Annotated in this window: 52 protein-coding genes (2 of these 52 running past the window's edge); 26 read left to right on the forward strand and 26 right to left on the reverse strand. The window is 65.4% G+C overall.

All coding sequences use genetic code 11. The features are described from left to right. Positions 1-31 carry the 5' portion of a DUF883 family protein gene (locus I6F12_RS15410; protein ID WP_035998171.1) on the reverse strand. The gene continues 341 nt to the left of window position 1, outside the view, so 31 of the gene's 372 nt are visible here — the first part of the coding sequence; the start codon lies at positions 29-31; the stop codon falls past the left edge of the window. Between the two features lie 78 nt (positions 32-109). After that, entirely contained in the window at positions 110-1222 is a 1113-nt protein-coding gene (locus I6F12_RS15415; RefSeq protein ID WP_035998174.1) for an AI-2E family transporter, read from the reverse strand. A 208-nt stretch (positions 1223-1430) separates the two neighbouring features. Here I6F12_RS15415 and I6F12_RS15420 point away from each other — a divergent pair, with 208 nt between their 5' ends. The 3 genes from I6F12_RS15420 to I6F12_RS15430 all read left to right on the forward strand — a co-directional run bounded on the left by I6F12_RS15420 (position 1431) and on the right by I6F12_RS15430 (position 3205). Further along, a complete protein-coding gene (locus I6F12_RS15420; protein ID WP_225156762.1) occupies positions 1431-2231 on the forward strand; it encodes a L,D-transpeptidase in 801 nt (266 codons plus the stop codon). 13 nt (positions 2232-2244) lie between these two features. After that, entirely contained in the window at positions 2245-2895 is a 651-nt protein-coding gene (locus I6F12_RS15425; protein ID WP_225134632.1) for a DUF2865 domain-containing protein, read from the forward strand. A 154-nt stretch (positions 2896-3049) separates the two neighbouring features. Then, positions 3050-3205 carry a Thivi_2564 family membrane protein gene (locus I6F12_RS15430; RefSeq protein WP_008546817.1) on the forward strand — a complete coding sequence of 52 codons (156 nt, stop codon included), beginning with the start codon at positions 3050-3052 and terminating at the stop codon, positions 3203-3205. A gap of 128 nt (positions 3206-3333) precedes the next feature. On the opposite strand, the gene I6F12_RS15435 is transcribed toward I6F12_RS15430, so the two are convergent. From I6F12_RS15435 to cysD, 4 genes are all read right to left on the reverse strand, one after another. Continuing rightward, positions 3334-3534, reverse strand: coding sequence for a CsbD family protein (locus I6F12_RS15435; RefSeq protein ID WP_008546815.1), 201 nt, complete (start codon positions 3532-3534; stop codon positions 3334-3336). A gap of 194 nt (positions 3535-3728) precedes the next feature. Beyond that, the gene (locus I6F12_RS15440) at positions 3729-5894 is read right to left on the reverse strand and encodes a malate synthase G (RefSeq protein ID WP_225111683.1); all 2166 of its coding nucleotides are present in this window, start codon (positions 5892-5894) and stop codon (positions 3729-3731) included. A gap of 354 nt (positions 5895-6248) precedes the next feature. Then, complete coding sequence (gene cysC / locus I6F12_RS15445) at positions 6249-8165, reverse strand: adenylyl-sulfate kinase (RefSeq protein WP_225126399.1); 1917 nt, start codon at positions 8163-8165, stop codon at positions 6249-6251. A 14-nt stretch (positions 8166-8179) separates the two neighbouring features. Beyond that, the gene (cysD, locus tag I6F12_RS15450; RefSeq protein WP_035998209.1) at positions 8180-8974 is read right to left on the reverse strand and encodes a sulfate adenylyltransferase subunit CysD; all 795 of its coding nucleotides are present in this window, start codon (positions 8972-8974) and stop codon (positions 8180-8182) included. 244 nt (positions 8975-9218) lie between these two features. Between cysD and cysG the strand changes: the two genes are divergently transcribed. The 12 genes from cysG (at position 9219) to I6F12_RS15510 (ending at position 20445) form a co-directional block, all read left to right on the forward strand. Beyond that, entirely contained in the window at positions 9219-10643 is a 1425-nt protein-coding gene (gene cysG, locus I6F12_RS15455) for a siroheme synthase CysG (protein WP_225156763.1), read from the forward strand. Then, on the forward strand, positions 10640-10957 hold the full coding sequence (locus I6F12_RS15460) for a DUF2849 domain-containing protein (protein ID WP_035998194.1): 318 nt from the start codon (positions 10640-10642) through the stop codon (positions 10955-10957). The genes cysG and I6F12_RS15460 overlap by 4 nt, the downstream gene beginning before the upstream one ends. Positions 10958-10968: 11 nt before the next feature. Beyond that, positions 10969-12624, forward strand: a complete 1656-nt coding sequence (locus I6F12_RS15465; RefSeq protein ID WP_109142442.1) for a nitrite/sulfite reductase — start codon at positions 10969-10971, stop codon at positions 12622-12624. Then, a complete protein-coding gene (locus I6F12_RS15470; RefSeq protein WP_035998199.1) occupies positions 12611-13126 on the forward strand; it encodes a DUF934 domain-containing protein in 516 nt (171 codons plus the stop codon). The genes I6F12_RS15465 and I6F12_RS15470 overlap by 14 nt, the downstream gene beginning before the upstream one ends. Continuing rightward, positions 13123-13848: a phosphoadenylyl-sulfate reductase gene (locus tag I6F12_RS15475; RefSeq protein ID WP_109142443.1), complete on the forward strand. Its 726-nt coding sequence runs from the start codon at positions 13123-13125 to the stop codon at positions 13846-13848. Before I6F12_RS15470 ends, I6F12_RS15475 begins: the two co-directional genes overlap by 4 nt. A 120-nt stretch (positions 13849-13968) precedes the next feature. Further along, positions 13969-14970, forward strand: coding sequence for a sulfate ABC transporter substrate-binding protein (locus I6F12_RS15480; RefSeq protein ID WP_225156764.1), 1002 nt, complete (start codon positions 13969-13971; stop codon positions 14968-14970). A gap of 37 nt (positions 14971-15007) precedes the next feature. After that, positions 15008-15844 (forward strand): sulfate ABC transporter permease subunit CysT, encoded by an 837-nt coding sequence (gene cysT / locus I6F12_RS15485; protein ID WP_074447692.1) that lies wholly within the window; start codon positions 15008-15010, stop codon positions 15842-15844. A 9-nt stretch (positions 15845-15853) separates the two neighbouring features. Next, positions 15854-16765: a sulfate ABC transporter permease subunit CysW gene (gene cysW, locus I6F12_RS15490; RefSeq protein ID WP_225156765.1), complete on the forward strand. Its 912-nt coding sequence runs from the start codon at positions 15854-15856 to the stop codon at positions 16763-16765. Continuing rightward, a complete protein-coding gene (locus tag I6F12_RS15495) occupies positions 16755-17789 on the forward strand; it encodes a sulfate ABC transporter ATP-binding protein (protein ID WP_035998225.1) in 1035 nt (344 codons plus the stop codon). The genes cysW and I6F12_RS15495 overlap by 11 nt, the downstream gene beginning before the upstream one ends. A 107-nt stretch (positions 17790-17896) precedes the next feature. After that, on the forward strand, positions 17897-18400 hold the full coding sequence (locus I6F12_RS15500; RefSeq protein ID WP_035998228.1) for a CAP domain-containing protein: 504 nt from the start codon (positions 17897-17899) through the stop codon (positions 18398-18400). 79 nt (positions 18401-18479) lie between these two features. Continuing rightward, entirely contained in the window at positions 18480-19655 is a 1176-nt protein-coding gene (locus tag I6F12_RS15505; RefSeq protein WP_036036932.1) for a patatin-like phospholipase family protein, read from the forward strand. A gap of 1 nt (position 19656) precedes the next feature. After that, positions 19657-20445: a 3-hydroxybutyrate dehydrogenase gene (locus I6F12_RS15510; RefSeq protein WP_225156766.1), complete on the forward strand. Its 789-nt coding sequence runs from the start codon at positions 19657-19659 to the stop codon at positions 20443-20445. A gap of 156 nt (positions 20446-20601) precedes the next feature. On the opposite strand, the gene I6F12_RS15515 is transcribed toward I6F12_RS15510, so the two are convergent. Both I6F12_RS15515 and I6F12_RS15520 read right to left on the reverse strand, forming a co-directional pair. Further along, a complete protein-coding gene (locus I6F12_RS15515; protein WP_225156767.1) occupies positions 20602-21960 on the reverse strand; it encodes a flippase in 1359 nt (452 codons plus the stop codon). An 85-nt stretch (positions 21961-22045) separates the two neighbouring features. After that, positions 22046-22885: a protein-disulfide reductase DsbD domain-containing protein gene (locus I6F12_RS15520; RefSeq protein WP_035998237.1), complete on the reverse strand. Its 840-nt coding sequence runs from the start codon at positions 22883-22885 to the stop codon at positions 22046-22048. A gap of 142 nt (positions 22886-23027) precedes the next feature. On the opposite strand from I6F12_RS15520, the gene I6F12_RS15525 reads away from it, so the two are divergent. Further along, positions 23028-23672, forward strand: a complete 645-nt coding sequence (locus I6F12_RS15525) for a YqgE/AlgH family protein (RefSeq protein ID WP_036021679.1) — start codon at positions 23028-23030, stop codon at positions 23670-23672. Between the two features lie 150 nt (positions 23673-23822). Here I6F12_RS15525 and I6F12_RS15530 read toward each other — a convergent pair whose 3' ends face one another. Both I6F12_RS15530 and I6F12_RS15535 read right to left on the reverse strand, forming a co-directional pair. Beyond that, the gene (locus I6F12_RS15530) at positions 23823-24710 is read right to left on the reverse strand and encodes a TauD/TfdA family dioxygenase (RefSeq protein ID WP_035998242.1); all 888 of its coding nucleotides are present in this window, start codon (positions 24708-24710) and stop codon (positions 23823-23825) included. 96 nt (positions 24711-24806) lie between these two features. After that, entirely contained in the window at positions 24807-25586 is a 780-nt protein-coding gene (locus tag I6F12_RS15535; protein ID WP_225139302.1) for an SDR family NAD(P)-dependent oxidoreductase, read from the reverse strand. Between the two features lie 100 nt (positions 25587-25686). Between I6F12_RS15535 and I6F12_RS15540 the strand changes: the two genes are divergently transcribed. Together I6F12_RS15540 and I6F12_RS15545 are read left to right on the forward strand one after the other, a co-directional pair. After that, a complete protein-coding gene (locus I6F12_RS15540; protein WP_225126391.1) occupies positions 25687-26424 on the forward strand; it encodes an SDR family oxidoreductase in 738 nt (245 codons plus the stop codon). Between the two features lie 64 nt (positions 26425-26488). Then, positions 26489-26863 (forward strand): CsbD family protein, encoded by a 375-nt coding sequence (locus tag I6F12_RS15545; RefSeq protein WP_035998251.1) that lies wholly within the window; start codon positions 26489-26491, stop codon positions 26861-26863. A 163-nt stretch (positions 26864-27026) separates the two neighbouring features. Here the strand turns inward: I6F12_RS15545 and I6F12_RS15550 are convergent, their stop codons facing one another. Together I6F12_RS15550 and I6F12_RS15555 are read right to left on the reverse strand one after the other, a co-directional pair. Then, positions 27027-28736, reverse strand: coding sequence for a DUF459 domain-containing protein (locus tag I6F12_RS15550; protein WP_225146405.1), 1710 nt, complete (start codon positions 28734-28736; stop codon positions 27027-27029). Positions 28737-28906: 170 nt separating this feature from the next. Further along, complete coding sequence (locus tag I6F12_RS15555) at positions 28907-30292, reverse strand: lytic murein transglycosylase (protein WP_225156768.1); 1386 nt, start codon at positions 30290-30292, stop codon at positions 28907-28909. Positions 30293-30497: 205 nt separating this feature from the next. Between I6F12_RS15555 and I6F12_RS15560 the strand changes: the two genes are divergently transcribed. Beyond that, the gene (locus tag I6F12_RS15560; RefSeq protein ID WP_225156769.1) at positions 30498-31373 is read left to right on the forward strand and encodes a UTP--glucose-1-phosphate uridylyltransferase; all 876 of its coding nucleotides are present in this window, start codon (positions 30498-30500) and stop codon (positions 31371-31373) included. A 105-nt stretch (positions 31374-31478) separates the two neighbouring features. Here the strand turns inward: I6F12_RS15560 and I6F12_RS15565 are convergent, their stop codons facing one another. Beyond that, on the reverse strand, positions 31479-32975 hold the full coding sequence (locus I6F12_RS15565; protein WP_225146406.1) for a diguanylate cyclase: 1497 nt from the start codon (positions 32973-32975) through the stop codon (positions 31479-31481). Between the two features lie 143 nt (positions 32976-33118). On the opposite strand from I6F12_RS15565, the gene I6F12_RS15570 reads away from it, so the two are divergent. Then, positions 33119-33382, forward strand: a complete 264-nt coding sequence (locus I6F12_RS15570) for a hypothetical protein (protein WP_035998268.1) — start codon at positions 33119-33121, stop codon at positions 33380-33382. Positions 33383-33541: 159 nt separating this feature from the next. Here I6F12_RS15570 and I6F12_RS15575 read toward each other — a convergent pair whose 3' ends face one another. Then, a complete protein-coding gene (locus I6F12_RS15575) occupies positions 33542-36418 on the reverse strand; it encodes an EAL domain-containing protein (protein WP_225156770.1) in 2877 nt (958 codons plus the stop codon). 153 nt (positions 36419-36571) lie between these two features. Further along, positions 36572-37570: an NAD(P)H-quinone oxidoreductase gene (locus I6F12_RS15580; RefSeq protein ID WP_225156771.1), complete on the reverse strand. Its 999-nt coding sequence runs from the start codon at positions 37568-37570 to the stop codon at positions 36572-36574. A 119-nt stretch (positions 37571-37689) separates the two neighbouring features. Here I6F12_RS15580 and I6F12_RS15585 point away from each other — a divergent pair, with 119 nt between their 5' ends. Beyond that, a complete protein-coding gene (locus I6F12_RS15585; protein ID WP_036021698.1) occupies positions 37690-37881 on the forward strand; it encodes a DUF1192 domain-containing protein in 192 nt (63 codons plus the stop codon). A gap of 595 nt (positions 37882-38476) precedes the next feature. Then, entirely contained in the window at positions 38477-38986 is a 510-nt protein-coding gene (locus tag I6F12_RS15590; RefSeq protein WP_035998279.1) for a DUF1465 family protein, read from the forward strand. Between the two features lie 201 nt (positions 38987-39187). On the opposite strand, the gene rpmE is transcribed toward I6F12_RS15590, so the two are convergent. Continuing rightward, positions 39188-39415, reverse strand: a complete 228-nt coding sequence (rpmE, locus tag I6F12_RS15595; RefSeq protein WP_027573780.1) for a 50S ribosomal protein L31 — start codon at positions 39413-39415, stop codon at positions 39188-39190. 197 nt (positions 39416-39612) lie between these two features. On the opposite strand from rpmE, the gene I6F12_RS15600 reads away from it, so the two are divergent. Beyond that, entirely contained in the window at positions 39613-41463 is a 1851-nt protein-coding gene (locus tag I6F12_RS15600; protein WP_225156772.1) for an ABC transporter ATP-binding protein/permease, read from the forward strand. Positions 41464-41494: 31 nt separating this feature from the next. On the opposite strand, the gene I6F12_RS15605 is transcribed toward I6F12_RS15600, so the two are convergent. From I6F12_RS15605 to I6F12_RS15615, 3 genes are all read right to left on the reverse strand, one after another. Further along, a complete protein-coding gene (locus I6F12_RS15605) occupies positions 41495-41941 on the reverse strand; it encodes a GNAT family N-acetyltransferase (RefSeq protein WP_225126377.1) in 447 nt (148 codons plus the stop codon). A 123-nt stretch (positions 41942-42064) separates the two neighbouring features. Beyond that, positions 42065-43093 (reverse strand): peptidoglycan -binding protein, encoded by a 1029-nt coding sequence (locus I6F12_RS15610; protein WP_036021776.1) that lies wholly within the window; start codon positions 43091-43093, stop codon positions 42065-42067. Between the two features lie 147 nt (positions 43094-43240). Then, positions 43241-44254: a flagellar motor protein MotA gene (locus I6F12_RS15615; protein ID WP_225126376.1), complete on the reverse strand. Its 1014-nt coding sequence runs from the start codon at positions 44252-44254 to the stop codon at positions 43241-43243. A gap of 168 nt (positions 44255-44422) precedes the next feature. Between I6F12_RS15615 and I6F12_RS15620 the strand changes: the two genes are divergently transcribed. From I6F12_RS15620 to I6F12_RS15630, 3 genes are all read left to right on the forward strand, one after another. Further along, entirely contained in the window at positions 44423-45442 is a 1020-nt protein-coding gene (locus I6F12_RS15620) for a cyclopropane-fatty-acyl-phospholipid synthase family protein (protein WP_225156773.1), read from the forward strand. A gap of 265 nt (positions 45443-45707) precedes the next feature. After that, positions 45708-46865, forward strand: a complete 1158-nt coding sequence (locus I6F12_RS15625; protein ID WP_035998298.1) for an efflux RND transporter periplasmic adaptor subunit — start codon at positions 45708-45710, stop codon at positions 46863-46865. 184 nt (positions 46866-47049) lie between these two features. After that, positions 47050-50211 carry a multidrug efflux RND transporter permease subunit gene (locus I6F12_RS15630; protein ID WP_109142455.1) on the forward strand — a complete coding sequence of 1054 codons (3162 nt, stop codon included), beginning with the start codon at positions 47050-47052 and terminating at the stop codon, positions 50209-50211. Positions 50212-50352: 141 nt separating this feature from the next. Here the strand turns inward: I6F12_RS15630 and I6F12_RS15635 are convergent, their stop codons facing one another. The 7 genes from I6F12_RS15635 to gap all read right to left on the reverse strand — a co-directional run. Next, positions 50353-51144: an inositol monophosphatase family protein gene (locus tag I6F12_RS15635; protein WP_109142456.1), complete on the reverse strand. Its 792-nt coding sequence runs from the start codon at positions 51142-51144 to the stop codon at positions 50353-50355. 85 nt (positions 51145-51229) lie between these two features. Beyond that, positions 51230-52303 (reverse strand): Sel1 repeat protein, encoded by a 1074-nt coding sequence (locus tag I6F12_RS15640; protein ID WP_035998306.1) that lies wholly within the window; start codon positions 52301-52303, stop codon positions 51230-51232. An 8-nt stretch (positions 52304-52311) separates the two neighbouring features. Next, the gene (locus tag I6F12_RS15645; RefSeq protein WP_225156774.1) at positions 52312-53016 is read right to left on the reverse strand and encodes a thiamine phosphate synthase; all 705 of its coding nucleotides are present in this window, start codon (positions 53014-53016) and stop codon (positions 52312-52314) included. 3 nt (positions 53017-53019) lie between these two features. Beyond that, on the reverse strand, positions 53020-54045 hold the full coding sequence (locus I6F12_RS15650) for a class I fructose-bisphosphate aldolase (protein WP_225156775.1): 1026 nt from the start codon (positions 54043-54045) through the stop codon (positions 53020-53022). Between the two features lie 218 nt (positions 54046-54263). After that, the gene (gene fba, locus I6F12_RS15655) at positions 54264-55331 is read right to left on the reverse strand and encodes a class II fructose-bisphosphate aldolase (protein WP_035998315.1); all 1068 of its coding nucleotides are present in this window, start codon (positions 55329-55331) and stop codon (positions 54264-54266) included. 39 nt (positions 55332-55370) lie between these two features. Continuing rightward, positions 55371-56567: a phosphoglycerate kinase gene (locus I6F12_RS15660; RefSeq protein WP_225156776.1), complete on the reverse strand. Its 1197-nt coding sequence runs from the start codon at positions 56565-56567 to the stop codon at positions 55371-55373. Positions 56568-56749: 182 nt separating this feature from the next. After that, positions 56750-56993, reverse strand: the end of a protein-coding gene (gene gap, locus I6F12_RS15665) for a type I glyceraldehyde-3-phosphate dehydrogenase (RefSeq protein ID WP_036021724.1). The gene runs 764 nt beyond the window's last position; 244 of the gene's 1008 nt are visible here — the last part of the coding sequence; its start codon lies beyond the right edge, outside the window; its stop codon occupies positions 56750-56752.

The following is a 56993-nucleotide window of genomic DNA, read 5'->3' on the forward strand; positions in this document are numbered from 1 at the left end:
TCATCCCGGCTTCGGCATTGGGCGTGGACATCGGGAGCTCCGAACTGTTGACGGCTGAGATGGGCGGAGAACGTTTCGTCGCCGGGTAAGTTCCGTTCGCTGAAACCGGTCAGGCTTGCGGCAGCTGCGGCGAATTCTCCGGCAGCAGGTGGTCCTTCAGGATCAGCGCGACGATCAGGAGCGGCGACGACAGGAACGCGCCCATCGGCCCCCACAGCCAGGTCCAGAACGCGAGCGCGAGCAGCACGGCGAGCGCGTTCAGGGCGAGCCGCCGCCCGATGATCGTCGGCGTGATGAAGTGACCCTCAAGAAAGGTGAGGCCACCGAAGGCGAGCGCGGCCATCAGGCCGCCGCCGAGGGTCGGGAAGGCGATCAGCCCGACCACGACCAGCACCACGAACATCGCCACGGGCCCGATGATCGGGATGAAGTTGAGCGTGGCCGCCAGTGCGCCGAGCCCGGCCGGATTGGGCATTCCGGTCAGCGCACAGATCAGGCCGGTGGCGACGCCGACGCCGACATTGATGAGGGTGACGGTCAGCAGATAATTGCCGAGATGGACCTCGATCTCGTTGAGGATCCGGAGCGTGCGCAGCCGCGCGTCGTGATTGCTGAAGGTCATGATCATGGCCCGCCGCAGGTCGCGCCAGCTTGCGATGAACAGGATCAGGGTGACGAAGAACAGCAGGAATTCGGTAAAGGTCGGTGACAGGAATTCCAGCGTCGGCTGCACCCACTCGATCTTGGGCATGTGCAGGCTCGGCAATCCCTCCGAGCCGCCGAGCATGGCTTGCAGCTCCCGCCAGAGCGCAAGCGGCCGGTCGAACACGTGCAGCTTGTCCTTCAATTGCGCGCCGAGCTCTGGCAGGCGCGTGCTCCACGCCATGACCGGCGAAGCGATCAACGCGACGGCGAAAGCGACCACCGCGCTCACTGCGACCACGATCAGCACGGCGCCGACGCTGCGTGGGACCTTGCTTCGCTCCAGGAAGGTGGCCGCCGGAGACAGCATGGTCCCGATGACGAACGCCATCACGACCGGCAGGAAGAACGCCCGGCCGACATAGAGCACGGCGACGATGGCGATCAGCAACAGCCCGGCCAGCGCGAACGCGACGAATTCAGTGCGGCGGATCACCGGCGGCAGCTCGACATGGCTCTCGGGAAGCGGATCGCCTTCGCTGTTGCCGGAAATCAAACGTTCACTGGGTAGGACGCGCACAATATCTCTCCCGCACGGAATCCGTGATCCGCGCGCCCATTGATGACGTGACTAATGCTTGGGCGGCGTGCTGGTTCCATCGCGGCTTCGTGAACGGATGCTCGCTTGACTGTGACGTCGCTGCCGCACGCTGCGCCGGAACTTCGATCGAGGCGGCGGAGTTTGTTGAGGCAGCGCATCACCTGATGCACATCCAACGGGGCAGCTCATGACAAAGTTGTTTGCAGTCCGTCGCAGCTTCTCGCCGCGCGCCGTCGGCGCGTTCGCCTTCGCAACCGCTCTTCTCGCAGTGCCGGTGGGCACCGCGAGCGCCCAAACCTTCGGCTATGCGCCGATGCAGCGGGTGTATCCGCAGGACCTTTACTCGCAGGGCCAATACTCGCAGGACCAAGGCTATTCGCAGGATGACATCAACGGGGCGCCGCAGGTCGCCGATGAGGATGCCCAACTGCCCGACCGGCTGCGCAGGCAGATCGTCGGCTTCGACCGGAGCGAGCCGGCCGGTACCATCGTCATCGATACCAACAGCACCTATCTCTATTACGTGCTCGGAGGCGGCCGCGCGATCCGCTACGGCGTCGGCGTCGGCCGCGAGGGCTTTACCTGGTCGGGCGTGCAAAGCGTCAGCCGCAAGGCCGAGTGGCCGGACTGGCATCCGCCGGCCGAGATGATCGCGCGCCAGCCCTATCTGCCGCGCTTCGTCGCCGGCGGGCCCGGCAACCCGCTCGGTGCGCGCGCGATGTATCTCGGCTCGAGCCAATACCGCATCCACGGCACCAATGATCCCTCCACCATCGGCAAGTTCGTCTCGTCCGGCTGCATCCGCATGACCAACGAGGACGTCGTCGACCTGTATAGCCGCGTCAATGTCGGCGCCAAGGTCGTGGTGCTGCCGAAGAACGCGCCGCTAATGGCGAAGGGAGGTGATCCCGTGCGCAAGCGTCCGGCCGTGACGACGCTGCCTTCGGGTCGGCAGGCGCTGAACATGACCACGTCGGCCGTGAATTAGTCTGCGAGGTCCTATGGCGAGACGGCTGATTGACAAACTGGCGGGCGGAGCGGCGATTGTCGTCGTCGTCTCCAGCGGGCTGGCGATGGCGCCGTCGGCGCATGCGCAGGATTTCTTCTCGGGCCTGTTCGGCGGCTTTCGGATGCGGCCGCCGCCGGAAATCCGGATGCCTTTCCCCACCGACGATATGCCGCGCTATGAGGCGCCACGCCAGCGCGCGTCATACGGCGGCGGCACCGCCTATTGCGTGCGCAGCTGCGACGGTCGCTACTTCCCGGCACAAGGCAATGATGCCGAGAGCAAGGCGCAATCTTGCAAGAGCTTCTGCCCGGCCTCGGAGACCTCGCTGGTCTATGGCGGCAACATCGACGATGCCGCGACTGAGAAGGGAAAATCCTATTCGGACTTGCCAAATGCATACCGCTACCGCAACGAGATCGTCGCGGGCTGTACCTGCAACGGCAAGGACCCGGTTGGGCTCGCATCAGTCAAGGTCGAGGACGACCCGACCCTGCGCAAGGGCGACATCGTCGCGGGCGCCGGCGGCCTCGTGGTCGCCAGCCGCAACGCCAATGACCGCCGTGGCGTCGCGATGAATTTCTCGCCGCTGCCGGAATCGGTGCGTGCCAGATTCCGTCAAGTCCCGGTGGTGGCGAAGGAGTAGGGAGCGCCCTATCGGACGGCGTCCGAACCTTGTCGGACGGCCAAATGCTGGACTAGGCCCGCCGCGGGACGTTGCGCGCAGGGTTTCCGAGATGGAACCGGCTTGGGTGCAGCGCGTTAGAACAGCGTAGCAATTGCCTGAAGGGGGCCTCGCGATGCTGGTCGGCGTACTCGTCACCTTTCTCGTCGTCATTCTCGTGCTCTATCTCATCAACATGCTGCCGATGGATGGCCGCGCCAAGCAGATCGCGCGCGTGATTGTCATCATCATCGGCATCGTTTCGCTGCTGAAATACCTGGCGGTGTTCTAGCAATCGCAGCCCGGACAAGCGAAGCGGTATCCGGGCCGCAACGAAGGCCCCGATCGCACCTCACGCCATCCGGGGCTACACCTCAAATCAAAAGCCCCGGCGTGAGCCGGGGCTTCGTTCGTGCCGCTTCAGTGCAGCGACTTCAGCCAGTCGTCGACGTCCTGACGAACCTGGTCCTTGGCCTTGCCGTAACGCTCCTGCAACCGGCCCTCGAGCTGCTCGCGGCGGCCCTCGATCAGTTGGAGGTCGTCGTCAGTGAGCTTGCCCCATTTCTCCTTGGCCGATCCCTTGAACTGCTTCCAGTTTCCTTCGATCCGATTCCAGTCCATGACCATCTCCCGTTGGTTGATGGCCCGACAACGCGAGGCGCACGCAGCCTGTTCCGTGACACAGCGCGACGTTTCCCCAACAAAAAAGCCCCGGGTTCGGCCGGGGCTTTCGATGTTCCGTGACTCTGCTCAGCCGAGCGCCTCTTTATCCAAGAGCCTCTTTTATCGAAGAGCCTCTTTATGCAAGAGCCTTTTTATGCAAGAGCCTTGGCCTCGCGGCGGCGCGCGGTGAGGATGTATTCGGTGTAGCCGTTCGGCTGCTCCCGCCCCTTGAAGATGAGGTCGCAGGCGGCCTTGAAGGCGACGCCGTCGAAGGCGGGCGCCATCGGCTTGTAGATGGGATCATCCGCGTTCTGCTTGTCGACGACGACGGCCATGCGCTTAAGCGATTCCATGACCTGCGCCTCGGTGATGACGCCCTGATGCAGCCAGTTGGCAAGGTGCTGGCTGGAAATGCGCAAGGTGGCGCGGTCTTCCATCAGGCCGACGTCGTGGATGTCGGGCACCTTCGAGCAGCCGACGCCCTGGTCGATCCAGCGCACGACATAGCCCAGGATGCCCTGGCAATTATTGTCGATCTCCTGCCTGACGTCATCGGGCGCCCAGTTCGACTTCGACACCGGAATGGTGAGGATGTCGGACAGCTTTGCGCGCGGTCCGCCCTTGGCGAGTTCCTCCTGGCGCGCGATGACGTTGACCTGGTGGTAGTGCAGCGCGTGCAGCGTCGCCGCGGTCGGCGAGGGCACCCAGGCGGTGGTGGCGCCGGCCTGCGGATGGCCGAGCTTCTGGGCCAGCATGTCCGCCATCTTGTCGGGCGCGGCCCACATGCCCTTGCCGATCTGGGCGTGGCCGGGCAGGCCATCGATCAGGCCCATGTCGACGTTCCAGTCCTCATAGGCCTTGATCCAGGCCTGCGCCTTCATCTCGTTCTTGCGGATCATCGGACCCGCTTCCATCGAGGTGTGGATCTCGTCGCCGGTGCGGTCGAGGAAGCCGGTGTTGATGAACATGATGCGCTTGGAGGCGCGCTGGATGCAGGCCTTGAGGTTGACGGTGGTGCGTCGCTCCTCGTCCATGATGCCGACCTTGAGCGTGTTCTCGGGCAGGCCGAGCATCTTCTCGACGCGGTCGAAAATCTCGCAGGTCAGCGAGACCTCGTCCGGGCCGTGCATCTTCGGCTTCACGATGTAGGCAGAACCGGTGCGGCTGTTCTTGACCTTGGAATTGCCCTTGAGGTCGTGGATCGCGAGCAGGCCAGAGACCGCGGCATCGAGCAGACCTTCTGGAATCTCTTCGCCTTTCTCGTCGAGCACGGCGTCGGTGAACATGTGGTGACCGCAATTGCGCATCAGGAGGAGGCTGCGGCCGTGCAGCTTGAGCTCGCCCTTGCCGTCGGGAGTCTTGTAGCTGCGGTCGGCGTTGAGTGAGCGGGTCAGCGTCTTGCCGCCCTTCTCGAAATCGGCCGACAACGTGCCGTTCATCAGGCCGAGCGTGTTGCGGTAGACCAGCACCTTGTCCTCGGCATCGACAGCGGCGACCGAGTCCTCCATGTCCAGAATGGTGGAGACCGCAGCCTCCATGATCATGTCGGCGACGCCGGCCGGATCGTCCTTGCCGATCGCGCTGCTGCGGTCGATCTTGACCTCGATATGCAGGCCGTTGTTGACGAGCAGCACGGCGCTCGGCGCGGCTGGATCGCCCTGGAAGCCCGCGAACTGCGCGGCATTCTTCAGCGCGGTGGCGTTGCCGCTCTTCAGCTTCACCGCGAGCTGGCTCGCGACGACGCTATAGCCGGTCACGTCGGTGTGGCTGCCGGTCGCGAGCGGCACGGCGTTATCGAGGAACGCCTTGGCCTTGGCGATCACCTTGTCGCCGCGTGCCTTGTTGTAGCCCTTGCCGCTCTCGGACGGATCATGCGGAATCGCATCGGTACCGTAGAAGGCGTCATAGAGCGAACCCCAGCGTGCGTTCGCCGCGTTCAGCGCGTAGCGCGCATTGGTGAGCGGCACGACAAGTTGCGGGCCGCAGATCTTGCCGATCTCCTCGTCGACATTGGCGGTCTCGACCTTCTGCGTCGCCGGCTCCGGGACGAGATAGCCGATCTCCTTTAGGAAGGCGGTGTAGGCATTGAGGTCGAACGCCTTGCCTTTATTGGCGCGGTGCCAGTCGTCGATCTTGGCCTGCAGATTGTCGCGAAATGCGAGCAGCTCGCGGTTCTTCGGTCCCAACTCCTTGATGATGCCGGCAAGCCCGGCCCAGAACGCATCCGGCGCGATCCCGGTTTTCGGGGCCGCTTCCTTGGCGATGAAGTCAAACAGGACGGGTGCGATCTTCAATCCGTGGGCGTCGACGCGTTTCATGATGGGCTTTCTTGTTGGAAATGGCTGTTTTTGGCTGCTTTTGACCCGACAGCAGCAAAATGCGCCCGCGCGGGGCAGCTTTCGGGGGCCTATTAGCCCCAAAAAAGAGGCCGTGAGAAGACCCCCGGGAGCTTGTCAAAATGTCAAGGAGAGGTGGGAGACGGTCCCACGCACCGGTGTCATTCCCCGCGACTCGGCTACGCTAAGGCTTCGCCGAGGTTGAGGTCTAGGGGCGCCGAAGCTTTAGCGAAGGCGGCAAGCGGGGAATCCAGTACGCCGCGGCTTCTTCGTATTCCAACGCTGTCTCTGGAATACTGGGTCGCCCGGCCGAGCCGGGCGACGACTAGGGCGGCCTCAAATGTTCGCGGCGAGGTCCACGAGCTCGTCGAACAGCACGCCTGATGCCTTCAGCATCTGCTCGATCTCGTCGGCCGCTTCCGCAACCGTCCGCTTCGACGTATCGATCACGAGCTCGGCGGCCTCAGGCTTCTCGTAGTCGTTGCCAATGCCAGTGAACGAGGCGAGCGCGCCGGCGCGGGCTTTCTTGTAATGGCCCTTGGGATCGCGCTCCTCGCACACCTCGGCGGGCGTCGCGACATGGATTTCGCGAAACGCGGTGTCGGCGATGCGACGCGCGGCGGCGCGATCTTCGCGCGCGGGCGAGACCGCCGCGACGATGGCGATGTGGCCGTTGCGGGCGAGATGCGTCGCGACCTCGGCGAGGCGGCGGATGTTCTCGCTGCGATCAGTGGCGGAGAAGCCGAGATCGCTGTTGAGCCCGGCGCGCAGCGTGTCGCCATCGAGCAGGATCGGCGAGCCGCCATTGGTGAAGAGACGCCGCTCCAGCGCCCGCGCCAGCGTCGACTTGCCGGAAGCCGGCAGGCCGGTAAGCCAGACCACGGCGCCATTGTGGCGGTAGCGGGCTGAACGCTCGTCGCTGCGCAGCGCCGATTCCACCGGCACGATGTCGACAGGCACGGCACGCTGGCCGGCATCGACCGACAGCACCAGGCCACCGCCGGCGATGCGCCCGGACACCTCGATCACGAGGCGGCCGGTGCGCGGATTTTCGGTGTAGGGATCGGTCGCGATCGGATTGGACAGGGAGATGTCGATCTCGCCGACATGGTTGCGGCCGATCGCCTTGTTCTCGCTGCTCGAGAGCTCGCCGGGATCGACCGCCTTCTCGATGGCGACCACGGTGGCGCGGCTTTCCTTGGGGCCGCAGCGCACCAAAAGCTGGTCGCCCTTGGCAAGCGGCTTGTCGTGCAGCCAGAAGATGCGCGCGCGCAGCCGCCGCGTCTCGCGCGGGGCGCTGCCCGCATGCGCGATGATGTCGCCGCGCTCGATGAACAATTCGCGGTCGAGCGTGATGCCGACCGAGCGGCCGGCGCCCTGACGGCCCGCTACCGGCGTCGCCGGCCAGCTCTCGACCGTCTTGATCTTGGCGATCTTACCGGCCGGCATGATCACGATCTCGTCGCCGGCAATCAGGCTGCCGGATTCGATGCGGCCGGCGACGATGCGGCGGTCGTCGAACTTGTAGATCGCCTGCACCGGCAGCCGCAGCGCCAGCGCTTCCAGCGGACGCGCCGGCTCGAGGTGATCAAGCGCCTCGACCACGGTCGGTCCCTTGTACCAAGAGATGCGGTCGGTGCGCATCGCAACGCCGTCGCCGTCACGCGCGGAAATCGGGATCACGGCCGTGGGGGTCACGCCGAGGCCGTTCAGATGCGCGGAGATCTCGTCGCTGATGTCCTTGAAGCGTGCGGCGGAGAAATCGACGCGGTCCATCTTGTTGACGACGGCGGCGACCTGCTTCACCCCGAGCAGATGCAGGAGATAGCCGTGCCGCCTGGTCTGGTCGCGCACGCCCTCCAGCGCGTCGATGATCAGCACCGCACCGTCGGCCTGCGAGGCGCCGGTGATCATGTTGCGGAGGAATTCGGCGTGGCCGGGCGCATCGATCAGCACGATGTCGCGCGAATTGGTGCGGAAGCGGATCTGGGTGGTGTCGATGGTGATGCCCTGGTCGCGCTCGGTCTGCAGCGCGTCGAGCAGGAACGACCATTCGAACGGCATGCCGCGCCGCGCGCTGACAGCCTTGAGCATTTCGAGCTTGCCCTCGGGCAGGCTGCCGGTTTCATGCAGGAGGCGGCCGACCAGGGTCGACTTGCCGTGGTCAACATGGCCGACGATGACGATGCGGACCTGGGGACGCGTGGTGCCGTTCGGCGTGCCGGGCGAGGCTGACGTGACGATCATGTTCATGGCCGCGTCCTTGATCAGAGATAGCCGGCGACGCGAAGGCGCTCGAAGGCGTCCTCGGTCTCGTGGTCGAGCGCGCGCCCCGAGCGCTCCGGCACCTTGGTCTGTTCGAGCTCGATCAGGATCTCGTCGATGTTCGAGGCATTCGAGGCAACTGGATTGGTGATGTCCTGGTCACCTAGCGAGCGATAACGCTTGCCGTTCTTGGCGAGGTACAGCGGAATAATCGGGATGTTCTCGCGCTTGGTGTAGGCCCAGATGTCGGCCTCGGTCCAATGCAGGATCGGATGGATGCGCAGATGCGCGCCTTGCGGCGGCGAGGCGTTGAAATGATCCCAGAATTCCGGCGGCTGGTCGCGCACGTCCCAATTGCCCTCCAAGCCGCGCGGCGAGAACACCCGCTCCTTGGCGCGCGTTGCTTCCTCGTCGCGGCGGATGCCGGCGATCAGGCCGTCAAAGCCATACTTTGCGAGCGCCATCTTGAGGCCCTCGGTCTTGCGCGCGGCGGAACGGGCGGCCGGCGGCAGCGTTGGGTCGACGGCATCGATCGGCGGGCAGGGCTCGACGCGCAGATCGAGATCCCATTCCTTGCCGTAATGATCGCGGAAGCGATACATCTCCGGAAACTTCTTGCCGGTATCGACGTGAAGGGCCGGGAACGGCATCTTGCCGAAGAAGGCTTTCCGCGCCAGCCAGATCATGACGTTGGAGTCCTTGCCGAGTGACCACAACAGGGCAATCTTCTTCAGCCGGGCAAAGGCCTCACGGAAGATGTAGATGCTCTGCGCTTCGAGCTGGTCGAGATGGTCCATGCTCGAGGCAAGTTCGGCAGCAAATTCTTGCGCGCGCACGCGCTCAGCCAGCGCCGGATTGCTCAGTCGATCAGCAGCGGAATCGTCCTTGAGAAGATGCATCTCTGCCACTTTGCGTTTGGAGGCGAAAATTCTATAGTTGCGGTGCGGAAGAGAAGAAAAAAATTTCTCTTTGCGCGCTCGAAACGAGACATATATAGAAAATAATTCCAGTCAACCCCGTTTGTGGGGAAGCGAGTGTCACATGCGGTTCTTGCCGGTGTTTCTCGATCTCAAGGCCGGCCCGGTGGTCCTCATCGGGGCGGGCGAGCTTTTGCGCGCCAAGCTGCGCGTGCTCGCCGCTGCCGGCGCGCGCCTGCGCGTGCATGCGATCGATGGCAATCACGACCTTGGCCTCGGCTCCGAAGACTTGGCGCGCATCGAGATCGCGGCAGGCGATCCGCTCACGGCGGATATTTCCGGCGTCATCGCCGTCGTCTGCGCGGGCGCAGGTGATGTCGGTGTCGCCATGTCGGCTCGCGCCAAGGCGGCTGGCCTGCCCGTCAACGTCATGGACGACCTCGAGCATTCCAGCTTCATCTTTCCGGCCATCGTCGATCGCGGCGATGTCGTGGTCGCCGTCGGCACCGGCGGCACCTCTCCGGTGGTGGCGCGGCGCGTACGCGAGAAGATCGAGGCGCTGCTGCCGGCGCGCATTGGCGAACTCGCCGAGTTCATCGGCACCTTCCGCAAGTCGATCAACGAGCGCATCGCCGAGTTTCCGCTGCGCCGCCGCTTCTGGGAGCGCGTCATCGACGGTCCGATCGGCGCCGCCGTGCTCGCCGGCCGCAACAGCGAAGCCGATGCATCGCTCAAGGCGATTGCCGACCTTTCCGCATTCGCGCGCGCCGACAAGCCGGAAGGCTCCGTCGCACTGGTCGGCGCCGGACCCGGCGATCCCGATCTGCTCACCATCAAGGCGCTGCGCGCTTTGCAGGACGCCGACATCGTCTTCCATGACGAGCTGGTCTCGCCCGAGATTCTCGACCGCATTCGCCGCGACACCACGCGCTTTGCGGTCGGCCGCCGCGTCGGCAAGCCCGGCATCGGCCAGGACGCCATCAACAAGCGCATGATCGAGGCCGCGCAATCGGGCCAGCGCGTCGTGCGGTTGAAGGGCGGCGATCCCTTCGTGTTCGGCCGCGGCGGCGAAGAAGTGGAAGCGCTGCGCGCCGCCGGCATCGCCTATTCGATCATTCCCGGCATCACCGCAGGGCTCGGCGCCGCCGCCGATTTCGAGGTGCCGCTCACTTATCGCCACGAAGCGACCCGCATCACCTTCCTCACCGCACACAAGGCCCGCGATGCGGAGAACGTGGATTGGTCGACACTGACCGACACCAAGATGACCGTCGTGGTCTACATGGGCATGACCGCAGCGCCCGCCGTGCGCGCAGGCTTGTTCGCGGCCGGCCGCTCGCCGGAGACGCCGGTCGGCGTGTTCGCCCGCGTCACGCGGCCGGATGCGCAAGGCGCAATTGGCACGCTGCGCGATCTGCCGGAACTGGTGCGGCGGATCCATGGCGGTCCCGCCATCCTCATCATCGGCGACGTGGTCCGGCATGCCGGCTCGCTTCGCCGCCAGACACCCAAACAAATCATCTCTGACCTATTGGATGCAGCCGAATGACCTCTCCGCTCGAACAAAAGAAGATCCGTATCGCCGGCCCCTCGGTCGTGACCGCCAACCGCACCTGGGACGGCATCGTGGTCTACCGCACCGCCGCCAAGAGCTGGTCCGCCGAGCTGTCGGAAGCCGCGATCGTGCGCAACTCCGACGAGGCCAAGGCGTTGCTTGCGGAAGCCGTGGCCGATGACGTCGGCGCCATCGGCCCCTATATCGCGCCCGTGCAGATCGGCGACGATGGCAAGGTCCAGCCCGGCAATCTGCGCGAACAGATTCGCCGCACCGGCGTCACCATCGGACAGCCGGCCCAGGTTTAAGGCACCCACTTATGTATGCTTACGACGAAATCGACCGCACGCTCGTCAACGAGCGCGTCTCGGAGTTCCGCGACCAGGTGAAGCGGCGCCTTTCCGGCGAGCTCACCGAGGACGAGTTCAAGATCCTGCGTTTGCAGAACGGCGTCTATCTGCAGCTGCACGCTTATATGTTCCGCGTCGCGATTCCCTATGGCACTCTGGCGACGAACCAGATGCGGGCGCTCGCCCATGTCGCGCGCAAATACGATCGCGGCTACGGCCACTTCACCACGCGGCAGAATATCCAGTTCAACTGGATCAAGCTCGCCGAGCTGCCGGATGCACTCGAAGACCTCGCCAAGGTCGGCATCCACGCGATGCAGACCTCCGGCAACAACATGCGCAATGTCACCTCGGACCAGTGGGCCGGCGTCGCGCCGGGCGAGATCGAGGATCCGCGCATCTGGTCGGAGCTGATCCGCCAGCACACCACGTTGCATCCGGAATTCTCGTTCCTGCCGCGCAAGTTCAAGATCGCGATCACCGCCTCGGACCACGACCGCGCCGCGATCAAGATCCACGACATCGGCCTGCGCTTGATCAAGAACGAGAAGGGCGAGACCGGCTTCGAGGTTCTGGTCGGCGGCGGTCTCGGCCGGACGCCGTTCATCGCCAAGACCATCAAGCACTTCGTGCACGGCCGCGACATCCTCAGCTACATCGAGGCGATCTTACGCGTCTACAATCAGTACGGCCGCCGCGACAACATCTACAAGGCGCGCATCAAGATCCTGGTGCACGAGCTCGGCATCGAGAAATTCTCGCGCGAGGTCGAGGACGAGTGGCAGCATATCCGCAACTCCTCGCTCCAGATCGACGAGGAGGTGATCGAGGACATCCGCTCGCGCTTCACCTATCCGGCTTACGAGAAGCTGCCGCATATGCCGGACGAGCTGCGCCAGGCCGCGGCCGACCCCGATTTCGAGGCATGGCGCAAGAACTCGGTGGCCCCGCACAAGGTGCAGGGTTACTCCATCGTCACGATCTCGCTGAAGCCGACCGGCGGGCCTCCGGGCGATGCCACCGCCGAGCAGATGGACGCGCTGGCAGATCTTGCCGACAAATATTCCTTCGGCGAGATCCGCGTCGGCCACGAGCAGAATCTAGCGCTGCCGCACGTCGCCAAGCGCGACCTGCCGGCACTGTGGAAGGCGCTCGACAAGCTCGGGCTGGCGACGCCCAACGTCAACCTGATCACCGACATCATCGCTTGCCCCGGGCTCGACTATTGCTCGCTGGCGAATGCCCGCTCGATTCCGATCGCGCAGGAGCTGACGCGGCGCTTCGCCAATCACGAGCTCGCTAACCTGATCGGCCGTCTGCACATCAACATCTCCGGCTGCATCAATGCCTGCGGCCATCACCATGTCGGCCATATCGGCATTCTCGGCGTCGAGAAGAACGGCGAGGAGGTCTACCAGATCACCATCGGCGGCCGTGCCGACGAGAACGCCGCGCTCGGCACCCTGATCGGTCCCGGCGTCAAGTTCGACGAGGTCGCCGACGTGGTCGAGGACATCGTGGAAGCCTATCTGGCGCTGCGCGAGCGGCCCGAAGAGCTGTTCATGGACACGGTGAAGCGCCTCGGCGTCGAACCCTTCAAGGAGCGCGTCTATGCCACTCGTTAATGGCGGAAAGATCACGGACGACCGCTTCGTCAAGCTCGCCGTCGACACGCCGCTGCCCGAGGGCGGCGACATCCTGGTGCCCGCCGAGCGCTTCCTCGGCGAGGCCGAGGGCTTGCTCAAGCGCGCCGGAAAGGTCGGGGTGATCTGGCCCAACAATCGCGACATCGCCGAGCTCGTGCCGTATCTCGGCCAGATCGCCGCCGTCGCGCTGGTGTTCCCGACCTTCCGTGACGGGCGCGCCTACAGCCAGGCGCGGCTGCTGCGCGAACGTTACAACTACCGCGGCGAATTGCGCGCGACCGGTCAGGTGCTGCGCGACCAGTTCGTGTTCATGCTGCGCGCCGGCTTCGATGCCTTCGAGGTCAAGAAGCAGGCCGATGCGGAAGCCTTCATGCAGACCGCCAAGCGCTACTCGGTATTCTACCAGCCGACCGGCGATGGCCGCATCACCGCGCTGCACCGGCGCATGCAATTGCGCCACTCCGAAGGGGTCGGCACGTGAACGCGATCGCGCCTCAGGTTTCGCCCGTGTCTGCGCTACCTTCGGCGGACGAGCTCGATCGCGCCTTGCGCGATGCCTCGCCTGCGGAGGTCATTGCCGCGGCGCTGAAGACGGTCGGGCGCGAGAAGCTTGCGCTGGTGTCCTCGTTCGGTACTGAATCGGCGACGCTGTTGAAGGTCATGTCGGATGTCGATCCCGCAATCCCCGTGATCTTTCTCGACACCGGCTGGTTGTTCGAGGAGACGCTGGCCTATCGCGATACGCTCATTGCGACGCTGGGCCTGAAGGACGTTCGCTCGATCAAGCCGGCCGAGGAGACGCTGTCGCGCGAAGATCCCGACCGCGACCTCTGGTTCTCCGATCCCGACGCCTGCTGCCGCATCCGCAAGGTCGAGCCGCTGGCGCGTGCGCTGAAGCCGTTCGGCGCCTGGCTCAACGGCCGCAAGCGCTTTCAGGGCAATGCGCGCGCCGACATTCCGGTCGTCGAGGACGATGGCGCGCGGCTGAAGTTCAATCCCTTCGCCAACGTCTCGCGCGAGGAGATCGAGGCGATCTTCACCCGCGCTAAATTGCCGCGGCACCCTCTGGTTGTGTCAGGATTCCTGTCGGTTGGGTGTATGCCTTGCACCAGCAGAACGACTGAGGGCGAGGATGCACGCGCCGGCCGGTGGCGCGGCCGGGCCAAGACAGAATGCGGCATCCATACGATGAAGACTTCGTAGCACAGTCACGCTGCGAGCTAGCGAACAAGAAAATCGGGTTCCGTTGACACAAGAGCGTTTCGCCACGAGTTATGCCTGCCGTCGATGACGCCGATGTCGTCGAGGTGAATGGAGATGGACATGATGCGCCGTATCGTTCCGCTCGCCGCAGGATTGCTCGCGACGGGGTTCTGGGCAGGCTCGGCTCTGGCCGCCGACATCAATTTGCTGAACGTGTCGTACGATCCGACGCGCGAGCTCTATGTCGAGTTCAACAAGGCGTTCGCGAGCGCCTACCAGAAGGAAACCGGCAAGAGCGTCGAGATCAAGCAGTCGCACGGCGGCAGCGGCTCGCAGGCGCGCGCGGTGATCGACGGCTTGCAGGCCGATGTGGTGACGCTGGCGCTCGCCTATGACATCGACGCCATCGCGAACAAGCGCCTTACCGCGGCGGATTGGCAGAAGCGGCTGCCGCAGAATTCATCACCCTATACCTCGACCATCGTTTTCCTGGTGCGCAAGGGCAATCCCAAGGGCATCAAGGACTGGGACGATCTGATCAAGCCGGGCGTTGCCGTCATCACGCCGAACCCGAAAACGTCGGGCGGCGCGCGCTGGAATTATCTTGCCGCCTGGGGCTTTGCGCAAAAGAAATACGGTTCGGCCGACAAGGCCAAGGACTTCGTTGGGAAGCTCTTCCAGCAGGTGCCGGTGCTCGATACCGGCGCCCGGGGCGCCACTGTGACCTTTGTCGAGCGCGGCGTCGGTGACGTGCTGCTCGCCTGGGAGAACGAGGCGTTCCTGGCCCTCAAGGAATTCGGTGCGAACAAGTTCGAGATCGTTGCACCGCCGCAGTCGATCCTCGCCGAGCCGCCGGTCGCGATCGTGGACAAGGTTGCCGACAAAAAGGGCACCCGCAATGCGGCTGACGCCTACCTTCAATACTGGTACACCAAGGAAGGGCAGGAGATCGCCGCGCGCAATTTCTACCGTCCGCGCGATGCCGAGACCGCCAAAAAGTATGAAAATTCCTTCGCCAAGGTCGAGCTGTTCACGATCGACGACGTCTTCGGCGGCTGGACCAAGGCACAGAAGGAACATTTTGCAGACGGCGGCGTTTTCGATCAGATTTACAAGAACTGATCGGGCGCTGTCGTAGGGGGCTTTAGCAGGGGGCCTGGTGAGCGCACTCGCAGCACGACGCCGGACATTGCCGGGCTTCGGTCTCACCATGGGACTGACGCTTTCCTGGCTGTCCGTGATCATCCTGATTCCACTCGCCGGCCTGTTCCTGAGATCGCTTGAGCTCAGCCCCGAGCAGTTCTGGAACATCCTCTCCAGCCGCCGCACCCTGAACGCGCTACGCGTCTCGTTCGGCCTCGCCTTTGCGGCGGCTTGCGTCAATCTGGTGATGGGCAGCATCATCGTCTGGGCGCTGGTGCGCTACCGCTTCCCCGGCCGCCGCATCTTCGATGCCATCGTCGACGTGCCGTTTGCGCTGCCGACGGCGGTGGCCGGCGTCGCGCTGACGGCGCTGTTCGCCGAGAAGGGCTGGCTGGGGGCGCCGCTCGCCGCGCTCGGCCTCAAGGTGGCGTTCACGCCGGTCGGCATCTTCGTCGCCATGATCTTCATCGGCATTCCCTTCGTTGTCCGCACCGTGCAGCCGGTGCTGCAGGATCTCGACCCTGAAATCGAGGAAGCCGCGGGCAGCCTGGGGGCCAGCCGCTTGCAGACCATCGTTCGCGTGATCCTGCCTTCGCTCGCGCCGGCGCTGCTCACGGGCCTCGCGCTCGCCTTCGCCCGCGCGGTCGGTGAATACGGCTCGGTGATCTTCATCGCCGGCAATCTGCCCAACGTCTCCGAGATCGCGCCGCTCTTGATCGTGATACGCCTGTCCGAATTCCGTTACGCCGATGCGACCGCGATTGCGGTGGTCATGCTGGTCGTCTCCTTCGTCATCATCTTCGCGGTCAATCGGCTCCAGCGCTGGGCGCAGAGCCGGATCCCGGCGCGCTGAGGGCGGACCATGACGATGCAGATCGCAGATTCCGTGTCGCTCTCGGCCTCCGACTCGCAGGCACGCGCGCACGCGGCGGCGGCGCGGAACAATTTGCGCACCGAGCCGCGCGCTGTCCGCATCGTCATCATCACGCTGGCGTTGCTGTTTCTCACCGTCTTCGTCGTGCTGCCGCTGGTCGTCGTGTTCGCGCAGGCATTTTCGCGCGGCATCCTCGCCTATTTCGCCGCGCTCGCCGAGCCGGAGGCGATGGCGGCGATCAAGCTGACGTTGATCGTCGCGGCGATCTCGGTCGGGCTCAATCTGGTGTTCGGCCTCGTCGCCGCCTGGGCGATTGCAAAATTCGAGTTTCCGGGCAAGACCTTCCTGATCACGCTGATCGACCTGCCATTCTCGGTCAGCCCGGTGATCTCGGGCCTCGTCTTCGTGCTATTGTTCGGCGCGCAAGGCTATCTCGGCAGCTGGCTGCGCGAGCACGACATCCAGATCCTGTTCGCGGTCCCCGGCATTGCGCTCGCCACCACCTTCGTGACCTTCCCCTTCGTGGCGCGCGCGCTGATCCCCCTGATGCAGGAGCAGGGCACGCAGGAGGAGGAGGCTGCGATCTCGCTCGGCGCCTCCGGCCTGCAGACCTTCTTCCGCGTCACCCTCCCCAACACCAAATGGGGCGTGCTCTACGGCGTCCTGCTCTGCAACGCGCGCGCGATGGGCGAGTTCGGTGCGGTCTCCGTCGTCTCCGGCCACATCCGCGGCGAGACCAACACCATGCCGCTCTTGGTCGAGATCCTCTACAACGAATACCAGTTCGTCGCCGCTTTCGCGATCGCCTCGCTGCTCGCAATGCTGGCGCTGATCACGCTGATCGCAAAAACCATTCTCGAACGTCATCTCGACGAAGGACAAGACGCCAGTGACCATTGAAGTCAAGAATCTCGTCAAGAAATTCGGCAGTTTTGCTGCCCTCGACGGCGTCGATCTCAAGGTCAACGACGGTGAGCTGCTGGCGCTGCTCGGTCCGTCCGGCTCCGGCAAGACCACCTTGCTGCGGATCATTGCCGGCCTCGACTGGCCGGACTCGGGCGAAGTCTCCTTCAACGGTGAGGACGCGCTGGCGCAAGGAGCCCGCGAGCGCCACGTCGGCTTCGTGTTCCAGCATTATGCGCTGTTCCGCCACATGACGGTGTTCGAGAACGTTGCCTTTGGCCTCCGCGTGCAGCCGCGCGCGGTCCGAAAGGATGAGGCTGCGATCCGCTCGCGCGTCAAGGAGCTGCTCGATCTGGTGCAGCTCGACTGGCTCGCCGACCGCTATCCGAGCCAGCTCTCCGGCGGCCAGCGTCAGCGCATCGCGCTCGCCCGTGCGCTTGCAATCGAGCCGCGCATTCTGCTGCTCGATGAACCCTTCGGCGCGCTCGACGCCAAGGTGCGCAAGGAGCTGCGCAAATGGCTGCGCTCGCTGCATCACGAGATCCATGTCACCTCGATCTTCGTCACGCACGACCAGGAGGAGGCGCTGGAAGTCGCCAACCGCGTCGTGGTGATGGACAAGGGACGGATCGAGCAGATCGGCTCGCCCGACGACGTCTACGACAATCCGGCGACGGCGTTCGTGCACGGCTTCATCGGCGAATCCATCGTGCTGCCGATCCAGATCGGCGATGGTGCGATCCGGCTCGGCGACCGGCAGCTCGATCTGGCGGCCGATGGGCTTGCGCCTGGCGCGTCGAAGCTGTTCGTGCGGCGACATGACATGCTGGTCGGCCCGCCCGGCAGCGGCGCCTTCGAGGGCGCGGTCCAGCACGTCCGCAATTTCGGTCCGGTGCAGCGGGCGGAAGTAGCCCTGTCCGGCGGCGAGACCATCGAGATCGACGCCCCCCGCGACAAGGAACTGCGCGCCGGCGACACGATCGGCCTCAATCCGCGTCGCTACCGGATTTTTGCGGGCTGAGCCCACCGTCATTCCGCCGCGGAATGACGGCTCAAATTCTCTTCAAAATTCACCTTTCAGCCATTGTTGGTATGCAACAACAGCCCCTCATTTGGGGGCCCCGATTCATGCGCGCTGCGGCCGCAATTCTCATCATGTTGCTGCTCGCCGGTTGTGCCGGCAACGAAGCACCGGTCCAGCAGCCGTCGATGTATGCCGACATGGCGGTGCCGGGCTCCAAGCTCGACGTCCAGGCAGCTGCGATCATGATCTCGCAATACCGCCAGAACAACGGGCTCGGTACGGTCGTGGTCGACCCGGATTTGACGCGGCTCGCCGAATCCCAATCGGGCGCGATGGCGGCGGCCAACAAGATGGACCACGACGTCCGCGCGCCGCTCGCCAAGCGTCTGGCCTCTGGCGGTTATCCTGCCACCGTGGCGGTCGAGAACATCTCGGCCGGCTATCATACGCTGGCGGAAGCGTTTTCCGGCTGGCGCGACTCGCCTCCGCACCGCGCGAACATGCTCAAGAGCGGTGTCACAAAATTGGGCATCGCGGCGAGCTATGCTCCAGGCACCAAATACAAGGTGTTCTGGACCATGATCCTGGCGTCCACCGAGCCTCGATAAGCCAGACTTGATCCCGGGGATGCATTGACGTCGCGGCGGAGTGTCGCCACGGTGGCCAGCCTTTTGCTATTGTTCCCGCATGACCGATCATAGTCCGGAAACCGCAACAATCCCCACGAATGCGCAACGCGTCCTGGTCCTCCAGGGCGGCGGCGCGCTCGGCTCGTACCAGGCTGGCGCCTTCCAGGCGCTGTGTGGCTACGGCTTCGATCCGGAATGGGTCGCCGGCATCTCGATCGGCGCGGTCAATGCCGCCATCATCGCCGGCAATGAGGGGCACACCCGCGTCGAGCGGCTCAAGGAGTTCTGGGAAATGGTGTCGGCCCCGGTGCCGTGGAAGCCGGTCGGCAAGAGCGACCGCAGCCGCGAGCTGTTCAATTCCACCAGTGCCGCGCTGATTGCGACGTTTGGCGTGCCCGGCTTCTTCACGCCACGCATTCCGCCGGCGCCGCTGTGGCCGCCGGGGCATCCCGAGGCCGAAAGCTATTACGATACCTCGCCGCTGAAGAAGACGCTGGAGCGTCTCGTCGATTTCGACCGCATCAACGATCTGAAGACACGCCTGTCGGTCGGCGCGGTCGGCGTCACCTCGGGCAATTTCAGATATTTCGACAATTACGCGTTCAAGAAGCTCGGCAAGAAGATCGGCCCCGAGCACATCATGGCCTCCGGCGCGCTGCCGCCGGGCTTTCCCTCCGTCGTCATCGACGGCGAGCATTATTGGGACGGCGGCATCGCCTCCAACACTCCGCTCGACTACGTGCTCGATGCCGAGGTCGAACGCGACATGCTGATCTTTCAGGTCGATTTGTTTTCCGCGCGCGGCGACCTGCCGAACTCGCTGCTGGAGGCGGCCGAGCGCGAGAAGGACATCCGCTATTCCAGCCGCACGCGGATGAACACCGACAAGAACAAGCAGCTGCACAACGCCCGCAGGGCCGTGCGCGATCTGATCGGCAAATTGCCGGACTATCTCAAGAACGATCCTTCCGTCGAATTCCTGGCGAAAGTGTCGCGCGAAAGCACCGTCACCGTGGTGCATCTGATCTACCGCAGCAAGAACTACGAATCCTCGTCCAAGGATTACGATTTCTCGCACATTGCCATGGTCGAGCATTGGGAGGCCGGCGTGCGTGACGTGCACCTGTCGATGCGCCACAAGGACTGGCTGGAGCGGCCGCAGTCCGGCGAGACCATGGTGACCTACGATCTCACGGGGGACGTCACCGCGCCCCCGGCAAAAAGGAGCGAATAGAATGGGTACTCTGTCAGGCAAGAACGCCGTCGTGACCGGATCGACCAGCGGCATCGGGCTCGCTTACGCGCGCGCCTTCGCCGGCGCCGGTGCCAACGTCGTCATCAACGGTTTCGGCTCGCCGGAGGACATCGAGAAGGAGCGCGCCAAGATCGAATCCGATTTCGGCGTCAAGGCGGTCTACTCGCCCGCCGACATGACCAAGCCCGCCGAGGTCGCCGGCATGATCGCGCTTGGCGAGAAGACGTTCGGCTCGGTCGACATCCTCGTCAACAATGCCGGCATCCAGTTCGTCTCGCCGATCGAGGAATTCCCGCCGGAGAAATGGGACCAGATCATCGCGATCAATCTGTCCTCGGCCTTCCACGCCATCCGCGCCGCAGTGCCCGGCATGAAGAAGAAGGGCTGGGGCCGCATCATCAACACGGCGTCGGCGCACTCGCTGGTGGCCTCGCCATTCAAGTCGGCCTACGTCTCGGCCAAGCACGGCATCGCCGGTCTCACCAAGACCGTGGCGCTGGAAGTCGCGACCCACAAGATCACCTGCAACTGCATCAGCCCCGGCTACGTCTGGACCCCGCTGGTCGAGAAGCAAATCCCCGACACGATGAAGGCACGCAATCTGACGCGCGAGCAGGTCATCAACGACGTGCTGCTCGATGCGCAGCCGACCAAGGAGTTCGTCACCTCCGAGCAGGTCGCCGCGCTCGCCCTGTTCCTGTGCAGCGACGCCGCCGCCCAGATCACCGGCACCAACCTCTCGATCGACGGCGGCTGGACCGCGGAGTAATTCGTGCCGACCTGACAACTCTCGGTCATGCCCCGCGAAGGCGGGGCATCCAGTACACTGCGGCCTCTCGGTTAATCACAGCCGCCTCGGAGTACTGGATCGCCCGGTCAAGCCGGGCGATGACAGCGAGAGTGGATCGGCGTTTTCGATCGTCGTCTATTTGCCGAACGCCAGCACGTGCAGCCCCAGCCGCTGCCGCACGATCCAGAACAGCAGCACCGTCTCGAAGGTGAGGGAGATCGAGGTCGCGGCCGCCGCGCCATGGCCGCCGTAGCGCGGCACCAGCGCGATGCAGAGCACGAGGTTCATCATGAAGGCTAGCGCATAGGCGAGCGCGCAGATCTTCTGCTGGCCGAGCATGTTGAGCAGGCGCTCGACCGGCCCGATCGCAGAGCGGACCACGAGCCCGATCGCGGCGACGAACATGATGTCGTAGCCGACGGTGAATTGCGGCCCGAACAGCCAGAGCAGCGGCTTGCCGAGCGCGAGCAGCACGATGGTCGCGGCCAGCGACGGCCAGAACGTCCAGGTGATGGCATGCGCGACGTAGGCCGACAGGCGCGCCTTGTCGCCGCTGGCATTGTATTCGGCGAAGCGGTGTGCCGTCGTAGCTGACATCGCGTAGTGGATGAACGAGACCAGCGCCAGCGTCTTCACCACGGCGAAATAGACGCCGACCTCGTCCGAGGGACGGAATTGCTGCAGCACCAGCACGTCGGTGTAGGACAGGAGCAGGTAGAAGCTCTCGACCAGCAGGATCGGCAGCGAGACGGCAAGCCAGCCCTTGACGTCATAGGCCTTCGGTCCCGGTGTGATGTGATCGGCGAGCTTGCGGTTCAGCACCACCATCTGCCCGGCCATCGCGATCCATACCGCGCAAAGGCTCGCCACCATCGCGGCGACGGCGCCGAGGTGATAGCCGAGCAGGAAGGCGAGCGCCGTGATGCCGATGATTAGCGCCTGGCGGATGATGAATTGCGGCATCAGGCCGAGCTGCATCCAGTCGTGCGAGCGCGCGATGCCGTCCTGGGTGTTGGCGACCACGAAAGCGGGCAGCGTCATGCAGCCGATATAGAGCGGCAGCACCTCGGCCGGATCGATCCAGGGCGACAGCAATTTGACGATGCCAGCAAGGCCGAGCGACGTCAGCGTGGACACGGCAAAGGTCAGCCAGCGGCTGCCGGACAGGAAGCCGCGCAGCAGCGCGTGCGCGCCGTTGGCGCGGTACTCCGGAATGATTTTCTGCGCGGAGGCCGAGATGCCGAAATCCATCATGCTGCCGAGCAGCAGCACCCAGGTCCAGACATAGACGTAGATGCCGTAATCGGACGTACCCATCCAGCGCGCCAGCAGCACCTGCGACACATAAGCGAGGCCGGCGCTGATGACGCGGATGATGAAGATGGTGCCGGCGAGCCGCCGCGTCAGCGACGCCTCGCTCGATCCGCCCGCGAGCTTGGCACGCAGCCGCGCGACCAGCCCGGCCGGTCCGGTCGTTGCGGGTGGTGCATCCATCACGGCCAATTCGAACAATCCCCAGCGACCTGCAGCGGCAGGCGAGGGATTAGCAACCATTCGTTAAGATTCGGTTGGGCGGACGCTAGTTCAAATTCGTGTTGAACTCGTACGCCTTCTCCGGCCCGACCAGCGTGAACTTCAGCGCTGCACCTTCGGGCTTGGCGCCCGGCGGCAGCCCGTCGAGCTCGAACGAGAAGCGCACGACCCCCGGCGGGCTGGGCTGCACCGGCGCCGGAATCGGCAGCGCCCAATCGGGCGTCGGGCCTTCCACGAACAGATTGACCTTGCGGCTGTCCGGCGCCACCACATCGACCACTACGTTCTTGGGCCCGTCCCGCTTGACGTCGCGAATGGTGAGCGGATTGGGGTCGCCGATATTGGCGGGCTTCGGCACGGTGTCGAGCGCCGCTCGCAGGTTGGCGTCCTCGGTCGAGGCGACACTGTTGAAGCCGAGCTCGGCGCTGGCCTCCACGGGAATGCAGAGCTTCTCGCAGACCGCGTAGTTGATCTCCGCGCGCAAGGTCACCGGCTTGTCCGCGGCCTTGGCGACGATGCGCAGGGGCAGCACGACCTGGTCGCGATAGCCGATGGAATGGCCGCCTGCGCCGTCGTCGAACTTCAACGGTGCCGGCCACATCACCGTCACCGCCTCGACATTGTCGGACTTGGAGAAGTCGAACCGGGGTGGAACGCCGGAATCGCCGGGCGACCGCCAGTAGGTCTTCCAGCCGGGCTGCAGCTGGAAGGCGATACCGCCGAGCAGCACCGCGCCGCTGCGCGAGCCCGCCAGGAGCCGCACCGCGGAATGTCCATCGCGCTGCCAAGGCGATGCGTCATCGGCACGGGCCGCGATAGCCAACGACGACGCGAGCAGGGTTGTCGCGACGCCAATCGCCGCACGCAGGGGAACAATGCTGGACATGGCACGTCTTTACAGGGTCACCTAGGGCCAAACCATTGAATTGCTTGTGATGGATGCACTCGAATCAACTCGCCGCAAGCCTTGATTTGACAGCCGCCCGGCCCGACATCAGGATAGGAATTGAAACCGGAGTGCTCGAGCGATGGCTCCCACAGGCAAGAGGACGGGCGAAAGCACCCGCAGCTCGGGCGCCGCGCTGCCCAGTTCCGGCGGCTATCTCGACGGCCGGCTCCTGATCGCAATGCCCGTGATGGGCGATTCCCGCTTCGAGCGCTCGGTGATCTATCTTTGCGCCCATTCGGCGGAGGGGGCGATGGGCATCATCGTGAACCACCCCGCCGGCAGCATCGACTTCCCCGAGCTCTTGCAGCAGCTCGGCATCATCAAGAAGGGTGAGCACATCAAGCTGCCGGAGAATGCCGAAAGTATGAAGGTGCTGCGGGGCGGGCCGGTCGACACCGGGCGCGGCTTCGTGCTGCATTCCAGCGACTTCTACATCGAGAACGCCACGCTGCGGATCGATGACGGCGTCTGCCTGACCGCGACGGTCGACATTCTGCGCGCCATCGCCAACGGCTCCGGCCCCAAGCACGCCATCCTCGCGCTCGGCTATGCCGGCTGGGCGCCGGGCCAGCTCGAGACGGAGATCCAGAGCAACGGCTGGCTGCATTGCGACGCGGACGCGGATCTGATTTTCGGCGACGACGTCGACGACAAGTACAACCGTGCTTTGCAGAAGATCGGTATCGACCCCGGCATGCTCTCGAACGAGGCCGGGCACGCGTAGCGTTATCGGCCGCTATTGCCACACTCTCAACTGCCCTCAGTTATTCTCCGCTGTCCCCGGATCGGCGCTTCGCGCCGGACAACGCTACGCGTTGCCCAGCGCTCCGCTTGTCCGGGACGACGACCGAATTTGTGGCTACTCCGACCCGGCCTACTCCGCCGCCTGCTGCTGCACCGTCGGCTCCGTCCCTGCCACCGTCGCGCGGCGCATGTCGCGGGGCTGGGACTGGTCGTAGCGGCGGACGCGGTGCATGGTCTGGCGGTTGTCCCACATCACGAGGTCATGCAGCTTCCATTTGTGCACGTAGACGAACTCGGGTTGCGTGGCGTGCTCGGTCAGATCGCGCAGCAATAGCCGCCCCTCGGGCATGCTCATACCGACGACCTTGCCGGCATGCGATGACAGATACAGCGACTTGCGGCGATGCACGGGGTGCGTGCGCACCAGCCGTTGCAGCACCGGCTTGAACATCTCCTTCTCTTCGTCGGTGTATTCGGTGAAGCCGAGCGATCCCCGCGAATACATCAGCGAATGCTCGCAGACGAGATCCTCGATCTCCGCCTTGGTCTCGTCGTCGAGCGCGTCATAGGCCGCGCGCATGTCGGCGAACTCGGTGTTGCCGCCCTTCGGGTTCACCACGCGCGCCGATAGCAGCGAGAATTTTGCGGGGATCGGACGGAACGAGCTGTCCGAGTGCCACAGGCAATTGCCGAGGTTGAACAGATTGGCGCGGCTGTCCTTGGGCAGCGGCTTGCCGTCCTTGCCGAGGTTGGAGACGTCGTTCAGGCCTGAGGTGAGGCGGTGTTCATCCGCCTTGGTGATGTTGCCGCCGCGCGCCTCCTCGCGCTGGCCAAAATTCAGCGCGAATGCCATCTGCTGCTCGTCGGTGATGTCCTGGTCGTGGAAGACGAGCACCGCGTACTTGTCCATGGCGGCCTCGATCTCGCGCGCCTGATCCGGCGTGAGCGGCTTGCGCAAGTCGAGGCCGGACACCTCGCCGACGAAATGTTTCTGAAGCTGCCGGATGGCGATGGTCATTGCGTTCCTCCCGCATCTACGAGCGGTTTCCCCGCTCTGTTTGTGGAAAAAATGACTCCCGCATCCGGCGATGTCAACGCGCCGCGCGCATGGCTCTCACGCGTTCCGCGCCATCAGCCCGCCATCGACCGGGATCACCGCGCCGGTGAGGAAGGACGCCGCCGGAAGGCACAGGCTCAGCGTCATATGCGCGACCTCTTCAGGGTCGCCGTAGCGGCCGAGTGCGGTGCGGCGCTTGGCGTAGATGGTCTTGTGCTCCTCCGGGATGCGGTCGGTGATTTTTGTGCGGATCGGTCCGGGGCAGATGCAGTTGACGGTGATGCCCTCGCGGCCGAGCTCCACCGCCAGCGAGCGGGTGAGGCTCACGACGCCGCCCTTCGCGGCCGAATACGGGCTGTGCAATGCGGTGGCGCCGAGCGCCTCGGTCGAGGCGATGTTGACGATGCGGGGACTCTTCGACTTGCGCAAGTGCGGCAGCGCGGCGCGGATGATGCGTGGGTGCGCCGTCAGCATCACGGCGATGCCCTTCGCCCAGGCGTCCTCGTAGCCCTCATCGTCGATCGCGACGCGCACGGAGATGCCGGCATTGTTGACGACGATGTCGAGGGCGCCGAAATGCGCGGCGACATCGCCGACCACACGTTTGATTTCGCCGCCGTCGGCGACGTCGAGCTTCCACGCCCTTGCCGCGCCTCCGCTTGCCGCAATCTCCCTGGCGACGTCATGCGCGCCTTGCTCGTCGAAATCCGTGACGGCGACGTTCGCACCTTCGTTTCCGAATACGCGCGCAGTGGCGCGCCCCATGCCGCTGGCTGCGCCAGTGACGAGCACGGTGAGCCCCTTCACGGACCGGCTGAGCTCCCTGACGTCGGACATGCTGTTCCCTCGCGCCGAGCTGGTTCTTGTTGTGATTGACAAGGCTGGCATCGATCCGCAGACAGGTCAAACAAGCAGAAAACAAAAGGGGAGGCCGACAATGGCAAACGAGCTCGATTTCTCAGGCAAGCAGGTGCTGGTGGTCGGCGGTTCCAGCGGCATCGGCAACGGCATCGCGCAGACCTTTCGCGCAAAGGGCGCAGCTGTTGCCGTCTGCGGCACGCGTGCTCACGCAACGGAATATTCAGCCGACGAAGGCTCCGATCTCGAAGGTCTTGCTTACGCGCAGCTCGACGTCAGCAATCCCAATGCCATCGAAGCATTCAGGCCGCCGTTCGACCGTCTCGACATCCTGGTGCTCGCGCAGGGCGCGGTGATCTACCGCCGCGGCGAATTCGAGATGGCGGGCTTCCGCAAGGTCGTCGAGGTCAATCTGATGAGCCTGATGGCCTGCGCGACGCGCTTTCATTCCATGTTGCGGGACGCGAAGGGCGCGCTGATCATCGTGTCCTCGACCGCGGCCTATCATTCCACCATGGGCAATCCCGCCTACAATGCCTCGAAGACCGGTGCGGTCGGATTGACGCGGACGCTGGGCGAGGCCTGGGCCGAGGACGGCATCCGCGTCAACGGCATCGCGCCAGGGCTCGTCGACACCAAGATGACGAAGGTGACGACCGACAATCCGAAGCGGCTCGAAGGCGCGCTCGCACGCATCCCGCTGCGGCGATTGGGTACGCCGGCCGACATGGCGGGCGCGGCGCTGTTCCTGGCCTCGCCGCTGTCGTCCTACATCATCGGCCAGACGCTGGTCGTCGATGGCGGCCTGATTCTATAGGAGGGCCTAAGGAACCGCGCTGCGTCTGATCGGTTACTTCGGCTGACCCCCGAGGAGGATCATCATGGACACGGATCGGATTGTTGGATCGGCGAAGGAATATGCCGGACGCGCGGAAGGCGCGATCGGAGACATGGCAGGCGATGCCAAGACGCAGGCGTCGGGCAAGGCGCGGGAAGCCGCGGGCACGGTGCAGAATCTCTATGGCCAGGCCAAGGATGCCGTGCGCGACGCCACGGACACCGCCGCGGGCTATGCCAAGGACGCCTACGAGAACAGTGGTGAGACTTTCCGCGACGGCTCGAAGGCCATTGCGCAGAAGGTGCAGGACAATCCGCTCGGCGCGCTGCTGGTTGCCGGCGGCATCGGCTTCGCGCTGGCGCTGCTGATGTCGCGTCCCGCCCGCCGCCCGCCGTCACGCTGGCGCTATTACGGCTAGTTGCCGAAACGCCTGTCACGCGTGCCCCGGCTCAGCGATGCAGCGTGAGACGCTGCATCGCTGAGCCGGGGCCATCTTTTCTGAATGCCGCACGAATTGGGTCCCGACTCTGCGCCGCATCACCAGAAGGTGCAGCGTTGCGTCCGGGACACGAGATCTTACCTTACCGGAACATCTCGGCGGAACGGCCGACGTTAGCCGGCGGACGCGGGATCCCAGGATTGGGATTCGGATTGCGCGGCCCGGGCGGCGGCGCCATTTGGCGCGGCGGCGGGGGCTGTGGCGAGCCGAAGCCGAAGAAATCACGGAATGTGGGCGTTGCCTGGGCCGGCAGTTGCGGGGCGACCTGCGGCTTCTTCGGCGCGAGCTTTGGCGGTGCGATCGCGGCGGCGGCGCCCGGTGCGCCCTGAGCCGCCCCGCCGTCCGGCGTCGTTGCCGCCATCGGCGTATCGCCCTTGGCCTGCTCGCGGCCGACTTCCCGGCGCGGCCAGGCATAATCGTCGGCGCGGCCGGCCGGGGCTGCCAGCGGTTCACCCTTTACCATGGTCTTGGCGGCGAGCGCATCGACGGCGGCGGGACGCGTGCCCGGTCCGCCCAGCAATTGATCGGTCGAGATCGAGGCTGCAACCAGCGGCACGATCGGTCCGGCCAACGGCCGCGGCGCGGGCTTGCCCGGCTCGGCGCTGGTGTCGGGCGTCGCGGGCTCGCTCGGCAGCGCGATCGGGCCGGAGCGTCCGGCAAGCAGACGCGTGATCTCGCGCTCGACATAATGCGCGAGCTTGCGCGCGCCGGCCTTGGTGAAATAGATGCCGTCGGAGCTGCGGAGCTGGCGGATCTGGCCTTCGAAGTCCGGGCCCTTCTGCAGGAAGCGGCCGGCTTCGTCGACGAAGCCGTCCCATACGTCGACATAGGTGATGCCGGCCTTGGCCGCGCCCTCACGGTACAGCGAATCCAGGAACAGCGTGTCCGCGGTGCCCTTCGGTCCGCGGACCGCGGGCAGGCCGACCCAGAGCACCGGCACGCCCTTGGTTTTGAGGACGGCCGCGAGCTCCTCGATCTTCTTGCCGTAGAGCTCGACCCAGCGCTCGTCACGGAATTCGTAGAGGCCGTTCGGATTGCGCGCGGTCTTTTCCGGCGCGGCTGCCGGCGTGTCGGCATTGTCGGCGTCGTCCTGCGGCAGGTCGGCGTCGGCAGGCTTATCGTCCGGCTTGGCGGCGCTGTCGCCGGGCTTGGCGTCGCTGGGCTTGCCTTGCGGCTTTGCGCGCGCACCCTTGTCGTTCTTCTTATCTTTGTCCTTCTCCGCGGCCGGCTTGTCGGGTTTGTCGGCGGCCGGCTCGCGGATCGCGACGCGGTCGTTGAGGCCGAGCATGACGACGATCACGTCGGGCTTTTCGGTCTCGAGAATGCCCTTGGCCGCCGCGGCCCAGTCCGCGGGCTCGCCCTTGGGCTGGTACCTGATCAGGCCGGACGTGGTCTTGTGCTTGCGGATCACGCCCATGTCGGGCTGCTCGGCGTAGGCGTCTTCGAGGCCATAAGCGAGCCAGTCGGCCATGGCATCGCCGATCACCAGCACGTTCTTCTCAGGAATGGTGTCGCGCTTGGCCGGTGCCGGCGCGCGCGAAAAATCCTGGCGCGGCGCCTGCGGCGGCGGCTGGAAGGGTGCGAAGAAGTCGCCGCCGAACCATCCGCCACCTCCGCCGCCCCGTGGTGGCGGTGGTGGGGCCGAACGCTGCGGCGGACCGCCGAAGCCGGGGAAGTTGAAGAACTGCGCCGAAGCGGGTGCCGCCACCGACACCAGGATCGCAAGCGCCGTCCCCAGCGCGATCAACGGGCCGGTCTCGGTCAGCGCCTTGAACAGGGACTTCTTCGACATGCGATCTCGGGCACGTGCAATGGGGGATCGAAGTTAGCTCAATATAATAACGGAATCAGGCGCCAAACGGGCAAATTCCATCGCAGATTCTTGTCCATAGACCGGGGAACACCAGTCCCGGTCAAGGCTATCAGCCAAAATCCCCCTTCAAGGTTACGTCAGGCGCGATTTTACCGCCCGCGCAGCCGGTCCAGCACGTCGGAGGAGGCAAAGCCATCGGCGGGGACCCCGATCGAGGCCTGGAAGTTGCGCAGGGCCTCCCTGGTCATGCCGCCGAATTGGCCGTCCGGGGTGCCCTTGTAGTAGCCGCGCTGAGCCAGCAGCTGCTGCAGCTCCAGCCGTTCGGTGCGGGACAGCTCGCGCTCCTGCCGCGGCCAGGGCTGCACGAAAGGCTGTCCCCCGCGCAGGCGGTCGGCGAAATGGCCGATCGCCAGCGCATAGGCCTCGGCCGGGTTGTACTTCATGATGACGCGGTAATTCTGCAGCATCAAAAAGCCCGGTCCCTGCGCGCCGGCGGGTGCCAGCAGGTAGGCCTTGTCCGCAGGATGCGGGAAGGCCTGGTTGTTCGGACGCTTGAGCCCGAGCTTCTCCCATTGCGCGATCGGCATCGCCTTGGCGCGGTCGGCCAGCATGTAGTTGAAGCCTTGCGGCACCACGACCTCGTAGCCCCAGGTCTGGCCGGGCTGCCAGCCGTCCTTCTTCAGATTGTTGGCGGTCGACGCGATCAGGTCGGTCGGATTGTCGACGACGTCGCGCCGGCCGTCGCCGTCGCCGTCCACCGCGAAGCGCTTGAACGCGGTCGGCATGAACTGGGTCGGGCCGAAGGCGCCGGCCCAGGAGCCGCGCAGCTGCTCCGGACGCAAATCGCCGCGGTTGAGGATCTCCAGCGCGGAGAGGAATTCGTCCTTGAAATAGGCTTGGCGGCGGCCGATGCAGGCGAGCGTCGCAGTCGATTGCAGCACGCTGCGATCGCCGATCTGCGTCGAGTAATTGGACTCGATGCCCCAGATCGAGGCGATGATGTAGCGGTCGACGCCGGTGGCTTTCTCAGTCGCGTCGAACTGCGCCTTGTATTTGGCGAGGACCTCGCGGCCCTTGGCGAGGCGGTTGTCGTTCACCAGAATGTCGAGATAGGCCCAGATCGACTTGGTGAATTCCGGCTGCGAATCCATGAGGTCCATGATGCGCAGGTCGGGCGACAGTCCGGCGGTGAAGCGCTGAAAGTTCTCCTGCGTGACGCCGCGCCGTGCGGCATCGGGCCACATCGCAGCGACGCAATTGTTGAAATTGCCGGCAGCCTCGCGGATCGCGGCGGCCGTCATCAAGGGATGGCCGGAGGCGCCGTCCTCGCCGCTCCACGGCAATGGACCCGTCGGCGCGCCGCTCGGGCCAGGTGTGGGTTGCGCCGGTGCCGGGTTCGATCCCGAGAAGATGCCGCCGAACAGGTTGGACAGGCCGTTCTGCGCCTGGGCGTGTGCGCCGGCCGGCAGCAGCAAAGCGGCCGCAACGACCGCGCCGCCAGCCCGTGTCGCCAGTCCCGCCATTGATTGCATCATGTTCCACCCGTCGGCCTGAAAAACCCGCCACAGGAGGCCTGGTTAGCGTTGCCAATAGCTTAACAAAGGTGAAATTTTGGTGGCGGCCTTTTTCTTAACTCCGTCGGGGCGAGGCCCCACATCCGCCTTTGTTGGCGGCTGCAAACAGGCTAGCAAGGATGCCATTGCTCCCGTCCCATGTGCCCCAAGGTATTCGATCGATCCCATGAAGATTCGCAAAGCCGTATTCCCCGTCGCCGGCCTCGGCACCCGCGTTTTGCCTGCCACCAAGGCGATGCCGAAGGAAATGCTGACCATCGTCGACAAGCCGCTGATCCAATACGTCTATGACGAGGCGAAGGAAGCCGGCATCGAGCACTTCGTCTTCGTCACCGGCCGCAACAAGGCTGTCATCGAGGATCATTTCGACCGGATGTTCGAGCTCGACACGACGCTGGCCGCACGCGGCAAGAAAGCCGAGCAAGACATCCTGGCGCAGAACCAGCCAGAAGCCGGCGCGGTCAGCTTCACCCGCCAGCAGGCGCCGCTCGGCCTCGGCCACGCGGTCTGGTGCGCACGCGACATCGTCGGCGACGAGCCGTTCGCGGTGGTGCTGCCGGACGAGCTCGTGCTCAACACGCCCGGCTGCCTGAAGCAGATGATCGAGATGGCGTCCTCGCTCGGCGAGAAATCCAATCTGATCGCGGTCGAGGCGGTGCCCGATCACCTGACCCATCAATACGGCATCTGCGGCGTCGGCAAGCGCAACGGCAAGATGTTCGAGGTCGACGGCATGGTCGAGAAGCCGGCCAAGGGCACCGCGCCCTCCAACCTCTCGATCACCGGCCGCTACATCCTGCAGCCGGAGATCTTCAAGATCCTGGAAACCCAGGAGCGCGGCGCCGGCGGCGAGATCCAGCTCACCGACGCCATGATCGGTCTTGCCAAGACGCAGAAATTCTACGGCGTCGAGTTCGAGGGCGAGCGCCATGATTGCGGCTCCAAGCCCGGCTTCCTGCGCGCCAACATCGCCTATGGCTTGAAGCGCCCGGAATTGCGCGACGGCCTGATCGCGGAGATGAAGAAGTATCTGGGGCAGTAGCGCCCGCCGTCATTGCGAGCGAAGCGAAGCAATCCAGAATCTTTCCGCGGAGAAAGTCTGGATTGCTTCGTCGCAAGCGCTCCTCGCAATGACGGGAAGGGAGCCTCACGCCACCAGCGACAGCTGCGGCAGGCTCGCCACCACCGACTGGTTGCGCCCGCCGGCTTTGGCGGCGTAGAGCGCCTTGTCGGCGGCGGCAACCAGTAGCGGCCAGTCCATGCCGGCGGCGGGGACGAGGCTCGCGATGCCGCAGGACACCGTCGACATCGCCTGATCGTCGGACCAGCCCTGCACCTTGAGGCGGATCATCTCCGCCACCTTGTGGGCCTCAGTGGCCGAGGTGTTCGGCAGCAGCACGGCGAATTCCTCGCCGCCGTAGCGCGCCGCGCAATCGCCGGCGCGGCTCACCGAATCGGAAATGCAGATGGCGATGCCGACCAGCACCTGGTCGCCGGCCTGATGGCCGAACGTGTCGTTGTAAGCCTTGAAGTGATCGGTATCGATCATGAGCAGCGCGATCGGCGCCTTCTGGCGCATGGCGCGCCGCCATTCGACGTCGATGACGGAATCGAATTTGCGGCGGTTTTTCAAGCCCGTGAGCGCGTCGGTCGTCGCCAACTCCTCGAGCTTGCGCTCGGCCTCGGCGCGCCGGCCGATCTCGCGCGCGAGCACGAGGGTCGATCCCAGCACGAACAGGATGAGCGCCAGCACCACGGTGCCGATGCGGAGCGCCTCCCTTTGCCAGAGTGCGAACACCGCGGCCAAAGGCTTGCCGGCGACCACGAACAGCGGACCATTGTTCTTGCTGCGGACATAGAGCCGCGGGGTCGCATCGACCGGGCCCTGTCCCGAATAGGCGGCGCCGACCCTGAGATTGTCGGCCTTCCAGTTCTGACGGTCGTTCAGGTTCGTGCCGATGATGTCGAGATCGAACGGTCGCCGCATGATGATGGTGCGGTCGCGCTTGAGCACGGTGATGGTGTCCTCAGGGTCGAGGGTGAGCCGATCGAACAGCTCGTGGAAATAGCTGAAGCGGATCGAGCCGGCGACGACGCCCATGAAGCCGCCGTCAGCGTCACTGATGCGCCGGCTCAGCACGATCGAGTAGGCGCCGCGAAACAGCATGGGACGGCTGATGAACAGGCCTGCGCCGGGATTATCCCGGTGGACCTTGAAGTAGTGCTCCTCGCTGCGGTCCTCGGGCAGGGGATCGAGCGTGGAGGCATCGATGGTCAGCCGGCCCTCGGCGTCGAACACCTGGATGGCGCCGAAATGCTTGGCGGTGGTCGCGTGGTCGAACAGGATCAGGTGACGGATCGTCTTGGAGACCGTCGCGAGCTCGGGCAGCAGCATGTTGCTGGCGACCGCCTTCAACGACAAATCGTAGATCTCGACGTTGCGGCTGACGTCGGACTCGATCGTGGTCGCGAGGTTCTCCAGCGTCTGGCGGGCGAGTGCCTCCTCGCCGCGGCGCATGTCGAGCATGACGTTGACGCAAATGGCGGAAAAGCCGATCACCGTCACCACGGACGAGATGATCAGCAGCTTCGCCGAAATCCGCCACGGCCGGCGGGCCGCAACGTCGCGCCATCCAGAGAACATTCTTCGCTCCTGTCCATAGTGGATGCGCCCGAAAGCTTGCGTAGTGTTTAAGCCGCGACGGCGCTGCCGCAATGAGTTAAGAATCGGTTTATGCGGCTGACGGTTTTGAGCAGCCTGACTTCGCCCCGGACGAGAGGACGAGTGTGAACGACTACGACGCGTTGCGCGATTATCTGCTGCGGCAGAAGCAGGAGGAGCTCGTGCTGAGCTTTGAGCAGATCGAGGAGATCATCGGCGCGGCGCTGCCGCGCGCGGCCCAGCGTGCCTCATGGTGGGACAGCCTTCGCAGCCCCGACATCCAGATGCCGCAACGCGAAGCCTGCCTCGCCGCCGGCTTCGTGGCGACACGCATGCCGGACGGCCAGAGCGTCCGGTTCAGGAAGCAGAAGGGTGAGCGGCGGCGCTAGTGCGTGACTTCCCTTCTCCCCTTGCGGGAGAAGGTGGCGCGAAGCGCCGGATGAGGGGTATGTCTCCGCGCATTCAGATGGATTTGGACGTGGGGAGAGATACCCCTCACCCCCGCTCGCTTGCGAGCGGACCCTCTCCCGCAAGGGGAGAGGGGAAGATCAGCTCGCAGCTTCCAGCCGCACTTCCGTGAGCAGCCGCATCGCCGCGTCCGCGTCCATCGGCTCGCCGAAGGCAAAACCTTGCGCGTATTCGCAGCCCATCTGGTAGAGCTCGACGGCGTCCGAATCGGTCTCGGCGCCTTCGGCGACGACGTCCATGCCGAGGTCATGCGCGAGCGCGATGATCGACTTCAGGATCACCGGCCGCGTGCCGCGGCTGGTGGTGCGTACGAACGACTGGTCGATCTTGATAGTGTCGAACGGGAAGCGCTGCAGATAGGCCAGCGAGGAGTGGCCTGTGCCGAAATCGTCGAGCGACAGCCCGGTGCCGAGCTCGCGGATCCGGGTCAGCATCTGGGCTGCGTGCTCCGGATTCTCCATCACCAGCGATTCCGTCAATTCCAGCTTCAGCGTGCCGCGCGCCACCGAGGAGCGCGACAGCACGGTACGGACATCGTGGATCAAATCGTGGCGCAGCAGCTGCCGCGAGGATACGTTGACGGAAGCGAAGATCGGCTCGCGCGAGCGCATCGCCCGCTGCCACACCGAAAGCTGCTTGGCGGTCTGGTCGAGCACGAACATGCCGAGGTCGACGATCAACCCGGTCTCTTCGGCGATGGTGATGAACTCGGAGGGCGCCATGCGCCCGAGCTTCGGGTGGTCCCAGCGCGCCAGGGCCTCGAAGCCGGCGATGGAGCGATCCTCCAGCCGCACGATCGGCTGGTACAGGATCGTGATCTCCTGGCGCTCGATGGCGCGGCGCAGTTCGCTCTCCAAGGTCAGGCGATCGGTCTTGCGCGCCCGCATCGCCGGCTTGTAGACGTCGATGCGGTCGCCGCCGATGCGCTTGGAGTGATACATCGCGAGCTCGGCGTCCTTGATGATCTCGTCCGTGAGCTGGGTTTGCGGATCGGACAGCGCGAGACCGATCGACGCCGTGAGGAAGATCTCGCGGTCGTTGAAGGCGATCGGCGCGCGGATGGTCTTGCGGATGGTCTCGGCGAAAGCGGTGATGCGGGCCGGGTCCTGCTCCGACAGCAGGATCAGGCCGAACTGGTCGCCGGCCATCCGGGCCAGCGTGTCCTGCGGCTTCAGGATGCGGGTGAGACGGCGCGCCAGCGTGAGCAGGATGGAATCGCCGACTGCAATCCCGACGGAATCGTTGACCTGCTTGAAGCGGTCGAGGTCGATCACCATCAGCGTCGGCCGCAGCGTTGGCATGGTCTTGGCGAAATGCGCGACGGCGCCCAGCCGGTCCATGAACAGTTTTCGGTTGGGCAGGCCGGTGAGATTGTCATGCACGGAATCGTGCAGCAGGCGCTCCTCGGCGTTGCGCAGCTCGGTGACGTCGGTCAGCGTGCCCACCACGCGCGAGACCTCGCCGTCCGAGCCGACCACCGGGCGCGCCTTGAGCGCGAACCACATGAAGTGGCCGTCCGGCGTGCGCAGACGGAAATCCTGCACCAGGCGGCCGCGGCGCTGGTCGAGCACGCTGTCGAGCGCGGCGCGGAAACGGTCCTGGTCGAGCGGATGCAGCACCTCTAACCAGGACGCCGCCGGGCCTTCCAGCGTGCCGCGCTTCAGCCCGAGCAGGGCTTCGGTCTCGGGACTGGTGAACACCTTGTCGGCGGATACGTCCCAGTCCCAGATCAGGTCGCCGGAGCCGGCCAGCGCCAAAGCGCGCCGCTCGATGTCGGAGACGACGCCCGTGCTGGCGCCGCCGCCGGCAAAGGCGTGCTGCATCACCGTAAAGCCGATCAGCATCACGATCAGCACGAGGCCGCCGAGCAGGGCCGGGCCGACGATGTCGTTGGTGACCGAGCCCGCCACCGTCATGCCGGCCGCGACCACCCAGACCACGAGGAGGAACCAGGTCGGGATCAAGAGCACGGCGCGGTCGAAGCCGTGGGTGGAGAGATAGACGATCAGCGCGAAGCCGGCGAAGGCGATCAGCACCAGCGAGATGCGGGCGATGCCGGAGGCCACCGCCGGGTCGAACAGCGCGAGCGCCACCAGCGAGCCGAGGAACGCGAGCCAGCCGACCGTGATGTGCGAATAGCGCACGTGCCAGCGGCTGAGATTGAGATAGGCGAACAGGAACACCAGGAGTGTCGCCGCCAGGATCGCTTCGCCCGCCGCGCGCCAGATGCGCTCGGCGTTGTTCGACATGTCGAGCACCTTGCCCCAGAAGCCGAAGTCGACGCCGATATAGACCAGCACCGCCCAGGCCAGCGCCGCCGCGGCCGGGAACATGATGCTGCCCTTCACCACGAACAGGATGGTCAGCACCAAGGCAAGCAAGCCGGAGATGCCGATCACGATGCCCTGGTACAGCGTGAAGGAGTTGACCTTGTCCTTGTAGGCTTCCGGCTCCCACAGGTAGAGCTGCGGCAGCTTGTCGGTGCGCAGCTCCGCAACGAAGGTGACGACGGCGCCGGGGTCGAGCGTGATGCGGAACACGTCCGCGGTGGCGCTTTCCTGCCGTTCCGGGCGGTCGCCGATCGAGGGCGTGATGGTCGCGATGCGCGACAGGCCGAGGTCGGGCCACAGCAATCCCGAGGAGACGATGCGATAGTGCGGAGCGACGATCAGGCGATCGAGCTGGTCGTCGGTGTTGTTGGCGAGCGCGAACACCACCCAGTTCTGTCCGCCCTCGCGGGCGCGCACCTCGATGCGGCGGACAATGCCGTCGGTGCCGGGTGCGGTGGAGACCTGGATACGATCGGCGTCGCTGCGCTGATGCTCGAGCACGCCGGTGAGGTCGATCGCGGGCGCGTCGCTACGGACGCTGACGGCGTCGAGCGCGCGCGCGGGATACGCGGCGACAAGAATCATGAGGCCCAGCGCGATGGGCGCGAGGCGCCTGATCAGACGCAAGGTCGGTTCTCCGCGTTCGACGCAAACTCGTCAGTGCAAGGCAAATCTAGAAGGCGATTTCAGACCGGACCGATGCGGTTCGGTGCGTCGCGATAGATGCCACGAAAGCGAGGAAAATCAAAGGGTTTCCGGCTTGCCCTGTCGGCCAGCGGCCTAGGCCTCCAACACAATTTTGCCAATATGTGCGCTCGTTTCCATGCGCCGGTGGGCGTCTGCCGCCTTTTCCAGCGGGAAAGTGCTGTCCATCACCGGCTTGACGCGGCCTTCGCGCAAAAGCGGCATCACTTTCTGCTCGATAGCGGCCACCATCGCCGCCTTGTCCGCATTACTACGGGGGCGCAAGGTCGAGCCGGTATGGGTCAGGCGCTTGACCATCACCTTGGCGATGTTGACGCTGACCTTGGGGCCGTTGAGGGTCGCGATCTGGACGATGCGGCCGTCGACCGCGGCGGCATCATAGTTGCGGTCGACATAGTCGCCGGCGACCATGTCGAGGATCAGGTTGATGCCAACGTTGTTGGTCTCCGCCTTCACCACGGCGACGAAGTCTTCGGTCTTGTAGTTGATGGCGCGGTCGGCCCCCAGTTTGAGGCAGGCGTCGATCTTGTCCTGCGATCCCACGGTGACGAACACTTTCGCACCGAAGGCTTTGGCAAGCTGAATGGCCATGGTGCCGATGCCGGACGAGCCGCCATGGATCAGCAGCGTCTCGCCGGCCTTGAGGCCGCCGCGTTCGAACACATTGTGCCAGACCGTCATCAGTGTTTCCGGCAGCGCACCGGCTTCCTTCATCGACAGCGCCGGCGGCACGCTCATTGCCTGGGCGTCTTGGGCGATGCAGTACTGCGCATAGCCGCCGCCGGCGACCAGCGACATCACCTTGTCGCCGACCTTGTGCCGCTTGGCGTTGCTGCCGACCGCGACGACTTCGCCCGATATCTCGAGGCCGGGCAGGTCGCTGGCGCCGGGCGGCGGCGGATAGGCGCCGGAGCGCTGCGCCACATCGGGCCGGTTGACGCCGGCAGCCATCACCTTGACCAGGATCTCGTCGGGACCGGGCTGCGGAACACTGCGTTGCTCCGGCACCAGCACCTCCGGCCCGCCGGGCTTGGAGATGGCGACCACGGTCATTTGCGCGGGCAGCTTGTCCATGATGTGTCCTTGAGCAAAAGTGCGGGAGGAAACGAGGCCCTTGCTTAGCCAGCGCGGTGCAGGCTGGCAACCGCCTTAGGCCATGTGGTCCGACCCGCGGACGGAGAGGAGCAACGACGATGCCGATCGAAGACGACGATCGCCCACGCAAGAAGATCAGTCATGAAATTGGGCAGGACCTCTCACTTTTGTCAGTGGAGGAACTGACCGAGCGCGTGGCGCTGCTCAAGACCGAGATCGCAAGACTGGAAGAAGCCGCCACCAAAAAGCGCGCCTCGCGCGATGCGGCGAACAGCATTTTCAAGTCGTAGTGGACGTCACAGCTGTCGTCGCAGCTGGGTGCGCGACCGCTCGCGGCCGTCATTCCGGGGCGGCGCGTCAGCGCCGAGCCCGGAATCCATAATCACAGGCTTTTGCAAAAGGGCGCGCTAAGAGAGCCGGGCCGTTCCATCCGCTCGTGGTTATGGATTCTCAGATGCGCAATTGCGCATCGTAACTCGCGACTTCGTCGCGCCCCGGAATGACGACGGAGAGTCTGTTCCCGCAGCACACTCGGCCACTGGCTCACATGACTAATGAACTCTGAAAAAATTAGCTCGTTTACTTCGGATTAAGCTTTCGGGTTTATGACTGGAACTGTCCTCGTTTGGACACCGAGTGGCTCCTGTCCACTCTGTTTGACGCCTCCCTGTTATCAACTTTCAAGCCGCCGGTCTCCGGCGGCTCTTTTTTTGCGTTCACTGCCCCGTTTGCACCTCTCATCCCGGTTGCATTCGAAAGGATTGACCCGCGGAAACCATATCCGCGCTTGTCACTGGACTCCGCGTCCCGCCCGCGCAATGATTTGTTCATCATAAGCCGGCGGCAAAGCCGGGCAGTCAAACAGTTGCGTAAGAGGCGTTAACCATGGAACGTTTGCAGGCCGACGGCGCGCTCGTTCAGCTCAGTGAGCGATTCACCAATTCTGCGGCGTTCGGCAATTTGTTCCGTGAGGGCATGGACCTCGTCGAGGAGACCGCCGCCTATCTCGACGGCGCCGGCCGCGTCGAGGCTAAGGCGCTCGACCGCGCGGTCAGCCTCACCTATGCGACCGAGAGCATGCGCCTCACCACGCGCCTGATGCAGCTCGCCTCCTGGCTATTGCTGCACCGCGCGGTCAAGGAAGGCGAGATGACGCTGAGCCAGGCCAATCGCGAGAAGACCAAGGTCAAGCTCACCGCCGCCGATCCCGGTCCCGCCGACACCATCGAGAAGCTGCCCGCGCAGCTTCAGGACCTGATCCATCGCTCGATGAGCCTGCAGACCCGCGTCCGCCGCCTCGACAGCACGATCCACACCCCGCCGGCCGAGCAGGCCACGATCGGCAACCCGCTGGTGCCGCACCTCAACGCGCTGAAGGCCGCGTTCGAGCGGTAGGGTCTATCAACAATCGTAATTCCGGGACGCGCCTCTTGGCGCGGGCCCGGAATCCATACTCCCGATCGAGGTTATGGATTCTCAGATGCGCAATTGCGCATCGTAGCTCGCGACTTCGTCGCGCCCCGGAATGACAGCCCTAAAACAAAAAACGCCCCCGGTCTCCCCGGGGGCGTTTTCATCTCCAGCCTTGCGGCCGGCTCAATCCTTCTTGAGAAAGCCCGAAAACTTCTTCTGGAAGCGCGAGACGCGGCCGCCGCGGTCCATGATCTGGGCGGAGCCGCCGGTCCAGGCCGGGTGCGACTTCGGGTCGATGTCGAGGTTCAGCGTGTCGCCTTCCTTGCCCCAGGTGGAGCGGGTCAGGTACTCGGTTCCGTCGGTCATGACGACCTTAATCGTATGATAATTCGGATGAATTTCGGCTTTCATGGCAATTCCTCGGCGCTCCGGCGCCTTCTTGGGTGGCTCGCGAATGACGGATTTGGGCGGCTCTATACCTCACGAAACCCCGCAAAACAAGCCATGCCGGCGCGCTGGACCGGGTTTGCCCCTAAGGGACTTCCCGGATTTGCCACTACTTATGCACCGGCCTATTGGGAGCAGATCAATGCAACGGGTCGGATCTCATGAGCGCAGTGGAACGGCTGGATGACCACGATGTCGAACGGCCCGCAATGAACGCCGCAGACACTCCCTCGATCGAGGCCGAGCTGATCGAAGCGCCGGCCAAGGGCCGCGCCAAGCTGCGGCCGCTGCTCGCGCTCGCGCCCTATGTGATCCGCTATCGCGGCCGGGCGGCGCTGGCCTTCGTCGCGCTGACGATCGCAGCGTTGACCACGCTGCTGGTGCCGGTCGCGGTGCGCCGGATGATCGATTTCGGCCTGACGCCCGAGGGCATCGAGCTGATCAACAGCTACTTCTCGGTCATGCTCGCGGTCGTCGCCGTGCTCGCGATCGCCAGCGCCGCGCGCTACTACCTCGTGATGAGCATCGGCGAACGCATCGTCGCCGATCTCCGGCGCGACGTCTTCGGCCATCTATTGTCGCTCTCTCCCGCCTTCTTCGATTCCGCCCGCAGCGGCGAATTGATCTCGCGCCTCACTGCCGACACCACCCAGCTGAAATCGGCGGTCGGTGCCTCCGTCTCGATCGCGCTGCGCAACCTGATGATGTTCCTCGGCGCGACGGCGATGATGGTGATCACGAGCCCGAAGCTGTCGGGCTTCGTGCTGCTGGCCATCCCTTTGATCGTGCTGCCGCTGGTGGCGTTCGGGCGCTGGGTGCGGCGCCTGTCGCGCAATGCGCAGGACACGCTCGCCGACGCCTCCGCCTATGCCGGCGAGCTGGTCGGCGCGATCCGCACCGTGCAGGCCTATACCAGCGAGCAATTTGCCGAGAAGCGTTTCGGCGGCGAGGTCGAGCAGGCCTATGAAGCCGCGCGCACCTCGACCCAGGCCCGCGCCGTGCTCACGGCGATCATCATCTTCATCGTGTTCGCAAGCGTGGTCGCCATCCTCTGGATCGGCTCGCATGACGTGCTCACCGGCGCGATCACGCCGGGCCGGCTCGGCCAGTTCGTGCTGTATGCGGTGTTCGCAGCAGCGGGGCTCGGCCAGCTCAGCGAGGTCTGGGGCGAGGTCTCGGCGGCGTCGGGCGCGGCCGAGCGCCTGTTCGAGATCCTCCACGTCAAGCCCGAGATCACCGCGCCTGCGACGCCGCTTGCGCTGCCGGTGCCGGCGCGCGGCGAGGTCGGCTTCGATCGGGTCAGCTTCGCCTATCCGGCGCGGTCCGACGTCAAGGTGCTCGACGCGGTGTCGTTCACCGTGCGCCCCGGCGAGAAGGTCGCGATCGTCGGTCCCTCCGGGGCCGGCAAGAGCACCATCTTTCATCTGCTGCTGCGCTTCTACGATCCGCGCAGCGGGACGATCTTGCTCGACGGCGTGCCGGTCAAGTCCGCCGACCCCGGCGATTTCCGCGCGCGCATCGCATTGGTGCCGCAGGAATCCGTGGTGTTCGCCGCGAGCGCCCGCGAGAACATCCGCTTCGGCCGGCCCGATGCGACCGATGCCGAGGTCGAGCGCGCCGCCGAGCTCGCCCATGCCGCCGAATTCATCCGCCGCCTGCCCGAAGGTTTCGAGACTGCGCTCGGCGAGCGCGGCGTGACGCTCTCCGGCGGCCAGCGCCAGCGCATCGCGATCGCGCGCGCCATCCTGCGCGACGCGCCGCTGTTGCTGCTGGACGAAGCCACCTCCGCGCTCGACGCCGAAAGCGAGACGCTGGTGCAGACCGCGCTGGAAGAGCTGATGCGCCACCGCACCACGCTCGTCATCGCCCACCGCCTCGCCACCGTGCTCTCCTGCGACCGCATCCTGGTGATGGACCAGGGCCGGATCGTCGAGCAGGGCACGCATGCCGAGCTCGTCGCGGCGAACGGGCTCTATGCGCGGCTGGCGCGGCTGCAGTTCGAGGGCGCGTAGACGCCTCACACGGCGGAAAGTACCGGGGACCTCACGCCTTCCACACCATCTTCAACACCGGCCGCCCCGAGGTCGGGTTCACGTCGTCGCCCGCATGGGCGAAGCCGCTACGCTCATAGAAGCGGATCGCGCGGGCATTGTCCTTGTTGACGAGCAGCGTGACGCCCGAGGGCGACAGGCGCTTGGCCTCGTCCACCAGCAGCCTTGCCGCGTCGGAGCCCCAATGCGCGGGATCGACGACGAGCTGGTCGAGATAGCCTTCGCCGTCGATGGTGACGAAACCGACCAGCGCGCCGTCCTGCTCCGCCACCACGATCTGGGCCTTCGGCACCAGATCCCTCAGCCAGCGCTCGCGCCACCATTCGAGCCGTGCCGCGAAGTCGATCTGCGGATAGGCCTGCTGCCAGGTGCGATGCCAGAGATCGATCGCGACGGCTTCGTCTTCGGGTCGGTAAAGGCGGAGGTGGAGCGCGCTCATTTTACGAAGGTCGTCATGCCCGGCTTGTCGCGGGCATCCACGCCTTTCTGTCGCGGCGGGCCAAAGATCGTGGATGGCCGGGACAAGCCCGGCCATGACGTTGAGGTCGTGCGTCCCTCACCACTACCGCTCCGTCAGCTTCAGCTCGATGCGGCGATTGCGCTTGTAGGCCTCCTCGGTGTTGCCGGTATCGAGCGGCTGGAATTCGCCGAAGCCGGCCGCGACGAGGCGCTGGGCGGGCACGCCGAGCGAGACCAGATATTGCACCACTGAGATCGAGCGCGCCGCGGACAGGTCCCAGTTCGACCTGAAGTTCGCGCCGCTCACCGGCCGCACGTCGGTATGGCCGTCGACGCGCAGCACCCAGGGGATGTCGCTCGGGATCTTCTTGTCGAGCTCGATCAGCGCCGCTGCCAAGGTGTCGAGCTCGGCGCGGCCCTCGGGCAGCAGCACCGCCTGTCCCGTGTCGAAGAACACTTCGGACTGGAACACGAAGCGGTCGCCAACGATGCGGATGTCGGGGCGGTTGCCGAGGATGGCGCGCAGCCGGCCGAAAAATTCCGAGCGGTAGCGCGACAGTTCCTGCACGCGTTGCGCCAGGGCGACGTTGAGGCGGGAGCCGAGGTCGGCGATGCGGTTCTGCGATTCCTTGTCGCGCTTCTCGGAGGCATCGAGCGCCTCCTCCAGCGCGGCCAATTGCCGGCGCAGCGCGCTGATCTGCTGGTTCAGCACCTCGATCTGCGCCAGCGCCCGCGCCGAGACCGCCTTCTCGGAGTCCAGCGCCTTGCCGAGCTCGGCGGTCTTGCCTTGCGCATCATTGCCGGCGGCAGCCAAGCCGTCATAAAGACCCTTGATGCGGTCGCGCTCGGACTCGGCCGAGGCGAGCCCGGCTTTCAGCGACGAGACCTGGTCGTCGAGGGTGAGCTTGCCGAGCTTCTCCAGCGACAACAGCTCGTTGAGCTGGGCGATCTTGGCGTTGAGCTGCTCCAGCGCCTTGTCCTTGCCGGTGACCTCCTGTGACAGAAAGAACTGCACCACGAGGAATACCGACAGCAGGAACACGATCGACAGCACCAGCGTCGACAGCGCGTCGACGAAGCCGGGCCAGTAGTTGAGACCGCCTTCGCTGCGGCGGGCGCGGGCAAGGGCCATGTCATCCGTCTCCACTCTTGTGTCCCGGACGCGGTGCAGCGTGCAACGCTGCTGCGCAGAGCCGGGACCCATCTTGTCCCTGACGCTGGGCCCCGGCTCAGCGATGCATCATTTCATGCTGCGTCGCGTCGGGGGCACAACACCGTCTCAACTCTTCTCGGGCTGGCGCGCGATCCGCTCCAGCAGGCGCCGGATCTCGCGGTTCTGCTCGCCCTGGCCGTCGGCCCATTCGCGGATCATCTGCTGCTCGGTGCGCATGTGCGAGACCAGCGCCTGGATGGCTTCGGCAAGGCTCGCCATCGCCGCGGTGGTGCCGCGGCCGGCGCTGCCTTCCTCGAGCACGGACCGCAGCCGTTCGACCGCGGCCTGAAGCTCGCCGCTGGCGACGCCGCCGCCGGTCGCGACAGGCGCCTCGCCGTTGCCATACTCGCGCACTGTGGTGGCGAGCCAGTCTTCGAGATCGGTGTAGAAGCGGTTCTGCGCCTGGCTCGATTGCAGATCGAGGAAGCCGAGGATCAGCGAGCCGGCGAGGCCGAACAGCGAGCTGGAGAAGGAGATGCCCATGCCGCCGAGCGGGGCGGCGAGGCCTTCCTTCAGCGTGTCGAACAGCGCCCCGGAATCGCTCCCGACCTTGAGCCCGTCGATCACCTTGCCCACCGAGCCCACCGTCTCGATCAGGCCCCAGAAGGTGCCGAGCAGGCCGAGGAAGACCAAGAGGCCGGTCATGTAGCGGGAGATGTCGCGGGCCTCGTCCAGGCGGGTCGCGATCGAATCGAGCAGGTGCCGCATCGTGGTCTGGGTGATGGTCATCCGCCCCGAGCGCTCCCCGCCGAGGATCGCAGCCATCGGCGCCAGCAGCTTGGGGTGGCGGGCCGGCGCCAGGCCGGGATCGGCGACGCGGAAATTGTTGACCCAGGAGACTTCGGGATAGAGCCGGACGACCTGGCGGAAGGCCAGGATGATGCCGATGAACAGCACCCCTCCGATCAGGGCGTTGAGCCCGGGATTGGCGAAGAAGGCCTGGACGATCTGCTTGTAGAGCACCACGCTCACCAGCGTGCACAGCACCAGGAAGACCAGCATCCGCACCAGGAAGACGCTGGGCGAGGACAGTTTGGTGTACTCGATGTCCATGGTGGATCGGGAAGTGCCAGACCGCATGCCGGTATCATCCGTTACGTAAAGCTTGCTTGCGGCGCGCACTATGGCACAGCGCCGCCCCAAAAAAAGCGCCGGATGCGCCGATTTCGGGGACAGCTCGGGGAACCCGGACCGGAAGCGGTGCTTTGATAAGCAGGTCTCTGCAGAAGTTCGCCATTCGGGGGGCGCATGAGCGTCGTTTCCGCGATCATCGGGACTGCCGAGCGTGTGCCGCTGCCGGACGTGGTGATCCGCGCCGCGATCCAGCGCCTGTGCTCCCGCATGGCGACGCGCCTGTCCGGGCTGGGCCTCGGCGACGATGCCGCCTTCGCCGGGCGGATGATGCTGCGGCCGATCGCCGAGGGCGCGGCAGCGGGGCATGACGAGGTGCCCGCGGCCTTCTTCGCCGACTTGCTCGGCCCCAAACGCAAATTCTCCTCCTGCTTCTACAAGACCGACGCGACCACCTTGCGGGAGGCGGAGGAGGAGGCGCTGCGCCAGACCGTCGAGCATGCCGGCCTGACCGACGGCCAGGCCATTCTGGAGCTTGGCTGTGGCTGGGGCTCGCTGTCGCTGTGGATGGCACGGCAATTTCCGCACGCGACGGTGACGGCGGTCGCGGCCTCGCAGGCGCAGCGCGCCTCCGTCGAGGAGGAGGCGCGGCGGCGCGGGCTGCTGAATCTGCGCGTGGTCACGGCCGACATGAACGTGTTCGCGCCCGATGGCCAGTTCGACCGCATCGTCTCGGTCGAGATGTTCGAGCGGATGAGCAACTGGCGCAAGCTGATGACGCGCGTGCGGTCATGGCTCGCGCCGGAGGGACGGTTCTTCATGCACGTCGTCACCCACCGGTCCGGCTCGCATCTGCCTGACCCGGCCGATCGCGACGACTGGATCGCGCAATACGTCTACACAGGCGGGCTGATGCCGAGCCATCACCTCGTCAGGCAGTTCGACGATATCTTTGCCATCGAGAAGGAATGGTGCTGGAGCGGCACGCACTACCAGCGCACCGCCGACGACTGGCTCGCCAATTTCGATGCGCATCGCGACCCCATCGAAGCCTCCTTGCGCAGGGTCCACGGCGAGGAGACCGCTCTCTGGATGCGTCGCTGGCGCTGGTTCCTGCTCGGGACCGCGGGCCTGTTCGGTCACGCCGACGGAACGGAATGGGGCGTCAGCCATTACCGGATGAAGGCCGCCGAGTAATTGCGATGTTCGGCCGCACACGCGGCGGTGGAACTTAGATTCACAATCAAGTTACACCGCAAAAGCCTTCTGATTTCAACGGGATAAGCTGTGTGACAATGAGCCGCCCGCGCCATGCGTTGCATCGCAGCAGATGCATTCTATTTTGGCGGCATCAGCCGCGTGCAAAAGGTCCAGAACGGGCTTCGCGCGAGCATGATCAGTTTCAACAATCGGGGCATCCCACTTCATGTTTGGAATTCGAGCGCGATCGGCATGCGTTGCAATGATGCTCGCGGCCCTTGCGCCGCTGCTGGGTGCTTGCGAGGAATCCAGTTCCGCGGTGTCCGCCGCCCAGCCGCCTGCCCCTGACGTCAGCATCGTTATCGTCAAGCCGCAGCCGCGCGCCGTGGTGCGCGAGCTGCCGGGCCGCATCGCCCCGACCCGGGTCTCCGAAGTCCGGCCGCGCGTGTCCGGCATCGTGGTAGAGCGCCTGTTCCGCCAGGGCAGCGAGGTCAGGGCCGGCGATCCGCTCTACCGCATCGATCCGCGCCCGTTCGAGGTCGAGGTCATGGCCAACGAGGCCGCGCTGGCGAAGGCCGAAGCGGCATTGGCGCAGGCCAAGCAGCAGGCGCATCGTATCGCCACCCTGACCAGGGATCGCGCCGCGCCCGAAGCCGAGAACGAGAAGGCGATTGCGGCCGAACGCCAGGCCCATGCCGAGGTCGAGGGCCGCAAGGCCGAGCTCGCGCGGGCCAGGCTTAATCTCGACTACGCCACCGTGCGTGCGCCGATCGACGGCGTGGTCGGCGCGGCCCTCGTCAGCGAGGGCGCGCTCGCCGTGCAGAACGAGACCAATCTCGCCACCATCCAGCAGCTCGATCCGATCTATGCCGACTTTACCCAGTCGGTGACCGAGCTCAACCAGCTCCGCCGCGCCTTCGAGACCGGCGACCTCGATCGCATCGCCGCCGATGCCGCCAAGGTGCGCCTCGTGCTCGACGACAACACCATCTATTCGCTCGACGGCAAGCTGCTGTTCTCCGACGCCAAGGTCGACGCCCACACCGGGCAGGTGACGTTGCGCGGCGAGTTCCCCAATCCCAAGCGCGAGCTGCTCCCGGGCATGTATGTCCGGGTCCGCATCGACCAGGGTCTCGATTCCGATGCGATCGCGGTGCCGCAGCAGGCGATCCAGCGCAATGGCGGCGGCGGCAGCGAGGTGTTCGTCGTCAAGGACGACAATCACATCGCGGTGCAGCCGGTGCGCACCGGCTCGGTGCAGGACGGCCTCTGGTTCATCACCGAAGGCCTGAAGTCCGGCGACAAGGTCGTGGTCGAAGGCTTCCAGAAATTCGCGGCCGGCGACAAGGTCAAGCCGCAATCCTGGTCGGAGGCGGAAGCGACCGCAGACAACCGGCACGCTCAGCAGCTCACGCGGTAACGCTCCGCGCAGCAAGTGTCGTCCTTAACCTGAGGAGCCCGCTGCAAGCGGGCGTCTCGAAGGATGGCCGCGGGAGAGAGCCGGGCCTTCATGGTTCTCGCGGCGATGCGCGGCATCGTCCGGAGCGCGCGTTCCGCGCTCCTCACCATGAGGGTCTAACCGAACAACGAGGATAAAACGGCCAATGCCGAGTTTCTTCATCGACAGGCCGATCTTCGCCTGGGTGGTCGCGCTGTTCATCTGCTTGATCGGCGCGATCGCGGTGCCGCTGCTGCCGATCGCGCAATATCCGATCATCGCGCCGCCCTCGATCTCGGTCTCGACCAGCTATCCCGGCGCCTCGCCGGAAAACCTCTACAATAGCGTCACGCGACTGATCGAGGAGGAGCTCAACGGCGCCGCCAACATCCTCAATTTCGAATCGACCAGCGACTCGCTCGGCCAGGTCGAGATCATCGCCAATTTCCAGCCGGGCACCGACACCAGTGCCGCCTCGGTCGAGGTCCAGAACCGCATCAAGCGCGTCGAGGCGCGCCTGCCGCGCGCGGTGATGCAGCAGGGCATCCTGATCGAGGAAGCCTCGAGCGCAGTGCTGCAGATCATCACGCTGAACTCGACTGACGGCAGCCTGGATGAAGTCGGCCTCGGCGACTTCATGATCCGCAACGTGCTCGGCGAGATCCGCCGCATTCCCGGCGTCGGCCGCGCCACGCTGTACTCGACCGAGCGCTCGCTTCGTGTCTGGGTCGATCCGGCCAAGCTGGTCGGCTATGGCCTGACCGCCGACGACGTCAACAAGGCCATCACCGCGCAGAACGCGCAGGTCGCTTCCGGCAGCATCGGCGCCGAGCCGTCGACCTCGAACCAGCGCACCTCGGCACTGGTGCTGGTCAAGGGCCAGCTCTCCTCGCCCGACGAGTTCGGCGCCATCATCCTGCGTGCCAACGCCGACGGTTCGACCGTGCGCCTGCGCGATGTCGCGCGGATCGAGGTCGGCGGCCTCAGCTACCAGTTCAACACGCGCCTCGACGGCAAGCCGACGGCGGGCCTGTCGGTCCTGATGTCGCCAACCGGCAATGCGCTGGCGACCGCCAGCGCAGTCGAAGCGAAGATGAAGGAGCTGTCGCGCTTCTTCCCGGCCAACATCACCTACGAGATCCCCTACAACATCACCCCTGTGGTCGAGGCCTCGATCGAGAAGGTGCTGACGACGCTGGTCGAAGCTGTGGTGCTGGTGTTCGTGGTGATGTTCTTGTTCCTGCAGAACATCCGCTACACCATCATTCCGACCATCGTGGTCCCGGTGGCGCTGCTGGGCGCCTGCTCCACTCTGCTGCTCGCCGGCTATTCCATCAACATGCTCTCGATGTTCGGCATGGTGCTGGCGGTCGGCATCCTCGTCGACGACGCCATCGTCGTGGTCGAGAACGTCGAGCGGATCATGGCCGAGGAAGGCCTGCCGCCGAAGGAAGCGACGCGGAAAGCCATGTCGCAGATCACCGGCGCCATCATCGGCATCACGCTGGTGCTGATGGCGGTGTTCGTGCCGATGGCGTTCTTCCCGGGCTCGGTCGGCATTATCTACCGCCAGTTCTCCGTCACCATGGTCGCCGCGATCGGCTTCTCCGCCTTCCTGGCGCTGTCGTTGACGCCGGCGCTGTGCGCGACGCTGTTGAAGCCTGTGGCAAAGGGGCACGGTCATTCGACCAACTTCGTGTTCGGCTGGTTCAACCGCATGCTCGAAGGCGTCAAGGAACGCTATTCGCGCACCGTCGGCTTTTCGCTGAATCGCACCGGCCGCCTGATGCTGGTCTATGCCGCGCTGCTGGTCGGCCTGTCCTGGGCCTTCGTCAACCTGCCCGGCGGCTTCCTGCCCGTCGACGACCAGGGCTTCATCACCACCGACGTGCAGACGCCGTCGGATTCGTCCTATGCCCGCACCGAGGCCGTGATCGAGAAGGTCGAAAAATATCTCGCCGCGCGGCCGGGCGTCGACAACGTCACCTTCCTCACCGGCTTCAGCTTCTCCGGCCAGGGCATGAACACCGCCCAGGCCTTCATCACGCTGAAGGACTGGTCGGAGCGCGGGCCGAAGGACTCCGCTGCCGCGATCGTCAACGACGTCAACCGCGACCTGGGCTCGTCGATCCGCGACGCAAAAATCTCGGCGCTGCAGCCGCCGCCGATCGACAATCTCGGCAACTCGTCCGGCTTCTCGTTCCGCCTCCAGGACCGCGGCCAGAAGGGCTATCAGCAATTGATGCGCGCCGCCGACCAGCTGATCGCGGAGGCCAATGCCAGCCCGGTGCTGCAGAAGGTCTATATCGAAGGCCTGCCCGAGGCGGGCGTGGTCAATCTCATGATCGACCGCGAGAAGGCCGGCGCGTTCGGCGTCACCTTCGAGGACATCAACAACACCATTTCGACCAATCTCGGCTCGAACTACATCAACGACTTCCCGAACCGCGGCCGCATGCAGCGCGTCGTGGTGCAGGCGGACGCGCGCGACCGCATGCGGGCCGAGGACATCCTCAACTACAACGTCAAGAACAGCCGCGGCCAGCTGGTGCCGTTCTCGTCCTTCACCACGATCGAATGGGCGCGCGGCCCGACGCAGATCGCCGGCTTCAACTATTATCCGGCGGTGCGCATCTCCGGCGAGGCCAGGCCCGGCTTCACCTCGGGCGATGCCATCGCCGAGATGGAGCGGCTCGCCGACCGGTTGCCGCGCGGTTTCGGCTATGAATGGACCGGACAGTCGCTGCAGGAGAAGCTGTCGGGCTCGCAAGCGCCGTTCCTGCTCGCCCTGTCGGTGTTCGTGGTGTTCCTGTGCCTCGCCGCGCTCTACGAGAGCTGGACCATTCCGCTCGCGGTGCTGCTCACCGTGCCGCTCGGCATCGTCGGCGCGGTCACTGCCGCTATGCTGCGCGGCCTGCCCAACGACGTCTATTTCACCGTCGGCCTGATCACGATCATCGGCCTCGCCGCAAAGGACGCGATCCTGATCATCGAGTTCGCGAAAGATCTGCGGAAAGAAGGCAAGCCTCTGGTCGAAGCCACCATCGAAGCCTGCCGCCTGCGCTTCCGCCCCATTTTGATGACCGGCCTTGCCTTCATCTGCGGCGTGCTGCCGATGGCCATCGCCCACGGCGCCGGCGGCGCCAGCCAGCAGGCGCTCGGCAGCGTGGTGATGGGCGGCATGATTGCGGTGGTGATCCTGGCGCTGTTGATGGTGCCGGTGTTCTTCGTCTCGGTGCAGCGCGTGCTGGGCGGGGACAGGGAGCCGAACGCGGCGCGGGAAGCTGAAGCGCACGGCCGACCGGCGCGGGCGCACACCGGCCACTGATGCACCCCCGTCATTCCGGGGCGTGCGAAGCACGAGCCCGGAATCCAGCGGGCCACCATTGACGAGGATCAATGGATTCCGGGCTCGCGCCAAGAGGCGCGCCCCGGAATGACAGGGGAATGTGGAGCGCGAGCTTCCGCCTTAAGCCGGCTTCCGCAAGATCTTCACCAGCTCCCCGTGCACGTACTCATTCCCGCACACGACGTGCCCGGTGACCAGCGGGTCGCCCGGCGTTGCGATATCGCTGATGGTACCGCCGGCTTCGCGCACCATCAGCATACCGGCGGCGATGTCCCAGGATTGCAAATCGCGCTCCCAATACCCGTCGAGCCGGCCGGCGGCGACGAAGGCGAGATCGAGCGAGGCGGCGCCGAAACGGCGGAGGCCCGCGACGCGGTCCTGGATCGCCATCATTTCGCGGCGGAATTCCTCGTGGTCGCCGCGGCCGATATGGGGCAGGCCGCAGGCCACGACGCATTCGCTCAGCTGGCGGCGGCCGGCGACGCGCAGGCGCTGGTCGTTGAGGAAGGCGCCCTTGCCGCGCTCGGCGATGTAGAGCTCGTCATTGGCGGGGTTGTAGATCACGCCGGCGATCACGGTGCCCTCGCGCGCAAGCCCGATCGAGATCGCGAATTGCGGGATGCCGTGCAGGAAGTTGGTCGTGCCGTCCAGGGGATCGACGATCCAGGTGTGGCTCTTGTCGGTGCCTTCGCGCGTGCCGCCTTCCTCGCCGATGAAGCCGTAGCCGGGCCGGGCCTTGGCGAGGTCCTGGTAGAGGATCTCCTCGGCGCGCTTGTCGGCAAGCGAGACGAAATTGGCCGGTCCCTTCAGCGAGACCTGCAGATGCTCGATCTCGCCGAGATCGCGCTTGAGGCTGCGGCCGGCGCGGCGCGCCGCCTTGACCATGACGTTGATAGTGGCGGAATACAGCATATGCTTCTGGTCTTGATCGGGGAGAGGGGCGCGGAAACGCGCCTGTTTGGGGGACTGGGTGCCCCGTGAGGGGCCCCGCGTCAAGTCATTTGGACCCGAGCCACTTCCTGGCGGCGGCCTCGGCCTTGGCGCGGTCATCGGCCGGCAGATCGGAGAGCTGCTTGTCGAGCTCGGGGTCGCCCTTGCCGGCGGTCTTGGCCACCAGGTGCCATTTGAAGCCTTCGATCTTGTCCACGGGCGTGCCCACGCCGTTGATCAGCACCCAGGCCAGCCGGTTCTGCGCGATCGCGCTGCCCTGGCGGGAGGCCTTGCGCAGCAGGGCGACGGCGGCCGGCTGGTTCTTCGGCGTGCCGGTGCCGTTGAACATCGCGATGGCATATTCGACCTCGGCATCGACATTGTCGGCGATCGCGGCGGCCTGGAGCAGCCGCACCGCGCGTTCGGGGTCCTTCGGCACACCGGTGCCTTCCTTGTAGAAGGTCGCGAGCGCGTATTGCGCTTCGGGCAGGCCTGCATCGGCGGCTTGGCGCAGCAGTTCCGCCGAACGCCGGACGTCCTGCGGCAGCGTCTGGCCGTCCAGGTAGAGCAGAGCAAGGTTGTAGGCCGCCTTGGGCTCGCCGAGCTTGGCGGCGGAGGCCATCAGCCTGACCGCCTCGCTTTTGTCGACCGGGCCGCCGCGGCCGGAGATGCGCAGCATGGCGAGCGCGAACATCGCCTCGCGATCGCCGGCATCGGCGGCGCGCTTGTACCATTCGGCCGCCTTGGCGTAATCGCGCCTTATGCCCATGGCATTGGAATAGAGCTCGCCGAGCATGGTCATCGCCTTGGCATCGCCGGCTTGAGCGCGCACCGTGGCGAGCTCGAACGCGGTCTTGTATTGGCCGCGCTGATAGGCGCCGAACACAAGGTCGACGTTGGGATCGTCGGACGGCGGCGCGGGGATCACGGTTGCCGGCTTGGGCGAAGCGGACGGCTTGGGAGATGCCGTAGGCTTCGGCGCCGGTGCTGCCTCCTTCTTCTTGGCAGGCGCGGGCGGCTTTGGCTTCTGCTTCTCTGCCGGTGCGCTCGGCGTCGTCGCCGGCGGGGTGATCTGCAGCTGCGCGGCCGCGGGCACTGTCAGCAGCAGCGTGGCGAGCATGGTGATGCACGGGAGCTTCATGTCGGGCGCTAGCCGTGCTCCTGGCCCGCAGGATCTTGGCCCGCAGGATCTTGGCCGGCCAGTGCCGTCGCATGAGCCTTCTTGATCGCGGCATCGACCTCGATCAGGGCGGCCTTGGGCCCGCGCGGATCGGCCCAGATGAAGTCGCCGACCAGCACGAAATCGGCGCCGCTGGCGGCGAAATCGTAGGCCTCGTCCAGCGTGGTGGCAAAGCCGACGCAGGGCGGCTCGAACAGCTCGGCCCACCAGTCGAGCCGCTCGGCGATCGCCTGCGCCGACGGCCGCTGGCCTTTCGCATCGGGCTCGCCGAACAGCACGTAATCCGCGCCCATCTCGCCGGCATCCATGGAATGGTGCCGCGTCGTCAGCCCGCCGACACCGGCGATGCGATCCGGCTTGAGCGACGGCAGCGCCTCCTTCAGCGCGGCGATGCCGGGCAGGTGCGCGCCGTCGGCGCCGCCCCGCGCGACGATATCAGGGTGGCCGTCGACGAGGAGTGCCGCGCCCGCCTTCTGCACCGGCGGCGCCAAGGCCTTGACGCGCGAGATCATGCCGCGCTGATCGGTCTCCTTCAGCCGCAGCAGCACGGCGGCGACGTCGGCGGACGCGATCAGCCCCGGCAGCTCGGCGACCAGCGTCGCGGGATCATCGACGACGGGCGTCGCGAGATAGAGACGCGGCGCCGGGCGCGGCGGAGGCGGTTTGTTCGACAAGGTCTAGGCTGCCTTCTGTTCCAGGCTGCTCTGCCATTCGCCCTTGGAGGCGAGGCCGTTCATGCGGGCGCGATGACTGAAGGCGCGCTGGCCGGCCGCGACGTTCTCAGGCTTGCCCGACCAGGCCTTCTGCGGCGCGGCCTGCAGCGCGCGGCCGTAGGAGAAGGTCAGACCCCAGGGCAGCGGACCGAGCTTGTGCATGGCGTTGAGATGCGCGGTCGCCTCTTCGTCCGACTGGCCGCCGGAGAGGAAGGCGATGCCGGGCACCGCCGCCGGCACGCAGGCCTTGAGCAGCCGTATCGTCTTCTCCGCGACCTCCTCGACCGAGGCCTGCTTTGCGCATTTCTTGCCGGCGATTGCCATGTTCGGCTTCAGCACCATGCCTTCCAGCGCCACGCGCTGCACGCGCAATTCCTGGAAGGTCTTGTTGAGCACGCGGCTCGTCACCTCGTAGCAGCGCTCGATGTCGTGGTCGCCGTCCATCAGCACCTCCGGCTCGACGATCGGCACGATCTGGGCGGCCTGGCACAGCGCGGCATAGCGCGCCAGCGCGTGGGCGTTGACGCTGATCGCCGTCATCGAGGGAATGCTGCTGCCGATGTCGATCACCGCGCGCCATTTGGCAAAGCGCGCGCCGCGCTCGTAATATTTCTTTAGGCGCTCGGCGAGCTTGTCGAGCCCGACCGTGACCAACTCTCCCGGGCACATCGGCAAGGCCTGCGTGCCTTCGTCGACCTTGATGCCGGGAATGGCGCCGGCCTGCTCGATCAGCTTGACCAGCGGCGTGCCGTCCTTGGCATTCTGCCAGATCGTCTCGTCATAGAGGATCACGCCGGAGATGTACTGGCTCATGGCGTCCTTGGCGCGAAACAGCATTTCGCGATAGTCGCGGCGGTTCTCTTCGGTCGATTCCACGCCGATGGCGTCGAAGCGCTTCTTGATGGTGCCGGAGGATTCGTCGGCAGCAAGGATGCCCTTGCCGGGCGCCACCATGGCGGTCGCGATCTTGTTGAGCTCAGTCAGATTCATCGAGAGGTCCTCCCAAAACGATTCTGCCCTTGCCCGGGAAAATAGACCGTTCTCGGGCAATTGCCGAGTTATCGTTCGTCGCAGGGTAAAGGGTCTTTCTGTCATTCCGGGATGCGCCGAAAGGCGCAGGCCCGGAATCCATAACCCCAGGCTGTGGTTATGGATTCCGGGCCCACGCTTCGCGTGTCCCGGAATGACGGGAGGATGTGACGGAGGCCTTAGGCGACCCGGGGATCGAGCTCGCCCTTGGCGTAGCGCTTGGCCATCTCGGCGGTGGTCAGCACCTTCTTGATCTTGGAGGCCTGGCCTGCGGTGTTGAACTCCTGCAGGCGCTGCTTGCACAGCTTGGTCATGGCTTCCATCGCCGGCTTCAGGTACTTGCGCGGATCGAACTCTTCCGGGTTGTCCTTCAGAACTTTCCGGATCTGGCCGGTCATCGCCATGCGGTTGTCGGTGTCGATGTTGATCTTGCGCACGCCGTTCTTGATGCCGCGCTGGATCTCGGCCACCGGCACGCCCCAGGTCGGCTTCATCTTGCCGCCATAGGCGTTGATGATGTCCTGCAGGTCCTGCGGCACCGAGGAGGAGCCGTGCATGACGAGATGCGTGTTCGGCAGCTTGCGGTGGATCTCCTCGATCACGTTCATGGCGAGGATGTCGCCGTCGGGCTTGCGGGTGAATTTGTAAGCGCCGTGCGAGGTGCCCATCGCGATCGCGAGCGCGTCGACCTTGGTTTCCTGGACGAACTTCACGGCCTCGTCCGGATTGGTCAGGAGCTGGTCGTGGCTAAGCTTGCCTTCGGCGCCGTGGCCGTCTTCCTTGTCGCCCATGCCGGTCTCGAGCGAGCCGAGCACCCCGAGCTCGCCCTCGACCGAGATGCCGCCGAGATGGGCCATGTCGGTGACGGTCTTGGTGACGCCGACATTGTAGCCCCAGTCGCCGGGGGTCTTGCCGTCGGCCTTGAGCGAGCCGTCCATCATCACCGAGGTGAAGCCGGCCTGGATCGCGGTCATGCAGGTCGCCGGCTCGTTGCCGTGGTCGAGATGAACGCAGACCGGAATGTGCGGATAGATCTCGGTCACCGCGTCCATCATGTGCTTGAGCATGACGTCGTTGGCGTAGGAGCGCGCGCCGCGCGAGGCCTGGATGATGACGGGCGCGTCGACCTGGTTGGCCGCGTCCATGATGGCCAGCGCCTGCTCCATGTTGTTGATGTTGAAGGCCGGTACGCCGTAATCGTTCTCCGCCGCGTGGTCGAGCAATTGACGTAACGTGATCCGAGCCATCTGTCTTTGTCTCCCGTTGGGGCCTCAAAGGCCGCTTGATTACTTGCTACGCAGAACTTCAACGCCGGGCAGGGGCTTGCCTTCCATCCATTCAAGGAACGCGCCACCGGCGGTCGACACATAGGTGAAGTCACCGGCCACATGGGCCTGGTTGAGCGCCGCGACGGTGTCGCCGCCGCCCGCGATCGAGATCAGCTTCTTGGCCTTGGTGCGCTCGGCGGCGTGCTTGGCGGCCGCGACCGTGCCGCGGTCGAACGGCTGCATCTCGAATGCGCCCAGGGGGCCGTTCCAGACCAGCGTCGCCGCATCGTCGATCGCGGCATGGACGCGCGCGATCGATTGCGGGCCGACGTCGAGGATCATGCCGTCGGCCGGGATCGCATCGAGTCCATAGGCATGCGACGGCGCGTTGGCGGCGAAGTGATAGGCGACGGTGGCGTCGACCGGGAGGATGATGGCGCAATTGGCGGCTTCCGCCTTCTCCATGATGCGCAGCGCGGTGGGGCTAAGATCCTTCTCGGCCAGCGACTTGCCGACCGCAACGCCCTGCGCGTGCAGGAAGGTGTTGGCCATGCCGCCGCCGATCACGAGCGCGTCGACCTTGGTGACGAGGTTTTCCAACAGGTCGATCTTGGTCGAGACCTTGGCGCCGCCGATGATGGCGATCACGGGCTTGCTCGGCGAGCCCAGCGCCTTCTCCAGCGCGTCCAGCTCGGCCTGCATGGTGCGGCCGGCATAGGCCGGCAGCTTGTGGCCGAGACCTTCGGTCGAGGCGTGGGCGCGGTGCGCGGCCGAGAACGCGTCATTGACCCAGATGTCGCCGAGCTTCGCGAGTTCCGCGACGAAGGCGGGATCGTTCTTTTCTTCCTCTTTGTGGAAGCGGGTGTTTTCCAGGCACAGGATGTCGCCATCCTTCAGGCCGGCGACCGCCTTGGCCGCGGGCTCGCCGATGCAATCCTCGGCAAACGCGACGGGCTTCTTCACCACCTTCGCCAGCGCCTCCGCGACGGGCTTGAGCGAGTCCTTGGCGTCGCGTCCCTTCGGCCGGCCGAAATGCGCGAGCAGGATGACCTTGCCGCCCTGGTCGGCGAGCTCGGTGATGGTCGGCGCCACGCGCTCGAGCCGGGTGGCGTCGGTGACGCGCCCGCTCTCCATGGGCACGTTGAGGTCGACGCGCAGCAGCACGCGCTTGCCCTTCACGTCGACGTCGTCGAGGGTGCGGAATTTAGCGGGCATCGTTCATCATCCGTGCGTCGGAGTGTCGGAATCGGGGGGAGGCGAATGGCCGTGGTCGCCGCTCCCTCCACCGTCTTTCGGAGACTTCACTGCGAGGCCCCGGCGAAATCCGTACGCGATCAACGCGATCAACAGTATGACGCCAGGGATGCCAATCCAGTGAGGAAGCACCTTGGCTTCCCTCAGATCACCTTCGCCATCGCGGCGGCGGTGTCCGCCATGCGGTTCGAAAAGCCCCACTCGTTGTCGTACCAGGACATCACGCGCACCAGCGTGCCATTCTGCACCTTGGTCTGGTCCTCGTGGAAGGTCGAGGAGTGCGGGTCGTGGTTGAAGTCGATCGAGACGTTCGGCGCATTGGTGTAGCCGAGGATGCCCTTGAGCTGCTGCTCGCTGGCGCGCTTCATCGCCGCGTTGATCTCCTTG

Origin of the sequence: Bradyrhizobium sp. IC4059 (assembly GCF_020193615.1) — a bacterium.
GTDB classification, from domain to species: Bacteria; Pseudomonadota; Alphaproteobacteria; order Rhizobiales; family Xanthobacteraceae; genus Bradyrhizobium; species Bradyrhizobium yuanmingense.

Coding starts and splice junctions, on each gene's coding strand:
- I6F12_RS15515 (WP_225156767.1), bottom strand. CDS start 21,960: ATGGATGCACCACCCGCAACGACCGGACCGGCCGGGCTGGTCGCGCGG.
- I6F12_RS15565 (WP_225146406.1), bottom strand. CDS start 32,975: ATGTTCTCTGGATGGCGCGACGTTGCGGCCCGCCGGCCGTGGCGGATT.
- cysW (WP_225156765.1), top strand. CDS start 15,854: ATGACGATGCAGATCGCAGATTCCGTGTCGCTCTCGGCCTCCGACTCG.
- cysC (WP_225126399.1), bottom strand. CDS start 8,165: ATGAACATGATCGTCACGTCAGCCTCGCCCGGCACGCCGAACGGCACC.
- cysD (WP_035998209.1), bottom strand. CDS start 8,974: ATGGACCATCTCGACCAGCTCGAAGCGCAGAGCATCTACATCTTCCGT.
- I6F12_RS15615 (WP_225126376.1), bottom strand. CDS start 44,254: ATGCGGTCTGGCACTTCCCGATCCACCATGGACATCGAGTACACCAAA.
- I6F12_RS15480 (WP_225156764.1), top strand. CDS start 13,969: ATGATGCGCCGTATCGTTCCGCTCGCCGCAGGATTGCTCGCGACGGGG.
- I6F12_RS15535 (WP_225139302.1), bottom strand. CDS start 25,586: ATGTCCGACGTCAGGGAGCTCAGCCGGTCCGTGAAGGGGCTCACCGTG.
- I6F12_RS15600 (WP_225156772.1), top strand. CDS start 39,613: ATGAGCGCAGTGGAACGGCTGGATGACCACGATGTCGAACGGCCCGCA.
- I6F12_RS15460 (WP_035998194.1), top strand. CDS start 10,640: ATGACCTCTCCGCTCGAACAAAAGAAGATCCGTATCGCCGGCCCCTCG.
- I6F12_RS15425 (WP_225134632.1), top strand. CDS start 2,245: ATGGCGAGACGGCTGATTGACAAACTGGCGGGCGGAGCGGCGATTGTC.
- I6F12_RS15620 (WP_225156773.1), top strand. CDS start 44,423: ATGAGCGTCGTTTCCGCGATCATCGGGACTGCCGAGCGTGTGCCGCTG.
- I6F12_RS15635 (WP_109142456.1), bottom strand. CDS start 51,144: ATGCTGTATTCCGCCACTATCAACGTCATGGTCAAGGCGGCGCGCCGC.
- I6F12_RS15430 (WP_008546817.1), top strand. CDS start 3,050: ATGCTGGTCGGCGTACTCGTCACCTTTCTCGTCGTCATTCTCGTGCTC.
- I6F12_RS15465 (WP_109142442.1), top strand. CDS start 10,969: ATGTATGCTTACGACGAAATCGACCGCACGCTCGTCAACGAGCGCGTC.
- fba (WP_035998315.1), bottom strand. CDS start 55,331: ATGGCTCGGATCACGTTACGTCAATTGCTCGACCACGCGGCGGAGAAC.
- I6F12_RS15435 (WP_008546815.1), bottom strand. CDS start 3,534: ATGGACTGGAATCGGATCGAAGGAAACTGGAAGCAGTTCAAGGGATCG.
- I6F12_RS15660 (WP_225156776.1), bottom strand. CDS start 56,567: ATGCCCGCTAAATTCCGCACCCTCGACGACGTCGACGTGAAGGGCAAG.
- cysG (WP_225156763.1), top strand. CDS start 9,219: ATGCGGTTCTTGCCGGTGTTTCTCGATCTCAAGGCCGGCCCGGTGGTC.
- I6F12_RS15505 (WP_036036932.1), top strand. CDS start 18,480: ATGACCGATCATAGTCCGGAAACCGCAACAATCCCCACGAATGCGCAA.
- I6F12_RS15605 (WP_225126377.1), bottom strand. CDS start 41,941: ATGAGCGCGCTCCACCTCCGCCTTTACCGACCCGAAGACGAAGCCGTC.
- I6F12_RS15560 (WP_225156769.1), top strand. CDS start 30,498: ATGAAGATTCGCAAAGCCGTATTCCCCGTCGCCGGCCTCGGCACCCGC.
- I6F12_RS15625 (WP_035998298.1), top strand. CDS start 45,708: ATGATGCTCGCGGCCCTTGCGCCGCTGCTGGGTGCTTGCGAGGAATCC.
- I6F12_RS15510 (WP_225156766.1), top strand. CDS start 19,657: ATGGGTACTCTGTCAGGCAAGAACGCCGTCGTGACCGGATCGACCAGC.
- I6F12_RS15585 (WP_036021698.1), top strand. CDS start 37,690: ATGCCGATCGAAGACGACGATCGCCCACGCAAGAAGATCAGTCATGAA.
- I6F12_RS15470 (WP_035998199.1), top strand. CDS start 12,611: ATGCCACTCGTTAATGGCGGAAAGATCACGGACGACCGCTTCGTCAAG.
- I6F12_RS15610 (WP_036021776.1), bottom strand. CDS start 43,093: ATGGCCCTTGCCCGCGCCCGCCGCAGCGAAGGCGGTCTCAACTACTGG.
- I6F12_RS15550 (WP_225146405.1), bottom strand. CDS start 28,736: ATGTCGAAGAAGTCCCTGTTCAAGGCGCTGACCGAGACCGGCCCGTTG.
- I6F12_RS15520 (WP_035998237.1), bottom strand. CDS start 22,885: ATGTCCAGCATTGTTCCCCTGCGTGCGGCGATTGGCGTCGCGACAACC.
- I6F12_RS15525 (WP_036021679.1), top strand. CDS start 23,028: ATGGCTCCCACAGGCAAGAGGACGGGCGAAAGCACCCGCAGCTCGGGC.
- I6F12_RS15440 (WP_225111683.1), bottom strand. CDS start 5,894: ATGAAACGCGTCGACGCCCACGGATTGAAGATCGCACCCGTCCTGTTT.
- I6F12_RS15555 (WP_225156768.1), bottom strand. CDS start 30,292: ATGATGCAATCAATGGCGGGACTGGCGACACGGGCTGGCGGCGCGGTC.
- I6F12_RS15640 (WP_035998306.1), bottom strand. CDS start 52,303: ATGAAGCTCCCGTGCATCACCATGCTCGCCACGCTGCTGCTGACAGTG.
- I6F12_RS15545 (WP_035998251.1), top strand. CDS start 26,489: ATGGACACGGATCGGATTGTTGGATCGGCGAAGGAATATGCCGGACGC.
- I6F12_RS15580 (WP_225156771.1), bottom strand. CDS start 37,570: ATGGACAAGCTGCCCGCGCAAATGACCGTGGTCGCCATCTCCAAGCCC.
- I6F12_RS15500 (WP_035998228.1), top strand. CDS start 17,897: ATGCGCGCTGCGGCCGCAATTCTCATCATGTTGCTGCTCGCCGGTTGT.
- I6F12_RS15650 (WP_225156775.1), bottom strand. CDS start 54,045: ATGAATCTGACTGAGCTCAACAAGATCGCGACCGCCATGGTGGCGCCC.
- I6F12_RS15590 (WP_035998279.1), top strand. CDS start 38,477: ATGGAACGTTTGCAGGCCGACGGCGCGCTCGTTCAGCTCAGTGAGCGA.
- I6F12_RS15420 (WP_225156762.1), top strand. CDS start 1,431: ATGACAAAGTTGTTTGCAGTCCGTCGCAGCTTCTCGCCGCGCGCCGTC.
- I6F12_RS15630 (WP_109142455.1), top strand. CDS start 47,050: ATGCCGAGTTTCTTCATCGACAGGCCGATCTTCGCCTGGGTGGTCGCG.
- I6F12_RS15530 (WP_035998242.1), bottom strand. CDS start 24,710: ATGACCATCGCCATCCGGCAGCTTCAGAAACATTTCGTCGGCGAGGTG.
- I6F12_RS15540 (WP_225126391.1), top strand. CDS start 25,687: ATGGCAAACGAGCTCGATTTCTCAGGCAAGCAGGTGCTGGTGGTCGGC.
- rpmE (WP_027573780.1), bottom strand. CDS start 39,415: ATGAAAGCCGAAATTCATCCGAATTATCATACGATTAAGGTCGTCATG.